The organism is Cardiobacterium hominis, from assembly GCF_900637305.1.
Lineage (GTDB): Bacteria > Pseudomonadota > Gammaproteobacteria > Cardiobacteriales > Cardiobacteriaceae > Cardiobacterium > Cardiobacterium hominis.
In genome coordinates, this window is the sequence record NZ_LR134365.1 from 1,186,124 (window position 1) to 1,243,043 (window position 56,920).

The 56,920-nt window shown below is 61.9% G+C and carries 49 protein-coding genes; 24 read left to right on the forward strand and 25 right to left on the reverse strand.

Annotation, left to right across the window (positions count from 1 at the left end; all coding sequences use genetic code 11):
* Positions 1-78 precede the first annotated feature (78 nt).
* The gene (gene pbpC, locus EL199_RS05840; protein WP_004139659.1) at positions 79-2,076 is read right to left on the reverse strand and encodes a penicillin-binding protein 1C; all 1,998 of its coding nucleotides are present in this window, start codon (positions 2,074-2,076) and stop codon (positions 79-81) included.
* A 17-nt stretch (positions 2,077-2,093) separates the two neighbouring features.
* On the opposite strand from pbpC, the gene EL199_RS05845 reads away from it, so the two are divergent.
* A complete protein-coding gene (locus EL199_RS05845; protein WP_048716698.1) occupies positions 2,094-2,327 on the forward strand; it encodes a hypothetical protein in 234 nt (77 codons plus the stop codon).
* A gap of 84 nt (positions 2,328-2,411) precedes the next feature.
* Here the strand turns inward: EL199_RS05845 and sstT are convergent, their stop codons facing one another.
* Together sstT and EL199_RS05855 are read right to left on the reverse strand one after the other, a co-directional pair.
* Positions 2,412-3,647, reverse strand: coding sequence for a serine/threonine transporter SstT (sstT, locus tag EL199_RS05850; RefSeq protein WP_004139662.1), 1,236 nt, complete (start codon positions 3,645-3,647; stop codon positions 2,412-2,414).
* A gap of 141 nt (positions 3,648-3,788) precedes the next feature.
* Positions 3,789-4,181, reverse strand: a complete 393-nt coding sequence (locus tag EL199_RS05855; protein WP_004139663.1) for a hypothetical protein — start codon at positions 4,179-4,181, stop codon at positions 3,789-3,791.
* Between the two features lie 201 nt (positions 4,182-4,382).
* Here EL199_RS05855 and EL199_RS05860 point away from each other — a divergent pair, with 201 nt between their 5' ends.
* The 4 genes from EL199_RS05860 to EL199_RS05875 all read left to right on the forward strand — a co-directional run bounded on the left by EL199_RS05860 (position 4,383) and on the right by EL199_RS05875 (position 7,334).
* Positions 4,383-5,048: an SCO family protein gene (locus EL199_RS05860; RefSeq protein WP_004139664.1), complete on the forward strand. Its 666-nt coding sequence runs from the start codon at positions 4,383-4,385 to the stop codon at positions 5,046-5,048.
* Complete coding sequence (locus EL199_RS05865; RefSeq protein ID WP_004139665.1) at positions 5,045-5,545, forward strand: TlpA family protein disulfide reductase; 501 nt, start codon at positions 5,045-5,047, stop codon at positions 5,543-5,545. The genes EL199_RS05860 and EL199_RS05865 overlap by 4 nt, the downstream gene beginning before the upstream one ends.
* Positions 5,542-6,747, forward strand: a complete 1,206-nt coding sequence (locus tag EL199_RS05870; protein WP_004139666.1) for a YncE family protein — start codon at positions 5,542-5,544, stop codon at positions 6,745-6,747. Before EL199_RS05865 ends, EL199_RS05870 begins: the two co-directional genes overlap by 4 nt.
* 92 nt (positions 6,748-6,839) lie before the next feature.
* The gene (locus tag EL199_RS05875) at positions 6,840-7,334 is read left to right on the forward strand and encodes a GNAT family N-acetyltransferase (protein ID WP_004139669.1); all 495 of its coding nucleotides are present in this window, start codon (positions 6,840-6,842) and stop codon (positions 7,332-7,334) included.
* 68 nt (positions 7,335-7,402) lie between these two features.
* On the opposite strand, the gene EL199_RS05880 is transcribed toward EL199_RS05875, so the two are convergent.
* Genes EL199_RS05880 through efeO form a run of 3 tightly spaced genes read right to left on the reverse strand, consistent with a single transcriptional unit; the run spans position 7,403 to position 11,167 of the window.
* Positions 7,403-9,115 (reverse strand): FTR1 family iron permease, encoded by a 1,713-nt coding sequence (locus EL199_RS05880; protein ID WP_004139670.1) that lies wholly within the window; start codon positions 9,113-9,115, stop codon positions 7,403-7,405.
* Entirely contained in the window at positions 9,078-10,286 is a 1,209-nt protein-coding gene (gene efeB, locus EL199_RS05885; RefSeq protein WP_004139672.1) for an iron uptake transporter deferrochelatase/peroxidase subunit, read from the reverse strand. Before efeB ends, EL199_RS05880 begins: the two co-directional genes overlap by 38 nt.
* 23 nt (positions 10,287-10,309) lie before the next feature.
* Entirely contained in the window at positions 10,310-11,167 is an 858-nt protein-coding gene (efeO, locus tag EL199_RS05890) for an iron uptake system protein EfeO (protein ID WP_040354793.1), read from the reverse strand.
* Between the two features lie 247 nt (positions 11,168-11,414).
* On the opposite strand from efeO, the gene EL199_RS05895 reads away from it, so the two are divergent.
* Both EL199_RS05895 and EL199_RS05900 read left to right on the forward strand, forming a co-directional pair.
* Positions 11,415-13,301, forward strand: a complete 1,887-nt coding sequence (locus EL199_RS05895) for an FTR1 family iron permease (RefSeq protein WP_004139677.1) — start codon at positions 11,415-11,417, stop codon at positions 13,299-13,301.
* A 29-nt stretch (positions 13,302-13,330) separates the two neighbouring features.
* Positions 13,331-13,885 (forward strand): iron transporter, encoded by a 555-nt coding sequence (locus EL199_RS05900; protein ID WP_004139678.1) that lies wholly within the window; start codon positions 13,331-13,333, stop codon positions 13,883-13,885.
* A gap of 49 nt (positions 13,886-13,934) precedes the next feature.
* Here EL199_RS05900 and EL199_RS05905 read toward each other — a convergent pair whose 3' ends face one another.
* Genes EL199_RS05905 through EL199_RS05915 form a run of 3 tightly spaced genes read right to left on the reverse strand, consistent with a single transcriptional unit; the run spans position 13,935 to position 14,798 of the window.
* Positions 13,935-14,393 (reverse strand): DUF3465 domain-containing protein, encoded by a 459-nt coding sequence (locus EL199_RS05905; protein ID WP_004139679.1) that lies wholly within the window; start codon positions 14,391-14,393, stop codon positions 13,935-13,937.
* 7 nt (positions 14,394-14,400) lie between these two features.
* A complete protein-coding gene (locus tag EL199_RS05910) occupies positions 14,401-14,613 on the reverse strand; it encodes a SlyX family protein (RefSeq protein WP_004139680.1) in 213 nt (70 codons plus the stop codon).
* Positions 14,610-14,798 carry a 4-oxalocrotonate tautomerase gene (locus EL199_RS05915; protein WP_004139681.1) on the reverse strand — a complete coding sequence of 63 codons (189 nt, stop codon included), beginning with the start codon at positions 14,796-14,798 and terminating at the stop codon, positions 14,610-14,612. The genes EL199_RS05910 and EL199_RS05915 overlap by 4 nt, the downstream gene beginning before the upstream one ends.
* Positions 14,799-14,889: 91 nt before the next feature.
* Here EL199_RS05915 and purC point away from each other — a divergent pair, with 91 nt between their 5' ends.
* Together purC and purM are read left to right on the forward strand one after the other, a co-directional pair.
* Complete coding sequence (gene purC / locus EL199_RS05920) at positions 14,890-15,615, forward strand: phosphoribosylaminoimidazolesuccinocarboxamide synthase (protein ID WP_004139682.1); 726 nt, start codon at positions 14,890-14,892, stop codon at positions 15,613-15,615.
* Positions 15,612-16,607, forward strand: a complete 996-nt coding sequence (gene purM / locus EL199_RS05925) for a phosphoribosylformylglycinamidine cyclo-ligase (protein WP_004139685.1) — start codon at positions 15,612-15,614, stop codon at positions 16,605-16,607. The genes purC and purM overlap by 4 nt, the downstream gene beginning before the upstream one ends.
* A gap of 58 nt (positions 16,608-16,665) precedes the next feature.
* Here purM and EL199_RS05930 read toward each other — a convergent pair whose 3' ends face one another.
* The gene (locus EL199_RS05930) at positions 16,666-17,379 is read right to left on the reverse strand and encodes a M48 family metallopeptidase (protein ID WP_004139688.1); all 714 of its coding nucleotides are present in this window, start codon (positions 17,377-17,379) and stop codon (positions 16,666-16,668) included.
* Between the two features lie 15 nt (positions 17,380-17,394).
* Positions 17,395-18,462, reverse strand: a complete 1,068-nt coding sequence (gene aroG, locus EL199_RS05935; protein ID WP_004139690.1) for a 3-deoxy-7-phosphoheptulonate synthase AroG — start codon at positions 18,460-18,462, stop codon at positions 17,395-17,397.
* Between the two features lie 99 nt (positions 18,463-18,561).
* Between aroG and EL199_RS05940 the strand changes: the two genes are divergently transcribed.
* Positions 18,562-20,595 carry a M3 family metallopeptidase gene (locus EL199_RS05940; RefSeq protein ID WP_004139693.1) on the forward strand — a complete coding sequence of 678 codons (2,034 nt, stop codon included), beginning with the start codon at positions 18,562-18,564 and terminating at the stop codon, positions 20,593-20,595.
* A gap of 65 nt (positions 20,596-20,660) precedes the next feature.
* Here EL199_RS05940 and EL199_RS05945 read toward each other — a convergent pair whose 3' ends face one another.
* The 4 genes from EL199_RS05945 to EL199_RS05960 all read right to left on the reverse strand — a co-directional run bounded on the left by EL199_RS05945 (position 20,661) and on the right by EL199_RS05960 (position 24,980).
* Positions 20,661-22,031 carry a UDP-glucose dehydrogenase family protein gene (locus EL199_RS05945; RefSeq protein ID WP_004139695.1) on the reverse strand — a complete coding sequence of 457 codons (1,371 nt, stop codon included), beginning with the start codon at positions 22,029-22,031 and terminating at the stop codon, positions 20,661-20,663.
* A gap of 266 nt (positions 22,032-22,297) precedes the next feature.
* Positions 22,298-23,617 (reverse strand): sensor histidine kinase, encoded by a 1,320-nt coding sequence (locus EL199_RS05950; protein ID WP_004139698.1) that lies wholly within the window; start codon positions 23,615-23,617, stop codon positions 22,298-22,300.
* Positions 23,614-24,291, reverse strand: a complete 678-nt coding sequence (locus EL199_RS05955) for a response regulator transcription factor (protein ID WP_004139702.1) — start codon at positions 24,289-24,291, stop codon at positions 23,614-23,616. Before EL199_RS05955 ends, EL199_RS05950 begins: the two co-directional genes overlap by 4 nt.
* Positions 24,291-24,980, reverse strand: coding sequence for a PepSY domain-containing protein (locus EL199_RS05960; protein ID WP_169306916.1), 690 nt, complete (start codon positions 24,978-24,980; stop codon positions 24,291-24,293). The genes EL199_RS05955 and EL199_RS05960 overlap by 1 nt, the downstream gene beginning before the upstream one ends.
* 108 nt (positions 24,981-25,088) lie before the next feature.
* Here EL199_RS05960 and EL199_RS05965 point away from each other — a divergent pair, with 108 nt between their 5' ends.
* From EL199_RS05965 to EL199_RS05995, 7 genes are all read left to right on the forward strand, one after another.
* Entirely contained in the window at positions 25,089-26,231 is a 1,143-nt protein-coding gene (locus tag EL199_RS05965; protein ID WP_004139706.1) for a glycosyltransferase family protein, read from the forward strand.
* Between the two features lie 11 nt (positions 26,232-26,242).
* Positions 26,243-27,448: a glycosyltransferase gene (locus EL199_RS05970; RefSeq protein ID WP_004139708.1), complete on the forward strand. Its 1,206-nt coding sequence runs from the start codon at positions 26,243-26,245 to the stop codon at positions 27,446-27,448.
* A gap of 165 nt (positions 27,449-27,613) precedes the next feature.
* Positions 27,614-28,768: a glycosyltransferase family 4 protein gene (locus tag EL199_RS05975; protein WP_004139710.1), complete on the forward strand. Its 1,155-nt coding sequence runs from the start codon at positions 27,614-27,616 to the stop codon at positions 28,766-28,768.
* A 134-nt stretch (positions 28,769-28,902) separates the two neighbouring features.
* Positions 28,903-30,699, forward strand: a complete 1,797-nt coding sequence (locus EL199_RS05980) for an ABC transporter ATP-binding protein (protein ID WP_004139712.1) — start codon at positions 28,903-28,905, stop codon at positions 30,697-30,699.
* Between the two features lie 190 nt (positions 30,700-30,889).
* Positions 30,890-32,017 (forward strand): phosphotransferase family protein, encoded by a 1,128-nt coding sequence (locus tag EL199_RS05985; protein ID WP_126316025.1) that lies wholly within the window; start codon positions 30,890-30,892, stop codon positions 32,015-32,017.
* Positions 32,014-32,958: a phosphotransferase family protein gene (locus EL199_RS05990; protein ID WP_004139715.1), complete on the forward strand. Its 945-nt coding sequence runs from the start codon at positions 32,014-32,016 to the stop codon at positions 32,956-32,958. The genes EL199_RS05985 and EL199_RS05990 overlap by 4 nt, the downstream gene beginning before the upstream one ends.
* Before the next feature lie 110 nt (positions 32,959-33,068).
* Positions 33,069-34,925 carry a DUF4422 domain-containing protein gene (locus tag EL199_RS05995; protein ID WP_004139718.1) on the forward strand — a complete coding sequence of 619 codons (1,857 nt, stop codon included), beginning with the start codon at positions 33,069-33,071 and terminating at the stop codon, positions 34,923-34,925.
* Positions 34,926-34,959: 34 nt separating this feature from the next.
* Here EL199_RS05995 and EL199_RS06000 read toward each other — a convergent pair whose 3' ends face one another.
* From EL199_RS06000 to tilS, 5 genes are read right to left on the reverse strand one after another with little or no spacing between them, the layout of a single operon-like run.
* Positions 34,960-35,505 carry an FtsB family cell division protein gene (locus tag EL199_RS06000; RefSeq protein WP_004139721.1) on the reverse strand — a complete coding sequence of 182 codons (546 nt, stop codon included), beginning with the start codon at positions 35,503-35,505 and terminating at the stop codon, positions 34,960-34,962.
* On the reverse strand, positions 35,502-36,794 hold the full coding sequence (gene eno, locus EL199_RS06005; protein WP_040354517.1) for a phosphopyruvate hydratase: 1,293 nt from the start codon (positions 36,792-36,794) through the stop codon (positions 35,502-35,504). The genes EL199_RS06000 and eno overlap by 4 nt, the downstream gene beginning before the upstream one ends.
* Positions 36,795-36,807: 13 nt before the next feature.
* Complete coding sequence (gene kdsA / locus EL199_RS06010; RefSeq protein WP_004139724.1) at positions 36,808-37,620, reverse strand: 3-deoxy-8-phosphooctulonate synthase; 813 nt, start codon at positions 37,618-37,620, stop codon at positions 36,808-36,810.
* Positions 37,617-39,251, reverse strand: a complete 1,635-nt coding sequence (locus EL199_RS06015) for a CTP synthase (protein WP_004139726.1) — start codon at positions 39,249-39,251, stop codon at positions 37,617-37,619. Before EL199_RS06015 ends, kdsA begins: the two co-directional genes overlap by 4 nt.
* A complete protein-coding gene (tilS, locus tag EL199_RS06020; protein WP_004139727.1) occupies positions 39,248-40,558 on the reverse strand; it encodes a tRNA lysidine(34) synthetase TilS in 1,311 nt (436 codons plus the stop codon). The genes EL199_RS06015 and tilS overlap by 4 nt, the downstream gene beginning before the upstream one ends.
* Positions 40,559-40,654: 96 nt before the next feature.
* Here tilS and ribF point away from each other — a divergent pair, with 96 nt between their 5' ends.
* The 6 genes from ribF (at position 40,655) to EL199_RS06050 (ending at position 49,389) form a co-directional block, all read left to right on the forward strand.
* Positions 40,655-41,596, forward strand: coding sequence for a riboflavin biosynthesis protein RibF (gene ribF, locus EL199_RS06025; RefSeq protein ID WP_004139729.1), 942 nt, complete (start codon positions 40,655-40,657; stop codon positions 41,594-41,596).
* The gene (ileS, locus tag EL199_RS06030; protein WP_004139731.1) at positions 41,583-44,354 is read left to right on the forward strand and encodes an isoleucine--tRNA ligase; all 2,772 of its coding nucleotides are present in this window, start codon (positions 41,583-41,585) and stop codon (positions 44,352-44,354) included. The genes ribF and ileS overlap by 14 nt, the downstream gene beginning before the upstream one ends.
* 295 nt (positions 44,355-44,649) lie before the next feature.
* A complete protein-coding gene (locus EL199_RS06035) occupies positions 44,650-46,752 on the forward strand; it encodes a transferrin-binding protein-like solute binding protein (RefSeq protein WP_004139735.1) in 2,103 nt (700 codons plus the stop codon).
* Between the two features lie 185 nt (positions 46,753-46,937).
* On the forward strand, positions 46,938-47,807 hold the full coding sequence (locus EL199_RS06040) for an aldose 1-epimerase family protein (protein ID WP_040354520.1): 870 nt from the start codon (positions 46,938-46,940) through the stop codon (positions 47,805-47,807).
* Complete coding sequence (locus tag EL199_RS06045) at positions 47,804-48,478, forward strand: phosphoglycolate phosphatase (RefSeq protein WP_004139741.1); 675 nt, start codon at positions 47,804-47,806, stop codon at positions 48,476-48,478. Before EL199_RS06040 ends, EL199_RS06045 begins: the two co-directional genes overlap by 4 nt.
* A 20-nt stretch (positions 48,479-48,498) precedes the next feature.
* On the forward strand, positions 48,499-49,389 hold the full coding sequence (locus EL199_RS06050; RefSeq protein WP_004139743.1) for a DUF2167 domain-containing protein: 891 nt from the start codon (positions 48,499-48,501) through the stop codon (positions 49,387-49,389).
* A 105-nt stretch (positions 49,390-49,494) separates the two neighbouring features.
* Here EL199_RS06050 and EL199_RS06055 read toward each other — a convergent pair whose 3' ends face one another.
* From EL199_RS06055 to EL199_RS06075, 5 genes are all read right to left on the reverse strand, one after another.
* Positions 49,495-50,196, reverse strand: a complete 702-nt coding sequence (locus tag EL199_RS06055; RefSeq protein WP_004139745.1) for an ABC transporter ATP-binding protein — start codon at positions 50,194-50,196, stop codon at positions 49,495-49,497.
* Positions 50,196-50,957, reverse strand: a complete 762-nt coding sequence (gene livG / locus EL199_RS06060; protein ID WP_004139746.1) for a high-affinity branched-chain amino acid ABC transporter ATP-binding protein LivG — start codon at positions 50,955-50,957, stop codon at positions 50,196-50,198. Before livG ends, EL199_RS06055 begins: the two co-directional genes overlap by 1 nt.
* Positions 50,954-52,180, reverse strand: coding sequence for a high-affinity branched-chain amino acid ABC transporter permease LivM (gene livM, locus EL199_RS06065; RefSeq protein ID WP_004139747.1), 1,227 nt, complete (start codon positions 52,178-52,180; stop codon positions 50,954-50,956). The genes livG and livM overlap by 4 nt, the downstream gene beginning before the upstream one ends.
* A complete protein-coding gene (livH, locus tag EL199_RS06070; RefSeq protein WP_004139748.1) occupies positions 52,180-53,094 on the reverse strand; it encodes a high-affinity branched-chain amino acid ABC transporter permease LivH in 915 nt (304 codons plus the stop codon). The genes livM and livH overlap by 1 nt, the downstream gene beginning before the upstream one ends.
* A gap of 778 nt (positions 53,095-53,872) precedes the next feature.
* On the reverse strand, positions 53,873-54,970 hold the full coding sequence (locus EL199_RS06075; protein WP_004139749.1) for a high-affinity branched-chain amino acid ABC transporter substrate-binding protein: 1,098 nt from the start codon (positions 54,968-54,970) through the stop codon (positions 53,873-53,875).
* A gap of 264 nt (positions 54,971-55,234) precedes the next feature.
* Between EL199_RS06075 and EL199_RS06080 the strand changes: the two genes are divergently transcribed.
* Positions 55,235-56,920, forward strand: coding sequence for an AMP-binding protein (locus EL199_RS06080; protein ID WP_040354815.1), 1,686 nt, complete (start codon positions 55,235-55,237; stop codon positions 56,918-56,920).

Sequence of the window (56,920 nt, forward strand, 5' to 3'; positions counted from 1 at the left end):
TTGTAGCGTTATTCCGTTTTTATGCCAGCCGGTTGCACGCGGACACAGGGAATGCAGTTGGGAAGGCTATACGCTGCGCTAACCGCCCCTGGTTTGTAAGCGCACGGTGGCGGCGGGTTTTTCCGGTGGGGTTTGCAGGCGGATGTGGATGTGTGCGTGGTTGCCGCGCTGGTCGCTGACGTCGAGGTCGTAGTCGCCGTCGCCGGGCGGTTGCCACAGGGTTTGCGGGCTGTGGCTTTGTCGTAGCAGTTGGCGGTTGGCAAGCCAGGTGTAGGGCGGGACGCCGCCGTCGGTTTGTAAGGTAATCGCCTGGCCGCGGTTTTCGATGGTGGCGTGGTCGGCAGGCGCGGTGATGCGCAGCGCGGGCGCGGGCGGCGGCGCGATGGTGTTTTCGCGGGTATCCCAGGCGGCCTGCGGCGCGCGGTATTCGCGCGGCGGGTCGGGCAGGGTGGCGGTGATTTGCCGGATGATGGGGATGAGCGCTTCGGCGCTGGCGCGTTGGTCGTTGTAGCCGCCGTCGGCGCGACCGCCCCAGAGGAGGATGGTGTAGTCGCGGCTGTAGGCGATTGCCCAGAGGTCGCGCCAGCCGTAGGCGGTGCCGGTTTTGAGGGCGACGGGTTCGGCGCCGTATTTGAGCGGTCCGCTGCTGTCGCCCACGGTTTGCAGGATTTGGCTGGTTTGCAGGCAGGCGCGCTGGCTGGCGAGCGGCGCCGGTTTTTCGGGGCGGTAGGTGCAGTTGGCGAGTTGGCGGTAGAGCGCGGCGAGTTCGGTGGCGCGGATGCCAACGCCGCCCAGGGCGAGGGTGAGGTTGGGCGGGCTGTTGCGCAGGGTGGTGAGGTGCAGGCCGTGTTGTTCGAGCCAGGCGGCGAAGGTGTCCGGCCCGATGCGCTCCAGCAGGCGCACCGCCGGGGTGTTGCGCGAGCGTTGCAGGGCTTCGCCGAGGGTGATGCGGCCGAGGTATTTTTGGTCGTAGTTGTCGGGGTTGTAGGGGCCGTCGAGCGGGGTGTCGTCAATGGGGGTGTGCGGGTGCAGGCGGTAGTGATCCAGCGCGTAGAGGGTGATGTAGGGCTTGAGCGCGCTGCCGGGCGAGCGGATGGCGGTGAGGAGGTTGTTGGCGCCCAGGCGGGTTTTGTCGTGATAGGCGGCGCTGCCGAGGTAGGCGCGGGTTTCGCCGCTGTCGTTGTCGAGGATGAGCGCGGCGAGGTTGCTGCGCGGCGGGCGGTTCTGCACGGCGGCGGCCAGGATGGTTTCCAGGCGGGTTTGTAGGTTGCGGTCGAGGGTGGTGCGGGACTCGCCGCGTTTCAGGGCGAGGGCGGCGTAGTGCGGTGCGTGTTGCGGGAAGGGGTGCGGCGCCGGGGCGAGCGGTTCGTGGCTGGCGTTGTGGTGGGTTTCGTTGTTGATGGTGTGGTTTTTCAGGGCGCGGTCAAGGACACGGTTGCGTGCGGCACGGGCGCGGTCAGGGTCGGCGAGGCGGTTCGGGTTTTGCGGCAGGGCGATGAGCCAGGCGGCTTCGCCGGTGGAGAGTTCGGCCGGGGTTTTGCCGAAGTAGTACCAGGCGCCGCTGCCGATGCCTTCGAGGTTGCCGCCCATCGGCGCGAGGCTGGCGTAGCAGCGGAGGATGGTGGTTTTGTCGTAGTGGGTTTCGAGTTGTAGGGCGCGCAGGGTCTGGCGGATTTTGCCGGAGAGGGTGTGCGGGGTGCGGTAGATGAGGCGCGCCGCCTGCATGGTGAGGGTGGAGGCGCCGCTGCGGATGCCGCCGCCGCGCAGGTTTTCGCCCAGCGCGCGGATGACGGCGCGCGGGTCGATGCCGTGGTGCTGGTAGTAGCGGCGGTCTTCGTAGTTGAGCAGGAGCGCGGTGTAGTGGGCGGGCAGGGCGCCGGGCGGCAGGCGGCGTTTGCCGTCGGCGGTGAGGTAGCTGTGCAGCAGCGCGCCGTGCCGGTCGTACACGGCGGGTGAATGGTCGTTGCAGGTGGTGATGTCCGGCGGGTAGGCGCGGTCGAGGCGGCGCAGGGTGAGCAGGCCGATGCCGCCGAGGAGGCACAGGGCGAGGGTTATGTGGTATATGGTCTTTTTCATTTTGTAAGGAGGGTGTGATGAAATTCGTCTGGTTTTTGTTGTTGGTGGCGGGGCTGTGGGTTTGGCGCGATTGGCAACGGGTGCGGCGGGTACGCGAGCGGCTGCAGCGGCGGGCGGCGGCGGAAGCGGCGTTCGAGCGGCTGGTGTTTGCGCTGGAGTGTCAGCTTGCCAACGGCGAGATTGACGAGGCGCGTTTTCGTATGCTGCGTGATGAGGCGTTTCGCCGTTTGCAGGAGGCGGTGGGGGAGTAGGCGCGGTATGGCGTCTTGTTTTTTAGGAATGTGGATGTGAAACGGGCGGTGATTAACCGCCCTGTTTTTTTTGTGTCTGCTGGTTCAGGAGGCGCTGACTGCTGCGGTTTTGCGTTGGTCGGCGAGGTCGGCGGCGGCGGTAAAGAGGACGTCTGAGGAGGAGTTGAGCGCGGTTTCGGCGCTGTCCTGGATGATGCCGATGAGGACGCCAATGGCGATGACTTGCGCCGAGGTGTCGCCGTCAATGCCGAGCAGCGAGCAGGCCATCGGGATGAGCATCAGCGAACCGCCGGGGACGCCCGATGCGCCTGCCGCGCCTAATGTCGCGAGGAAGCAGAGCAGGAGCGCATTCAGCGGGTGTACCGGCACGTGGATGGTGTTCGCCGCGGCAAGCGAGAGGACGGCGATGGTGATGGCCGCGCCCGCCATGTTGATGGTCGCGCCGAGCGGGATGCTGATGCTGTAGGTTTCTTCGCGGATGTGCAGTTCTTCGCAGAGGTCGAGGTTGATCGGGATGTTGGCGGCGGAGCTGCGGGTGAAGAAGGCGGGGATGCCGCTTTGGGTGAGACAGCGCCAGACGAGCGGGTAGGGGTTTTGGCGCAGGATGGCCCAGACCATCAGCGGGTTCACGATGAGCGCAACCACCGCCATGCTGCCGAGGAGGACGGCGATGAGACGGGCGTAGGTGTCAAAGGTGGAGAAGCCGGTGGTGGCGACGGTCGCGGTCACGAGGCCGAAGACGCCGTAGGGCGCGATGCGGATGACGAGCGAGACGACGTAGTGGATGACGCGCGCGGCATCGTCCAGCACGGTTTTGGTGACGCTGTTGGCGTGGCGCAGGGCAACGCCGGCAAGAATCGCCCAGGCGAGGATGCCGATGTAGTTGCCGTTGGTGGCGGCGCTGATGGGGTTGTCGGTGATTTTGAAGAGCAGGGTGGTCAGCACTTCTTTCAGGCTTTCCGGCGCGGTGACGGCTTCGGGGTTGCCGGTCAGGTGCAGGGTGGTGGGGTACCAGGTGCTGGCAAGCACGGCGACGGCGGCCGCGGCAAAGGTGCCGATGACGTAAAGCACGATGATGGTTTTCAGACCGCGCGCCTGCCCCTGCTGGTGGCGGGAGATGGCGTGGGTGATGAGGACGAAGACGAGGATGGGCGCGACGGCGCGCAGCGCCTTGGTGAAGAAGTCGCCGAGAATCTGGAAGTATTCGGCGGCCTGCGGCAGTTCGGCGACGAAAAGGATGCGGCCGATGAGGATGCCGAGCAGCATCGCCAAGAGGATTTGGCGGACGAGCGATTTGCCGAGCCAGCGGAGGAATTGCATGGGAGGTCCTTGTGGTGGTTGAAAGGGCGGCTATCTTACTGCCGCACCTGTATTTTCGGCAATCATCTGGCGAGAATAAAAGGGCTGGCGGGGCGGCATGAAAAAGCCCCGGCAGTTCCGGGGCTTTGGCAGGGCAGTGCCTTATTTGCGCGAATCAAGGAAGATGACTTTGATATTGCGCTTGCCGTCTTCATCGTCCACGTCGTATCCGATGCTGTACAGCGGCACGTTGCCTTCGGCGTCCATCTTGTTGTATTTCAGCTCGGCGTGTTCCCCGTCCACTTCTTCCGTTTCCGGCTGCAAGCCTTGCTCTTTGGCCTTGGCCTGGATAAAGGCGGCAATGTCGGCAACCTTGGCATCGGTGGCGACGGTGAAATCGATGCCGCCGGTGCCGTCGTCTTCGCCTTCCACGAAGGTTACTTTTTCCGGCAGGAAGACTTCGGCAGGGACGCTTTTCAGGTCTTTCAGCGGGGTGTCGGCGAAAGCGGCAACGGATACCAGGGTCATGGCAGCGGCGAGCAGGGATTTTTTCATGTAAGACTCCAATCTGTTTGGGGATAAAGGAAGGCGCCAAAGCGCGGGCGCATCCTACTATGATTCGCAGGCGCTTTCCAAGACGGTTTGGCATTTTCCTGCGCGCCCCGCGTGCAAGCGCCGCAGACTTACCCTTAATCAAGAAAGTAGGCGCGGGTTCGGTTATATAATGCTAACGCCCTTCACAACCGGAGACCCTCCATGACCCGCACGTTTCGTACCCTGCTTGCCAGCGCCCTGCTTGCTGCTGCCGTCCCGACCGTTTTCGCCGAAGACGCCAAACCTGTCGGCGAACCCGCCAAAGCGGCGGAAAGCGCCAGCGAACCGGCACAACAACCCCAGCCGGAAGGCTACCATTTCGCCCTGACCGGCCCGGGAAACCAGGCCGTTACCGACGCGAGCGAGCCGTTCAAGGACAAATACCTGCTAGTCGCTTTCGGCTTCACCTCCTGCCCGGACGTCTGCCCGACCACCCTCTACGAATTCGCGCAGATGCTGAAAATCGTCAAGGCGCCGGAGAAAATCCAGCCCGTCTTCATCAGCATCGACCCGCTGCGCGACGATTCCGAGCGCTTAAACCAGTACACCGGCTACTTCGACAAACGCATCGTCGGCCTGACCGGCGCGATGGCCGACATCGAAGCCACCGCCAAGCGCTACAGCGCCACCTTCGGCTACCGTCACAACGGCAAAAAAGTCGTGCCGCCCGACCTGCCGGAAGGCTACACCGTCTATCACAGCACCATGATTTACCTGCTCTCGCCGGAGCGCGAACTCATTGACGCCTTCGATTACCAAAGCGGCGCGGACAAACTGGCGCGCGACATCGACAAAGCCATCAGCAAAGCAGAAGGCGGCAAATCATGAAGCGCCTGACCATCACCCTGCTCGCCGCCCTCCTGGGCGGCGTTGCGCAAGCAGCCGACTGCATCCCGCCGGAAGGCTTCCAGCCGGCAAGCTCACCGGCACCGCTGCACGACATCATCAAGCGCGACGCCAAACAGCGCGTCGCCCTGCTCAACGTCTGGGCCATCTGGTGCGCGCCCTGCCGCAAAGAACTGCCGCTGCTCGACAACATCGCACAGGACGAAAACGCGCCGCTGGAAATCATCACCCTGAACCTCGGCGACGACCCGGCAGTCATCGACAAAATCTACGACGAACTGCACATTACCGCCCTGCCGCGCGACAACCACGGCGACCACGCCCTGCTGAAAACCCTCGGCGGCGTCGGCCTGCCGCTGTCTGTCTGGTACGTGGATGACAAAATGATTGCTAAAAGCGCGGGCGCGCTGCACGACGGCGACGCCCTCGTCGCCTACGCCCGCTGTCTGAACGATAACCGCGAAGGAAGCCAGCCATGAAACGCCGCCAACTCCTCCTCGCCACAGGCGCCGCCGCACTCGCCCGCCCGCTGTGGGCACTACAACCGCCCGGCAACGCCGCGGCAACGCCGGTCGCCACAAGCGCGCCGCCCGAAACTGCCGCCCCGCAAAGCCTCTACGACCCGACGCGCTACGTCTTCGTCGCCGACAAGGGCATGAGTAACATTGCCGTCGTCGATCTCGAAGAAGAACGCCAGGTGGACACCCTGCGCTCGCCCGTCGCCATCCGCACCTTCGCCAGCAGCACCGACAAACCCTGGCTGGCGATTAGCGACCAGCGCCGCTACGCCATCACCCTCATTAACCTCGAAACCCGCGACATCCAGGAAATCCCGCTGCCCAGCCGCGCCTTCCGCCTCACCTTCGTCCCGGAAAGCAGCAAAATCGCCGTCACCCTCGAAGACCGCGTCGGCATGATTGACTACCGCAGCGGCGAAGTGAACATCCTCGAAAAAACCTTCCAGAACCTCTACACTCGCTTCAACACCATCTTCAGCGTTTACAGCCAGACCTTCTGGGTACTGCAAGAAAACACCCCGCTCATCTACCAATACAGCTACAGCGACCCGGCAAAAGGCTGGCAAACCATCGACATCGGCGAAACCCGTGGCTTGGGCAGCGGCGCGCCGAGCTTTGAAGACCGCCTCATCGCCTTCAACACCTACTACGCCGACGAAGGCATCATCTACTTCGCCGACACCGGCAAAGTCATCAAAACCGGGCCGCTCTACGACTCCAAGCAGCTGAACGAACGGCTGCTCGAACCCTTCATCGACAACGGCATGAAACACGTCATCTTCGGCGACCTGGGCGGCAACATCCTCATCTACGAACCCGACGTCAGCGACGAACCCAAGCGGCTCCAACTGGGCTACCGCCCGCGCAAATTCCGCACCGGCTGGCTCGACCGCTACCTCGTTGTCGGCGGCGACCGCCACCTCAGCATCCATCCCTTCGACAACCTCGAAGAACGCATCCAGCTGGATTTCGGCTACGACGAAGACGTCACCGACATGTGGATCAGCGGCGACAGCAAACTGGTGCTTTACAGCAAAGAATACAAACCCGTGCTCTCGCGCTACAACCTGCAAACCCAGGAAAGCCTGCCGGACATCCGCCTAAACGGCATCGTCCAGGCCGACTGGATCCGCATGGGCAGCACCAACAACGTCTGCTACTGAAGCGGCTGTAGCCGCTTCCCCGCTGCGCAGGGGGGCGGAAAATGCAAATTGCAAACACGCCTTGATGCAAAATCCAATGGAATCAACCGCCGATGAATCCCCGCATCACCCTCGCACCCTGTCGCGGCGAACACTATCCCGCACTCACCGCTTACCAACTGTCCGGCGAGCAGGCCGAATTCTCGCGCTCACCCAGTGACTGGTTAAGCGGCAACATCGCGTTCAGTGCGGCGCAGCTGGCGGTAACCATTCTGCGTGACGACGAACCCATCGGCTTCTTTGTCCTTGATAGCGGCGCCGACCACGACGCATACAGCGCTAACCCACACGCCGCGCTGCTGCGCTCCATGTCGCTTCACCCCAGACATCAGGGCAACGGCTATGCCCGCGCCGCGCTTGCGCCAGCCACGCTGGATGCGTTCATCCGTGCGCATCTGCCCGGTTGCGACGAAATCGTCCTTGGCGTCAATCATGCCAACCGTGCCGCCATCCGCCTCTATCAGCGCGCCGGTTTTGAGGACACCGGCCGCACCTATGACGGTCTGAAAGGGCTGCAATTTATTTACCACCGCGTGCTGGCGCATTAAGGGTAATGCGCGCCGCAAAGAGAAAGGCTGCCGGAGCAGCCTTTTTCTTTGCAGGGATTGGCGCGGTTTCAATGTTTATGCCGGAACAGTCTGCCGATGGCGGGGATGAGCGCGAGGTAGAGCGCTTGGGCGGCGATGCTTTCCCAGTTGGGATAGAAGCCGATGTTGGGCAGGGAGGGCAGGGCGCTCACCGCGTGGGTCGGCAGGATTTGGGTGAGTTGCAGCGCGTGGATGCTGACGCCCAGGATTTTGAAGCCGAGCGCGTAGATAAGCCAGGTCATCACTTTGAACATGAGGTGCATCGGCAGGCGCAGGCTGCCCTGGTTCATCAGCACGGCGATAAACGCGAGCAGGGCGACGGCGAGGCCGATGCCGGCCAGCAGGTCGCCGGTGGTGATTTGCGGCAGCATGCCGACGTAGAAAAGGATGGTCTCCGCGCCTTCGCGGAAGACGGCGAGGAAGCTCAGGAGTATCATGGAGACAAGGCTGCCGGTGGCGAGCGCTTGTGCCACTTGTTTGTCCACGAATTTTTTCCAGCCTTCGATGCTGGATTTGCTGTGCAGCCAGGCGCCGATGAAGAGCATCATGATGACGGCGACGATGCCGACCGCACCTTCGAGGATTTCGCGGTTGGTGCCGGCGGCGGCGAGGCTGGGGAAGAGGCGTTGCAGGGCGATGGCGCCGATGATGCTGGCGACAAGTCCCAGCGCGGCGCCGCCGTAAACCCAGCGTTTGGCGTGTGGCTGGCGCGCGGCGTTGAGTGCTGCGATGAGCGCCATGACGACGAGCAGCGCTTCGACGCCTTCGCGCAGGAGAACGAGCATGGCGTCAATGATGCCGTAGCTGGCGCTGATGTCGATGGCTTTGAGGTCACTCACCAGGGTTTGCAGGCGGGCGATGTTCGCAGGCTCGCTGCCTTTGCTCATGATGACCGGCAGTTCGCTTTCAACGCGGGCGTATAGTGCACCGTCGCGGGTTTGCACGTCGCCTTCAAAGATGGGCCATTGTTGGATGAAGGTGCCGATGTCGCTGCTGGCGCTCGCGCTGTCGCCGTTTTGCAGGGCGGTGAGCGCCTGTTCGAGGAGGTTGATGCCGTCCGGCAGGGTTTGCGGCGCGTTGGCGGCGACTTGCGGCTGGAGGGTGTTGCCCGCTTTGAAGTCGTTCAGGGCGTCACCGAGGCGTTGCGCCTGTTTTTCCATTTCGGGGTAGTTCGGCGGCTCGGCGAGCATGGCGACGCGCAGGAAGGCCATGGCGTTTTCGATTTGTCCGTAGTGGCCGAGGCTGGTTTCGCGCACGATTTTTTCGTTGAGCGTCCAGGTGCTGTTGAAGCGTTTGTAGATGGTTTGTGCGTCTTCGAGGTTATGCGCGACGACGGCGTCGTGCAGTTGGTCATAGACCGGCATCACCCGCTTGGCGAAGGCTTGGCGGGCGGCGGCGTAGTCCACCGGGTTTTGTTCTTTTTCAAAGGTGTAGAGCGCGCGCGACAGGCTTTCGAGGCTGGCGGCGTCCGGGCGGGCGAGGGCGGCATCAAGTGCGGCGCTGACTTTTTGTCCGGCGGGCGAGTCGTGGTTGTCGAGCGCGGTAAAGGTTTGTTTGATGGCTTGCAGGTGCGGGGTGGCGCGGGCGCGGTCGTTTTGTTTGACGGCGCTCATGGCGTCGGAGAGTTCGATAAAGAGCGGGCTGGTGTTTACCGCCGCCTGCACCGCGCCGCCCACGAGGGCGAGCGCGAGGACGAACAGCAGGCTAATTTTGTGTAAACAGTGTTTTGCCGAGGTAGTCATTTTCGTCTTTTACTCCGGGGAAGCAGGCGAAGATGCCGCTGCCGATGTGGGTGATGTATTCGTTCATTTTGTCCACGTTGCCAAAGGCGTTCTGGATGTCGATGAAGGCTTTGGGGTCTTTTTGGTAGGAGAGGAACAGCAAGCCGGTGTCGAACTGGCTTTTGTCGTCTATGCCGCTGGCGTAGGAAAAGGAGCGGCGCAGGATGTTGTGGCCGGTGGCGTGTGCCAGGCGGGCGTGCGAGGTTTCGGGCATCGCCGGTTCGCCCTTGTCGTTTTTGAGGCTAAGGTTGATGGGTTCGTGTTCTTCGTGCTGTCCCATCGGCGCGCCGCTGTCGCGGTAGCGGCCAAAGGTGTTGTGCTGTTCGCCGAGGCTGGTGCGGTCCCAGGTTTCTAAAAACATTTTGATGCGCCGCGCGATGAGGTAGCTGCCGCCTTTGAGCCAGCCATCGCTCTCTACCCAGACGACTTTGTCGAGGTTTTCGCCGCTGAAGTTGGCGGTGCCGTCTTTGAAGGCGAAGAGGTTGCGCGGGGTTTCGCTGGCGCTGTCGTAGGAGTTGAAGCCCGCCTGGCTCCAGCGCATGGTGAGGTTCAAGCGCGCACCGCGCACGAGGTTGCGCACCGCGTGGAAGGCGACTTGCGGGTCATCGGCGCAGGCCTGGATGCAGAGGTCGCCGCCGGTGTAGGCCGCTTGCAGTTGGTCGCGCGGGAAGTGCGGCAGGTCGGCGAGTTCGGCCGGGCGCAGGTGCTCCATTTTCAGCTTGCTGAAGAAGCTGGGGCTGACGCCAAAGGTGAGGGTGAGATTGTGCGGGTTGAGGCTGTCTGCTTCGCCGGTGTCGGTCGGCGGGATGTAGAGGTTTTTGCTGTAGGGTTTGACGTGCTCGCCGCGGGTGAGGTTCAGGCTGTAGGCCGTCCACAGCTGGAACATTTCCTGGATTTTTTCGCGGTCATCGCTGTGCAGGTCGGCGACGAGGAAGTAGATATGTTTTTGTGCCGGGGTAGTGATGCCCGCCTGATGGCTGCCGTAGAAGGGGATTTCGTTATGCGCGGGCGGGTTGGTGGCGGCAGGCGGGCAGGGTGCGCCTTCTGCTTTCGCAGCAGTGCCGGCAACGAGGCCGGCACTGATGATTCCGCATTGTTTGATAAAACCCCGACGCGATGGTGCATCTGTCATTTTATGGCCTTGTGGTTGGTGGGTTATTCGATGATGACGCCCATTTGTGCGAGCGGTTCGCCGAGTTTGTTCACCGCTTCGGCGAGTGCCTTGATTTCGTCTTTGCTCAGGGTGTCGTAACCGGCGTAGTCGTAGCTGCCGTCTTTCGCCTTGTTGTGCTTGTCGAGCAGGGCGTTCACCGCTTTGAACTGGGCTTCGATTTCGCCAGCGAGTTTTTTGTCTTTGGCTTCCAGCGCAGGCTTGAACAGTTCGAAGATTTTTTCGGCGCCTTCGATGTTGGCCTTGAAGTCAAAGAGATCGGTCTTGGAGAAGATGTCTTCTTCGCCGGTAATCTTGGTGGTGGATACTTCGTTCAGGAGGTCAACCGCACCGGTAACCATCAGCTGCGGGGTGACGTCCACCGTCGGGATTTTGGCGCGCAGTTCTTTGATGTCTTTCACCAGTTGGTCGGCGATTTCTTCGGTGCCCTTGGTGGTTTTGTCTTCCCAGAGGATGCGCTCGATTTTGTGGAAACCGGTCCAGATGGCGGTTGCGTGTTTTTCGGCGTCGGCGTCATCTTTGGCCTTGCCTGCTTCTTTCACTTCGGCGGTGAGGTCGGCGAGACGGGCGTCGATACGCGGGTCAAGGTCGCCAAAGCTCTCGGCGATCGGCTCGGAGCGCTCGTAGTACATGCGCGCGACGGCATAGACTTTCTTGGCGTTTTCCAGATCGCCTTTCTTCAGGTAATCGGCGAATTTTTCGGTGTCCGCCAGCAGCAGGTCAATCTGCTCGACGACGAATTTTTTGTACGCTTCGGTTTCCTTGGAAAGGTCGGCAGCAGCGCTGGCGTTGAAGGAAAGCACGCTGAAGCCAAGAGCAAGGGCAAGGGTTTTCAGTTTCATGGAGACTCCATTGGACAGGGTTTGCGAAGATGTGAACGAAAGCCGCAGCGGGGCGGTTTTGCCGCGCGGCAGGATGGTCAAATTCGGAAACATTCTCAAATGATTTTTTGTTGCAAGTTACGTTTAAAAATACTTGCTGATTAGGCGGATAGCTGTGCGAAAGCGTGTTTTGCCACAGGCAGGTTTGCACTGTGTGTGATGAATTCGCCATAATAACGCTTTCAATTATCCTGGAGAAAATTCCGTCATGACCGCCTGCCGCCGTTTCATCGCCTGTTTGCTGCTTCTTTGTATGTTGCCACTCGCCGCGCAGGATTTTCGCGCCTTTGCCGACGACATCGCGCAGCGGCTGGATGCCACCAACGAGCTCTACCAGCAGGGCAAGACCGATGAGGCGAAGCAGAAGGTGCAGATGGCCTATTTTGAGGTCTTTGAAAACCTGGAAGGGCCGATTCGCATCAATATTTCCGCGCAAAAGAGCGCGGAGATGGAAGCGGAATTTGGCAATATCCGCCGCCTGATTGGCAACGGCGCGCCGCAGGAGGAAGTGCAGCAGCGCCTGCAAGCGTTGCGCGACGAGGTGCAAAAGGTCGTGCCGGTCTTGGAAAGCGGTCACAAGCTGGTAGCGCATGGCTCGCATTCGGCGCTTGACGGCATTGACCCCGGCTGGGCGGTGGCCTATCAGGCGCTGGATGACAATCTCGCCGCCGCCGTCTCCGCTTTTGAAAAGGGTAACGGCGCCGAGGCGAAAAAACGTGTGCAGCAGGCGCAGTACGACGGCTTCAAAAACAGCGATATGGAAACCACCATCCGCATGCAAAAATCGGCACGGGCGGCGGAGGTGATTAACCGCCAATTTGCCGCGCTGATGAAACAGGCGGATTCTGACGACACCATCGACGCCTTCGGCTACAGCGTCAGCACCCTGCTCGGTGACGTGCAGGACGCGCTGCAAGGCGTCCCCGCGCCGGCAAGCGCCGCGGCGCCGGTGGAAGACACGGCAAGCGCGGGCAAGGACTGGTCGGGCACACAGAAGGAATTGCTGGCGGCGCTGGCGCAAGCAACGCAGACCTACCAGGCGGGCGACACCGCCAAAGCGGTCGGCCAGGTGCAAGACACTTATTTCGACATCTTTGAAGCGAGCGGCATGGAAAACGCCGTCGGCGCGCGCGACGCCAACTTCAAAACCGAACTGGAAGGGCATTTCACCAAAATCGTCGGCCTGATGAACGCGGGCAAAGACGTCGCCAGCATCCAGCAAGAAATCGCCGCCTTCTCCGCCGGTCTCGACAAGGCGCTGGAACTGCTTGGCGGCAACCAGGGCGGCATCGCGCTGTTCTTCTTCAGCCTGACCATCATCCTGCGCGAGGGGCTGGAAGCGCTGCTCATCGTCGCCGCGGTCATTGCGTACATTCACAAAAGCGGGCATGGTGACAAGCAAAAAGTCATCAACAACTCCGTCTGCTGGGCGCTGGGCGCAAGCGTCATCACCGCGCTGCTGTTCCAATGGCTGCTCACCAACGCTGCCGCCGGGCGCGAAATCCTCGAAGGTGTCACCATGCTGATAGCCACCGTCATGCTCTTTGGCATGAGCTACTGGCTGCTCTCCAAGGTGGAAGCGCAGCACTGGAAGGCGTACCTACAGAAAAAAATCGGCACCTCGCTCTCGCAAGGCTCGCTCATCGGCCTGTGGCTGACCAGCTTCCTTGCCGTCTATCGCGAAGGCGCGGAAACCGTGCTGTTCTACTTCGCCCTCGCTGCCGACGCCAAAACCGCGCTGGATTATGGCTATCTGTTCGGCGGGCTGGCGGTGGGCATCGTCATCCTCGCCGTGGTGTACCTCATCATGCGCTACAGCGTGGTGCGCCTGCCGCTCAAACCCTTCTTCATCTTCACCGGCATCTTCATGTACCTGATGGCGTTCATCTTCGCCGGCAAAGGCGTCGCCGAACTCATCGAAGGCAAAGCCTTCACCCCGACGCTGATTGGCGACGGCACCCTCTTCCCGAAATGGATGGGCGACTGGCTCGGCATCATGCCCTATCGGGAAACGCTCCTGCCGCAACTCGTACTGCTCGCCGCCGCGCTCTTCGCCCTCTGGGTGCTGTTCGGGCGCAAAAAAACGACTTCCTAACCCGCTCACAAACCTTACAGGAGGCAAAAATGAGCATCAAAAAAAGCGCAATGGCAACCGCCATCCTCATGACCGCAGGCAGCGCCTTCGCCTTCACCGAATATCCGGCAGGCGAACCGCAAACCATCAACGAGATGGAAATTGCCGCTGTTTACCTGCAACCGATCGACATGGAGCCGCGCGGCATGGGCCTTTCCGCCGCCGAAGCGGACGTCCACCTCGAAGCGGACATCCACGCTACCAAAGGCAACCAAAACGGCTTTGGCGAAGGCGAATGGATCCCCTACCTGACCATCACCTACACCCTGGAAAACCTCGACACCAAAGCCAAACAAGAAGGCACCTTCATGCCGATGGTCGCGAGCGACGGCCCGCACTACGGGCAGAACATCAAAATGCTCGGCGTGGGCAACTACAAAGTCACCTACCACATCGAGCCGCCGCCGAAAGCGGGCATGCATCGCCACACCGACGCGGACACCGGCGTGGGCAAATGGTGGAAACCGTTTGACGTCTCTTACGAGTTCAAATACACCGGCCTCGACAAGAGCAAAGGACAAGAAGCTCCGAAAGTGAAGAACTAAACGGGCAAAGAAAAACGGGCTTCGCGCCCGTTTTTTTATGGTGTTGTCTCTACTGATAGCGCTTGCCGCGCAACTCCAGCCAGCCGTCAGCATGACGCCCGCCGGGGTCGCGGTGCGTCCAGTGGATGACGCCGCCGCGCGCGTTCGTCTCGTATTGACCGCAGAAGGCGACGTTGTCGGCAGTCTGCAAATCGGGCAGGCGCGGCGCGAGGTCGATGTTATGCGCGACCAGTACCGTTTTGCCCGCGCCGATGTCGAGGATGAAGCGCTGATGGCGGCTGCCCTCGGTATCGTCCTTCAGCACTTTTTTCACCTGCCCCGCGCCGCATACCGCCGCGCCGCCACGGTTCTGCGCGATGACCTGATACAGCGCGGCGTTAGCGTTGCGCGCTTCCGGTGCAGGTTGCGGCAGTTGCGATGGCGTCTCGCGCAGATTGCCGAACCAGATGGCGGCGAGTAAAAACGGCAGCGCTGCCAGTTGCCAGCGCCAGGGGAGACGGTTGCGCATGATGACCTCAATAATGCGGCGGGATTTCTTCCGCCAGATTGCGCGGCGGCGTATCGCCGCGTTCCTGTAACTGTTGCCAGAGCAGGCGCAACTGCCCCTGCTGCAAATCCAGCGCCGCGCGCAGTTCGACGACCGCCGCGTTCAGCGTCGCCAGCAAATCCTCCTGATACGCCAGGCGAATTTCCAGCTGCGCGAGGCGTTCCTCGTCGCCTTCGCTCATTTGCGATCCAGCCGCAACTCGCCGCCCTGGGCGAAGTTTTCCGGCTTCATGTCTTCGATGCTGATCCAGATGGCAGACTCTGCCACGCCGAGCGATTCACTCACCGCGCGCGTGACCGCTTTGACCATCGCACGCTTCTGTTCGACCGTGCGGCCTTCTACTAATTTCACGTTGATAACGGGCATAAAACACCTCGGGTTAGTGGAAGAAAACCGGATTATAACAGGCGACAATCGCTATAATACGGCGGCTTTCAATTCACAACCGAGGTGTACCATGGAAAAACGCGCGCTGCTCTATACCGGCAAATCCAAAGCCATCTACGCGACCGATGACCCCGATCTCGTCATCATCCATTACAACGACGACGCCACTGCGGGCAACGGTGCCAAGCACGAAATCATCGAAGGCAAAGGCATCCTCAACAACCGCATCGCCACGCTCATTTTCCGTGCGCTCATCGCCGCCGGCATCCCGACGCATTACCGCGACACCCTGAACGAACGCGAGCAACTCTGCGAAAAAGTAGAGATTATTCCGCTCGAAGTCATCGTGCGTAACGTCATCGCCGGCTCCATGGCAGCCCGCCTCGGCTTTGAAGAAGGCAGCGAAACCGAATACCCCATCTTCGAAATCTGCTACAAAAACGACGCCCTGGGCGACCCGCTCATCAACGACGACCACGCCGTCGCCCTCGGAATCGCAAGCTACGAAGACTTAGACCGCATCTACGAACTCACCGACCAAATCAACGCCACCCTGTTTGACATCTTCGACGAATGCGACGTGCTGCTGGTGGACTTCAAAATCGAATTCGGCCGCACCGCCGACGGCGAAATCGTGCTGGCTGACGAAATCAGCCCGGACAGCTGCCGCCTGTGGGACGCCGACACCCTCGAAAAACTCGACAAAGACCGCTTCCGCCGCGACATGGGCGGGCTGCTTGAAGCCTATCAGGACATCCTCGACCGTCTCGAAGAACGCGAGGAAAACGACGCATGAGCCTCGACTACAAAAGCGCGGGCGTGGACAAAGAAGCGGGTTATGACACCGTTGAGCGCATCAAGCGCTACGCGGGCGCGACCCACAACGCCCGCGTCCTCGGACAAATTGGCGCCTTTGGCGCCTTTTACGACTTGAGCGGCTACCAGCACCCCATCCTCGTCTCCGGCACCGACGGCGTCGGCACCAAGCTGAAAATCGCCTTTGCCCTCGGCAAATACGACACCATCGGCATTGATGCCGTCGCCATGTGCGTCAACGACATCCTCTGCCACGGCGCCGCGCCGCAATACTTCCTCGACTACCTCGCCTGCGGCAAACTCGAACCCGAAGTCGCCGCCGACATCGTCAAAGGCGTCGCCGACGGCTGCGCGCAGGCGAATGCGGCGCTCATCGGCGGCGAAACCGCGGAAATGCCCGGCTTCTATCAGACGGGCGAATACGACATCGCAGGCTTTGCCGTCGGCGTTGTGGAAAAAGCCGACCTCATCGACGGCAGCAAAGTCGCGGCGGGCGACGTCCTCATCGGCCTGCCGTCTTCCGGCTACCACAGCAACGGCTACTCGCTGCTGCGCAAAATCTTTACCGACCTTGACGCCGTCGTGGACGGCAAGAGCATCGGCGAACACTTGCTGACCCCGACCAAAATCTACGTCAAACCCGTACTTGCCGCACTCGCCGCGCACCGCGTGCATGGCCTCGCGCACATCACCGGCGGCGGCCTGCCGGAAAACCTGCCGCGCGCCTACGGCAAAGGCCTCACCGCCGTGGTGGACACCGCGACCTTCCCGCGCCCGCCGCTGCTGGACGCCATCCTCGCGCACGTCAAAAAAGACGAATGCTACGGCACCTTCAACATGGGCATCGGCTTCATCCTCATCGCCCCGCCGGGCGAGGCGGATGCCATCATCGCCACGCTCAAGGCGCACGGCGAAGACGCGCGCATCATCGGGCGGATGGAAGCGGGCGACGCGCCGCTGCGCTTGCAATAACCCTGCCATATAAACGGCAATCCATGAAAAAAGGCGCCTCGGGCGCCTTTTTTGCGGGCTACATCAACACGCCATGCTCACGGCGGAAGCGCTCCAGCGACGCCTTGCGCGCCTGCCAGTCCGGCTGCACCGCCCGCATCAGCGCGTAGAAGGCCGCGCCGTGATGATGCTCCTGCAAATGGCACAGCTCATGGATGATGACGTGCGCGATGAGCGCGGGTGGGTACTGGATGAGGCGGGTGTTGAAGGTGAGGATGCCGTCGCGGCGGCAGTTGCCCCAACTGCGGCGCATGGCACGGTAACGCAGCGGCGGCAACGCCCGTACCCACGGACAACGGCCAGCTTCCACGGCGACCATGGCGGGCAGATGCGCGGCGCTTTGTTGCTGGTGAAAACGGCGGAAGGCGGCGGCAAGCGCGTCTTCATCGCCGGGCGCGGCGATGAGGATATCGCCTGCGTGGTGAATGTCGCGTGTGGCATCCTGCGCCAGTCGCAGACGCAGCGGCTCGCCCAAGAGCCAATGCGTGCTGCCATCGGCGTAAGGCGAGGGGAGGGCGGCTTCCTGCGGGCGGGCGCGGCGGGCAATCCAGTCGAGATGCTCGCGGATGAAGCGCAAGATGTCGGCGGGTTTGCTACGCGGCGGATGCGAGAGGTAAATCTTGCCGTCCGCGTCAATCGAGAGACGCAGACGGCGGTTGTTGCGCCGTGGCGGACGGCAATGGATGCGCCAGGTTTGTCCGGCGTGCGGGATGTCCAGGACGGTCGGGCTCATGCGGGAGCGGTGCGGTTAATCCCGCCCCATCCGCTTTTCTACCGCTTCCGCCAGTTGCTCCAGCAGCGCTTCCGTATCTTCCCAGCCGATGCAGGCGTCGGTGATACTTTGCCCGTAGGTGAGCGGTTTGCCGGGTTCGAGTTTTTGTGCGCCTTCGACCAGATGGCTTTCTACCATCACGCCGAAGATGTTCTGCTCGCCAGCGGCGATTTGCGCGGCGACGTCAGCGGCGGCATCGAGCTGGCGTTTGTGCTGTTTGTGGCTGTTGGCGTGGCTGCAATCAACCATGATTTTGTCCTGCACGCCGGCGCGGCGCAGCGCGGCGACCGCTTCACGCACGTGGGCGGCGCTGTAGTTCGGACCGTTGTTGCCGCCGCGCAGGATGAGGTGGCAGTCTTCGTTGCCGTTGGTGGTGACGATGGCGGAATGCCCCAGTTTGGTGACGGAGAGGAAGCTGTGAACCGCTTGCGCCGAGGCGATGGCGTCGATGGCGATTTGCACGTCGCCGTTGGTGCCGTTTTTGAAGCCGATCGGGCAGGAGAGGCCGGAGGCGAGCTGGCGGTGCACCTGGCTTTCGGTGGTACGCGCGCCGACCGCGCCCCAGCTGACGAGGTCTGCGATGTACTGCGGGATGATCATGTCGAGGTATTCGACGGCGACCGGCATGCCTTTGTCGGCGGTGTCGAGCAGCAGTTTGCGCCCGATGCGCAGGCCGTCGTTGATGGCAAACGAGCCGTCCAGATGCGGGTCGTTGAGCAGGCCTTTCCAGCCAACGGTGGTGCGCGGTTTTTCAAAATAGACGCGCATGACGATGCACAGTTGCTCGCGGTATTTTTCGCGCAAGGGCAGGAGGCGGTCGGCATATTCGTTCGCCGCTTTGACGTCGTGGATGGAGCAGGGGCCGATGACGACCAAGAGGCGCGGGTCGTTGTCGTGCAGGATGGCGTGGATGTCGCGCCGCGCCTGGTGCACGGTTTCGGCGGCGCGTTCGCTCACCGGGTAGCGCTCCAGCAGGGCGACAGGCGGCAAGAGTTCTTGGATGCGGGCAATCCGCAAGTCATCGGTCTGGTGCATGGTGGTCATCCGTAATATCGTTGAGGGTCGGCAAAGATAGCGCAAAACGCGGCGCAGACAAAGCGCTGTTATACTCGCCACCCTTTGCAGCAACCCACAGGAATCCCCATGACCGACCACAACCCGCTTTACCAGCCCGCCGACGTTCCCGCCTTTGCCGCCATCCGCCCCGAACATGCCGCCGTCATCCCGCAGATTCTCCAGGAAAACCGCGCCGCCATTGAAGACCTCATCGCGCGCGGCGATTACAGTTGGGACGGCCTGATGCAGCCGCTGGAGCGCCTGGAAAACCGCCTCGCCAAAGCCGTCTCGCCGGTCGCGCACCTGCACGCGGTAACCAGCACCGACGACTGGCGCGCCGCCTACGAAGCGCTCCTGCCCGAACTTACCGCCTACGCCAGCGACCTCGGCCAGCACGAAGGCCTTTACCGCGCCATCAAAAGCCTGCGCGACAGCGCCGCTTACGCCACGCTCACCGCATCGCGGCGCAAAGTCATCGACGACGCGCTGAAAAACTTCGAGCGCAGCGGCATTGGTCTTGCGCCCGCCGCACAGGCGCGTTACAAGGAAATCAGCCTGCGTCTGGCCGAGCTGGGCACGCAGTTCGCCAACCACGTGCTGGACGCCACCAACGCCTGGCATCTGCACCTGCCCGACGACAGCCGCCTCGCTGGCATTCCCGACAGCGCCCGCGCGCTGATGGCAGACCTTGCCCGCCAGCACGGCGAAGACGGCTACCGCATCACCCTGGATGCGCCGGTGGTCATCCCCGTCCTCAGCTACGCCGACGACCGCGAGCTGCGCGCGACCGTTTACCGCGCCTACAACCTCCGCGCCAGCGAACTGGCCGATGACGGCAAATACGACAACGCCGCCATCATTGCCGAAACCGTTGCCCTGCGTTTTGAGCTGGCAAAACTGCTGGGCTTTGCCGACTACGCCGCCTATTCCGTGGATAACAAAATGGCGCCGGACAGCGCGGCGGTCATCGCCTTCCTCGAAGACCTCGTCGCCAAAGGCAAGGCGGCGGGCGAGGCGGACATGGCGGCGCTGCGCGAATATGCCACACGTGCGCTGAACCTCGCCGAGCTGCAACCGTGGGACATCGCCTACGCCGCCGAAAAACAGCGGCAAGCGCTGTACGCCCTCTCGCAGGAAGACCTGCGCCCCTACTTCCCCATCAGCCAGGTACTGCAAGGACTGTTCACCATCTGCGAGCGCCTCTTTGCCGTGCGCTTCCGCGAAAACCCGGCGCTTGCCACCTGGCACGCCGACGCGCGCGGCTACGACATGACCGACGCCGACGGCAACTTGCGCGCCCGCTTCTACCTTGACCCCTACGCGCGCGCGAAAAAACGCGGCGGTGCTTGGATGGACAGCGCCGTTTCCCGCTTTGCCGATGATGATGCGCTGCAACTGCCGGTCGCTTACCTCGTCTGCAACTTCACCCCGCCGGTCGGCGACCAAGAGGCCTGCCTCACCCACCAGGAAGTCACCACCCTTTTCCACGAATTCGGCCACGGCCTGCACCACATGCTGACCACCGTCGGCGAATACAGCGTCGCCGGGATTAACGGCGTCGAATGGGATGCGGTCGAACAACCCAGCCAGTTCATGGAAAACTTCTGCTACGAGCGCGACTGCCTGCGCCTCATGACCCGCCACCATGAGACGGGCGAACCGCTGCCGGATGCGCTCTACGCCAAACTCATCGCGGCGAAAAACTACCAAAGCGCGATGGCGCTGCTGCGGCAAATGGAATTCTCCCTCTTTGACATCCGCCTGCACTGCGCCGAAAACGCGGGCAAAGACGCGCTTGCCGTGCACCGCGCGGTACGCGAACACGTCGCCGTTACCCCCGCCTATGCCGACAACCGCTTCCCGATGAGTTTCCAGCACATCTTCGCCGGAGGCTACGCGGCGGGCTATTACAGCTACAAATGGGCGGAAGTATTATCTGCGGACAGCTTCGCCGCCTTTGAAGAAGAAGGCGTGCTGAATCCGGCAACCGGCGCGCGTTTCCGCGACGAAATACTGGCCGTCGGCGGCAGCCGCCCCAGCATGGAAAGTTTCATCGCCTTCCGCGGCCGCGCCCCGCAGGTGGATGCGCTGTTGCGCCACAGCGGCATTCAGCAGCCATAAATAAAACCGCGCGCCATCGTAAAAAAACCGCCCTTTCGGGCGGTTTTTTGTCGGGCAAAGCGGCATCAGGAGGCGATGGCTTCTGCCAGCGGCAGGTGCTTCTGCCCGCGGCCGACGCCGATGTAGTGGAAGCCGAGGTGGTAGAGGTCTTCCGGGTGGTACTGGTTGCGGCCGTCGATGATGAGCAGGTGGCGCATTTTGCGGCGCAGGCGCTCGAAGTCCGGCTCGCGGAATTCCGGCCATTCGGTGACGAGCATCAGCGCGTCGGCGGCGGCGGTCGCGCTGTAGGCATCGTCGGTGAAGGTGAGGTCGCCGCGTTGTTGGGCGGGTTGGGGCAGGGCGGCGCGGGCGGTGTGCTGGGCGACGGGGTCGTAGGCGCGCACTTTGGCGCCCGCTTCAAGCAGCGCTTCGATGAGGTCGATGCTCGGCGCTTCGCGCATGTCGTCGGTGCCGGGTTTGAAGGCCAGTCCCCAGACGGCGATGGTTTTGCCTTTGAGGTTGTCGCCCAGTTCGGCGCGCAGTTTTTGGTAGAGGCGGTTTTTTTGGTGGCGGTTGCGGGTTTCGACGGCGTGCAGGACGTGCGGTTCGTAGCCTGTGCTTTCGGCCATGCTGACCAGTGCGCGCACGTCTTTGGGGAAGCAGGAGCCGCCATAGCCCGCGCCGGGGTGGATAAAGCGCGGGCCGATGCGCGGGTCGCTGCCGATGCCAAGACGGACGTTTTCGACGTCCACGCCGAGGTGTTCGCAGATGCCCGCGATTTCGTTCATGAAGGAGATGCGGGTGGCGAGCATGGCGTTGGCGGCGTATTTGGTCATTTCGGCGTCGCGCACGTTCATGGCGATGAGGCGCGCGCCTTGTGCGGTGAGCGGGGCGTAGAGCGCCTGCATTTGCGCGTGCGCGGCTTCGTTGTCGGCGCCGATGATGATGCGGTCGGGGTACATGAAGTCGCGGATGGCAACGCCTTCTTTGAGGAATTCGGGGTTGGAGACGACGTCGTAGGCGATGTTTTTGCCGCGCGCGGCGAGCGCTTCGGCGATGACGGCGCGCACTTTTTCGGCGGTGCCGACGGGGACGGTGGATTTGTTGATGATGATGGCCGGGTGTTCGAGGTTTTCGCCGATTTGCCGGGCGACGGCGAGGACGTGGCGGAGGTCTGCCGAGCCGTCTTCATCCGGCGGGGTGCCGACGGCGATGCAGTAGATGTGCGCGTCGTCCATTGCTTCGTGCAGGCAGGTGGTGAAGTTGAGGCGGCCGCTCGCGTGGTTTTTTTCGACGATGGTGTCAAGGCCGGGTTCGTAGATGGGCAGGATGCCATTTTTGAGGTTGTCGATTTTTTGCGGGCAGATGTCCACGCAGGTGACGTGGTGGCCGATGTCGGCGAAGCAGCTGCCTGCGACGAGGCCGACGTATCCGGTGCCGATTACTACTACGTTCATGGTCTTCTCCTGGGTTGGGTGTAGGTTTTGGAAAGGGTTTGGGTGCGGGGTTTGTCAGGGTGTTGGCGCTGTGCGGGGTGTTTGCTGGGATTCTGTGCTTTTGCGCTGCATGGTTTTGTCGCTGCGCGGGGTGTTTGCTGCCCCCTCCCCAGCCCTCCCCCACGGGGGAGGGGCAGAACGGCGGCAGCAGGCAACCCGCGGCGCGACGACTTGTGTGGCTGTTTTTTGGTAAAAGCGTTGTGCATGGGCGTGTTTCCGTTATTCGCTCAACACGGCAGGCGCAGGGTGATTTGCAGGCCGCCGAGGGCGCTGCGGCCGAGTTCGAGGCTGCCGTCGTAGGTTTCGGCGAGGTCGGCGGCGATGGGGATGCCAAGGCCGTTGCCGGCGGTGCTTTGGTCGAAGCGTTCGCCGCGGCGGGGGACGCGGGCGATTTGTTCGTCGGTGAGGCCGGGGCCGTCGTCTTCGATGGTGATTTGGATGTGGCCGCGTTTGGCATCGGCAAAGTGGCGCGCTTCGGTGCGGACGCGGCTGGCCGCCCATTTGCCCGCGTTGTCGAGCAGGTTGCCGAGCATTTCTTCGAGGTCGGTTTGTTCGGCGCGCAGGTGCAGGTCGCCGTCGGTGTGCAGTTGCCAGTCAAGGTTTCGCGCGGCGTGCAGGCGGCGCATGAGGGCGGTGAGTTGGGCGAGGCTTGCCGCGAGGTCGATGCGGCGCATGTCGCCCGCGCCGCTGCCCGCGCGGGCCAGGTGGCGCTCGATGAGGCGGTTCATGTTGTCGATGTGTTGGCGGGTGTGTTCGTTGTGCGCTTCGCTGCCGAGCAGGGCGAGTGGTTTTTTCAGGGCGTGGCTGAGGTCGGCGGCGTGGCCGCGGGCGCGGGCGACGATGCGCGCGTTGCGCTCCAGCATGTCGTCGATTTCGCGCGCCAGCGGGTCGAGGTCGGGGCCGTAGCCGGTGCCGACGCGGGTTTGTTCGCCGCTGTGGATGGCACGCAGGGCGTGGTGCAGGCGGCGCAGCGGGGTGAGGCCGAGGTGGATTTGCAGCCACAGCGAGAGGAGCAGGGTGATGATCATGCCCATCAGCATGAGGATGAGGATGCTGTCGAGGCGGCTGAGTTCGGTGTCGGTCGCTTGTGCCGGGCCGTAGGTGTGCAGGGTGATGGTGCGCCCGCCGAGGGTTTGTTCGCGTTTGATGCCGAGCAGCGGCTCGCCGGTCGGGCCGGTCAGGCGGTAGAGGGCGGGGTCGCGGCTGATGCGGGTGGCGTTTTCGGGGTTGAGGCTGCTGTCCCAGAGGGAGCGCGAGTGTTTGTGGTTTTGGCCGTCGTCGAGTTGCCAGTACCAGCCGGAGAAGATGGTGCGGTATTCTTCGGGGGCGAGTGCCGGGTCGTGGTAGATGTGGCCGCTGTCGCCCGCGCGCAGGCTGCTCGCGAGGCGGTCGGCGCGTTCGTTCAGGGTCGCCGCCATGCTGCGCAGGATGGTGTTGTGCAGGCGGTCGCGCAGCAGGTAGCCGCCGCCCGCCATCAGGGCGAGGGTGGTGAGGATGCCAAGGATGAGCAGGCGCTGCGAGAGGCCGAGGTTTTCGCGCAGGGTCATGTGTCGTCCTTCGGGGTTTCGGCGGCGAGCATGAAGCCGCGGCCGCGGATGGTGTGCAGGAGCGGTACGCCCAGTTTGCGGCGGATGCGGCTGATGAGGACGTCCAGCGTGTTGGAGTCGGGGTCGCTGTCGCGCGCATAGACGTGTTCGAGGATTTCGCCACGGCTGACGACGGTGCCCGGCTGGTGCATGAGGTAGGCGAGGATGCGTTCTTCTTGCGCGGTGAGGGTGAGGCGGCGGCCGTCCAGGTGGAAGCGCGCTTGCAGGGTGTCGTAGCTCAGGCTGCCGACGTGCAGGGTGGTGTCGGCGTGGCCGCGGCTACGGCGTAGCAGGGCGCGCAGGCGCAGCACGACTTCTTCGTGCAGGAAGGGTTTGGTGAGGTAGTCGTCCGCGCCCGCGTTGAAGCCGGCGAGTTTGTCGCTCCAGCGGCTGCGCCCGGTGAGGATGAGGACGGGGTAGGTCTGGCCTTGTTCGCGCCAGTGGGTGAGCAGGCTGATGCCGTCCATGCCAGGCAGGCCGAGGTCAAGTACGGCGGCGTCGTAGGTTTCGGTGCTGCCGAGGAAGGCGGCTTCGTTGCCGTCGTGCGCGGTTTCGGCAATCATCCCCGCTTCTTGCAGGACGTTCGCGAGGCTTTGCGCCAGCTCGCGGTCGTCTTCGACGATGAGGATTCGCATCAGCGCACCTCGATTTCGTCTTCGCTCAGCGGGCGGCCGCTGAAGGGGTCAAGCGAGATTTCGGTCAGGGTGCCGTCGTCGAGTTGCAGGTCGATTTCGTAGAAGGGGCGGGCGTTGCGATCATATTTGAGTTCCACTTCCAGTACGTGTCCGGGGTGGTTTTTTTGTAGCGCGTCCAGCAGGTCGGCCAGCGGTTTCATCCCGGCGGGCAGGTGGTCAAATTCGGCGACGGCTTCGCCGTTTTGTGCATCAACAAAGACGTCGTGACTGCGCCCGGCGTCGTCCATGATGCGGATTTGGTAGAAGTAGCGCTCTTGGTGGCGGCGCAGGTCGAGGTCAACGACGCGCCCCGGCTGTTGTGCCAGCGCCTGGCGCAGCAGCTCTGCCGCGGGCAGGAGTCGCAGCGGTGCTTCCGGCGCGACTTCTTCGCCGGTCATGGCGTCAATGTGGATTTCCTGCCGCTCGCCGCCGACGGAAAGCAGTTTGACTTCGTAAATGTTGCGACCGCTGCGGTTGCGGTCCAGCTCCACATCCAGCACGCGCCCCGGATAGCGCGCCTGCACCGCGGCAAGGATTTCAGCGAGCGGCTTGAAGCGCCCGGCCTGCACGGCTTGGCGCGCCGTGTCCTGGTCGGCGGTGAAGGCGGCCAGCAAGACACTGGCGGGAAGGAGGAGGAAAAATCGTTTCATGGGCATATCCTGACAGAAGGCGTTTGAACGAAACGTGAACCGCCCTGTCAAAGACCGTTCACGAAGATTTTGCGATAATCCGCCGCACCATAAACCAGACCCGCTTTCATGAACAACGCCCCGCGCATCGCCCTCTATTCACACGACACCATGGGACTCGGCCACATCCGCCGTACCTCGCTCCTCGCCCGCGCCCTGCGCCGCCCGCCGCTCAATGCGCACGTACTGCTCCTCTCCGGCATCCGCGAATCCGGCGCCTACCCGCTGCCGGACGGCATCGACAGCATCACCCTGCCCGCCTACCGCAAACGCGGCGACGGCAGCTACGGCGCCCGCGCGCTGGGCATCCCGCTCGATGACCTCATCGCCCTGCGCAGCCAGACACTTGCCGCCGCGCTGGACGCCTTCGCGCCCGACCTCCTCATCGTGGATAACGTCGCCCGCGGCGCGCTCGGCGAACTGGACGCAAGCCTCGCCCGGCAACGCGCGCGCGGTTGCCGCATCGTCCTCGGCCTGCGCGACATCATCGACGAACCCGCAGCCGTCGCCCGCCAATGGCAAAAACTGCGCACCCTCGACACCATCCGCGACTACTACGACGCCGTCTGGATATACGGCGACGCCCGCCTCTACGACACCGTCGCCGCCTACGGCCTCGCCGCCGCGGACAAACCCATTACCTACCTCGGCTACCCCGACCCGCTCCAGCGTGCAGAAACCAGCCCCGCCTCCGACAACGATGCCCCCTACGCCCTCTGCCTCCTCGGTGGCGGGCAGGACGGCTACGCCCTCGCCGAAGCCTTCGCCCGCACCACCCTGCCCGACGGCTGGCGCGCCATCCTGCTGACCGGGGCGATGATGCCCGCCGCCGAACGCGCCCAACTCGCCGCCATCCTCGCCGACCGCCCCGACTACCAACTGCTCGAATTCACCCCCGAACCGCTGGCGCTGATGCGCGGCGCGCGCGCCATCATCGCCATGAGCGGCTACAACACCACCCTCGAACTGCTCGCGCTCAACGCCCCCATGCTGCTCGTGCCGCGCATCAAACCGCGGCGCGAACAATGGCTGCGCGCCGTGCGCCTTGCCGAACTCGGCCTTGCCGACTGCCTGCACCCGGACGAACTCAGCCCCGCCCGCCTCAGCGCCTGGTTGGCAGACGCCCGCCCGCGCAAAACCGCCCGCGACCGGCTCGACTTCAACGGCCTGGAACACATCAACCGCGAAACCCTCGCCCTGCTCACACCATAAAAGGAACGACCATGACCGACGCCCCCATCGCCTACATCCTCAAACGCTACCCGCGCTTCTCCGAAACCTTCGTCGTCAACGAAATCCTCGCCCACGAAGCCGCCGGACAAGCCATCGAAATCTACGCCCTCGGCCCCGTACAAGAAACCCACTTCCAGGAAGCCATCGCCCGCGTGCGTGCGCCGGTGCGCCGCATCCGCCACCAATACCACGACACCGAACTCTACTGGCAACTGCTCACCAAAGCCCACGCCACCCTGCCCGCCTTCGACGCCAACGCCGCGCTTGCCGAAAACCACAGCGCCGCCACCATTGGCCAGGCGGCAGTACTGGCGCTCAAAATCCACGAACGCGGCATCCGCCACCTGCACGCCCACTTCGGCACCCAGGCGGCGACCATCGCCCGCCTCGCCGCGCGCTTTGCCGCCGTCACCTACAGCATCACCGCACACGCCAAAGACATCTACCACGAATACAGCGAACCGGTGAACCTCGCCCGCAAAATCGCCGACGCCGCCTTCACCATCACCGTCTCCGACTACAACCTCGCCCACCTGCGCGAACAATACCCCGCTGAAGCGCCCGTGTACCGCATCTACAACGGACTCGACCTCGAACAATTCCCCTACCACGCGCCCGAAAACCGCCCGCCGCACCTCCTCGCCGTCGGCCGCCTCGTCGAAAAAAAAGGCTTCCCCGACCTCATAGACGCCATCGCCACCCTGCGCGAACGCGGCATAAACTGCACCTGCGACATCATCGGCGACGGTAACCAGCGCGAGACACTCGCCGCACACATCGCCCGCTTACAACTTGCCGACCGCGTGCGCCTCCTCGGCAACCGCAGCCAGGCAGAAGTCAAAAACCACATCCGGCAGGCGGCGATGCTCATCGCCCCCAGCATCATCAGCGCTGACGGCGACCGCGACGGCCTGCCGACCATCCTCGTCGAAGCCATGGCGCTCGGCACCCCGTGCATCAGCACAAACATCGTCGGCATCCCCGAACTCGTGCGCGACGGCGACACCGGCCTGCTCGCCCCGCCCAACGACCCGCCCGCACTCGCCGACACCATCGCCCGCCTGCTCAACGACCCGGCACTCGCCGTGCGCCTCGCGACCAACGCCCGCGCCCTCATCGAACGTGACTACAACATCCACGCCAACACCGCCCAACTACGCGAACACATCCGCGCCAGCATCGCGGCGCAAAAATAAAATACCGCCCTCTCCGCCAGCCAGCCCCCTCCCTCGCAGGACGCGTAGCGTCCGCAGCGGGGGAGGGCAGGGGAGGGGGGGGTGAAAATTTGCGAAGCGACAACCTTCCCAATATACATACCCCCCACCCGCTACCGCGTATGTAAAACCAACAGCAAACCCGACATGAAAAAACACATCGCCTACCTCTGCGCCGACCCCGGCATCCCCGTCTATGGCAACAAAGGCGCGTCTATCCACGTACAAAACATCATCCGTGCCTTCATCCGCGCCGGACACCGCGTCACCCTCTTTGCCAACCGCATCGACGGCACCCCGCCGCCGGGACTCGAAACCGTCCACCTCGTGCCGCTGCCCGCGCCGCCCAAAGGCGACAACGAAACCCGCGCCCGCGCCATCCTTGCCGCGCACGACACCATCACCGCCGCCATCGCCGCGCACGCCCCCTACGACCTCCTCTACGAACGCTACTCCCTCTGGAGTGACATCGGCATGCGCTACGCCGAAGCGGCGGACATCCCATCCGTCCTCGAAGTCAACGCGCCGCTCATCGACGAACAACGCACCCACCGCGAACTCGTCCTGCCCGCCGAAGCCGAAACCATCGCCAAGAGCGCCTTTTCCCGTGCCCGCGAACTCATCGCCGTCTCGCCCGGCGTCGCCGCCTACCTCAAAAACTGGCCGCACCGGCGCATCACCACCCTCGCCAACGGCGTTGAACCCCAAACCTTCGCCGCCGCCCTGCCCATCCGCGCCGCCCGCCGCGACGGAGAGACCCGCATCGGCTTCCTCGGCACCCTCAAACCCTGGCACGGCCTGCCGCTCCTGGTTGAAGCCTTCGCCCGCGTCCACGCCGAACACCCCACCGCGCGCCTGCACATCATCGGCGACGGCCCCGGCAGGGCAGACCTCGAAACCGACCTTGCCGCCCGCGGCCTCACTCCCTACGCCCACATCAGCGGCAGCATCGCCGCCGCCGACGTTCCCGCCGCCCTCGGCCAAATCGATATCGCCACCGCCCCCTACCCGGCGCAGGACAACTTCTACTTCTCGCCGCTGAAAATCTACGAATACCACGCCGCCGGACTACCCGTCATCACCAGCCGCGTCGGCCACCTCGCCGAAGTCGTGCACGACGGCGAAGACGGCCTGCTCGTGCCGCCGGACGACCCACAAGCACTCGCCGACGCCATCCTCTCCCTCGCCCGCAACCCCGCGCACCGCACCCACCTCGGCGACGCCGGCCGCATCCGCGTCGCCCGCGAACACAGCTGGGAAAGCGTCGCCGCAAAAATCCTCGCGCTGGCGGAAGAAACCTGACACCCGCCATCCCAAACACCCCACCCCCTGTGGGTGAGGGGTAGGGGTGGGGTTACTGACAGCACGCACGCAGCCACATCGCCCTGCCCCAGCAGACCCTAAACACAAACACCCTGCCCAACAACAAAAAAACCATGACCCACACCCCCATCCGCCGCGTCCTGCACCGCTTCCGCCCCTACCTGCACGGCCAACTGCCGCTGCTCCTCGCCTCGCTCGCCGCCCTGCTCGGCATGACCCTGATGCGCCTCCTCGAGCCCTGGCCGCTCGCCTGGATCGTCGATAACCTCCTCAAAAACAAAACCCCACCGCTCGGCCTCACCACCAACCAACTCATCTGGGCGAGCGCCCTCGCCGTCATCGCCTTCGCCGCCCTGCGCGCCCTGTGCGGCTACCTCTCCACCATCGGCTTTGCCCGCATCGGCACCCAAGTCCTGAGCCGCGTGCGCAACGACCTCTACAACCAACTCCTCACCCTGCCGCTCTCCTACCACCAAAAAATGCGCCCCGGCGACCTCACCCTGCGCCTGGTGAATGACGTCTCCCAACTCAAAGAAGTCACCGTCTCCGCCCTCCTGCCCATGCTCGCCAACATCTTCGTCCTTGCGGGCATGTTCGCCGTCATGCTCGCGCTGAACTGGCAACTGGCACTACTCTCCCTCATCCCGCTGCCCGTCATGTGGTACTCCGCCAAACACAGCAGCCGCCTCATCCACGAAGCCAGCCGCCGCACCCGCAGCCGCGAAGGCGCACTGGCTGCCACCGCATCCGAAAGCATGGCCGCCATCCGTACCGTCCAATCCCTCACCCTCGAAAACAAATTCCGCCACCTCTTTGAAGGCAGCGACGACAAAGCCATGAACGCCGACATGAGCACCAAACGCCTCTCCGCCGGCCTCGAACGCACCATCGACCTCCTCGTCGCCTGCGCCACCGCGCTCGTCCTCTGGCAGGGCGCGCGCCAAGTCCTCGCCGGCCAACTGAGCGCGGGCGACCTGCTCGTCTTCATCTCCTACCTCAAAAACAGCATGCGCCCCGTGCGCGAATACGCCAAATACGCCGGCCGCCTCTCCAAAGCGCTGGCCTCCGCCGAACGCATCGCCGACATCCTCGACGAAACCCCGGAAATCACCGACGACCCCTACAGCCGCCCGGCGCCGCCACTGCGCGGCCGCATCAACCTGCGCAACCTCCACTTCCACTACCCCGGCAACCCCAAAAAAACCTTCGACGGCCTCGACCTCGAAATCGCCGCGGGCGAACACATCGCCATCGTCGGCCCCTCCGGCATCGGCAAATCCACCCTGGCGGCGCTACTCCTGCGCCTCTACCAACCACAACAAGGCCGCATCGAAATCGACGGGCACGACATCCGCCGCTTCCAACTCGCCAGCCTGCGCGCACAAATCGGCCTCCTGCCACAAGACGCGCTCCTCTTTGCGACCAGCATCCGCGACAACCTCACCTGCGCCGCCGGACGCGCCGTCAGCGAACGCGAAACCATCGCTGCCGCCAAACTCGCCAACGCGCACGACTTCATCATGGCGCAGCCCGACGGCTACAACACCCAAATCGGCGAACGCGGCGCGACCCTCTCCGGCGGCCAGCGCCAGCGCCTGGCCATCGCGCGCGTCGCCCTGCGCCGCTGCCCCATCCTCATCCTCGACGAACCCACCACCGGCCTGGACCGCCACAGCGAAACCGTCGTCCGCCACGCCATCGAACGCCTCATCGCCAACCGCACCGCACTAATGATTACCCACGACCTTGACCTCGCGGCGCGTGCCGACCGCATCCTCTACATCCAGGACGGCAAAATCGGCGAAAGCGGCACCCACCAAGAACTCCTCGCCAAAGGCGGGCTCTACGCCGCGCTGTGGCGCATGCACCGCCAGGCCATGCAACCAGAGCCCGACGCGCGCAGCGCCTGACCTTGCTGCCACCGCTAATCTGCCCCTCCCTAGGGCTGTTTGCATTTCAGCGGATAAGCCCCTCTCCCTCTGGGACAAGCATTGCTCGTCCGTAGGACGAGAGAGGGGTTGGGGTGAGGGCAGCAAATATGAAAAACCGCGTAGCGACAAACCCCAATAACATCCACCCCAACAACCCACAAACCAAACCATGCACCCCGCCGAACAAGCCCTCATCGCCCGCGACCCCGCGCTCCCCGGCCTCGCCCTGCTGCTGGACGACCGCGCCCTCAGCGCCGCGCTCACCCCGCACCTGACCGGACACAGCATCGCCCGCGTCACCTACCTGCGCTACAAACCGCAGACCCACTGCCTCGCCGCGCTGCGCCTTGACGACCACAGCGGCAACACACAAACCCTCTGGGCCAAAGCCCTGCCCGCCGCCAGCCACGACTGGCAATGGCAAAGCGCCCGCCTCGACAAACGCCACGGCGGCCAGCGCCTCACCCTGCCCGCGGCACACCTCCTCCTCGCCAGCCCCGAACACGACCGCCGCCTGCGCGTCGCCCTGCCCGCAGGCGCCACCATCCTGCGCTACAAACCCGAACGCCGCCTCGTCGCCCGCCACCACGACCAACTCCTGCGCTACACCACCGCCGCCGACTACCCCGCGACCCTGCGCGCCATCCAAATCGGCGCGACTTGCGGCGGCGCGCCGCTCACCGCCTGCGACGGCGCACAACAGCGCATCCAGACCGCCTGGCTCGAAGGCGAAACCCTCACCACACCCGACCCCGTCCAGCTGCGACAAACCGGCGCACAGCTTGCCGCCCTGCACCGTGCCGCCGTACCAGCGGAACTGCCCGTGCGTCCTGACGAAAACCAGGCACTCGCACAAACCCTCGCCACCATTCACACCATCAGCCCGGCGCATAGCGAACGCCTACGCGCCCTCATCAAGCGCACCCAAGACGGCCTTGCTCGCGTGCGCAGCGCGCCCTGTCACAACCACGGCGACCCCTCGCCCGACCAAACCCTGCGCCGCCCGGACGGCACATACTGCCTCATCGACTGGGACAACACCTGCCTCGCCCCGCCCGAAAGCGACCTCGGCACCTACCTCGGCAAAACCCACGCGCGCCACCCCGATACCCGCCTGCAAGAGCTCGCCGCCGCGCTGCTGCACGACTACGACGCCCCCTACGACCGCGCCGCCCTCTACCATTACACCGCCGCCGCCCTCATCCGCCTCCTGCCCGAAGGCTTCCGCCAGCGCCGCCCCGACTGGCCGCAGCACCTCGAACGCCTCCTCGAAAGCGCCGAAAACCTGGAACTATGACCCACGAACTCTCCCCCGCGACCAACCCCGCCTACATACAAACCGCGCTGCGCGAAGCCCTGCAGCAGCCTGACCTCAAACTGCGCGACCTCGAACTACTGCGCCACAAACCCGGCCGCCGCGCGCTCATCGCCTACACCATCGCGCGCCCCGGACAGCCGCTGCAAACCCTGCTCGGCAAACAGCGCGTCAAAGGCGTGGACAAACACGGCTACCACATCCAGCGCGCCCTGTGGCAACAAGGCTTCGACCTGCCCGGCCTCGCCGTACCCGAAGCGCTCGCCCTCCTCCCCGACGCCCGCCTCTGGCTCCAGCGCAAAGCCGCAGGCGAACCCGCCACCCGCTACCTCACGCCCGACAGCCCGCCCGCCCTGTGGGCGCGCATCGGTGCGGCAATAGCCAGCCTGCACCGCACCAATATCACGACGGAGCGCCGCTGGAACATCGCCGACGAACTCGCACTCTTGCACGACCGCCTCAACAAAGCCGCCGCGCTACACCCCCTGCTGACAGAACGCATCACCGCACTCCTGCCCGCGCTGGACGCCCTCGGCGCGACACTTGCCGACCGCCCCGCCTGTGGCATCCACCGCGACTGCTACCCCGACCAAATCCTCGTGGCGGACGCGGGCGCGCACCTCACCTGGCTGGACCTTGACCTCTACTGCCACGGCGACCCGGCGCTGGACGTCGGCAACTTCCTCGCGCACATGACCGAGCACGCGCTACGCCACTACGGCGACGCGGCCGCCCTTGCCGCCCAAGAAAACGCGCTGCAACAACACTACCAACAAGAAACCGGCACCGCGCCGGAAGCCATCGCCGCCTGGACGACCCTGGCGCTTGCCCGCCACATCTACCTCAGCACCCAATTCCCCGAACGGCACCACACCACCGCGCCGCTCCTCGCCCTCTGCGAACAACGCCTGCAAAAACCCTAACCGCGTCAGACCTTCACCGCCCCGTCATGGAATTCCATCCGCGCCGCTACTATACTTCGCGGCCAAATCCATTTCGGGCAGGCCGACCAACTGCCCCGCACGAGGAAAACATGAGCACTATCACCCTCTACACCGTCTATCACAAAGCTGCGCACATTCTGCAAAACCCTTACATCACCCCAATACAAGTGGGCGGTGGCGACGATATTGCCGGCATCCATTACCGCGACAACCAAGGCGACAATATCGCAGCAAAAAACGACAGCTATTGCGAACTCACCGCGCAATACTGGATGTGGAAACAAGATCACGAATCCGATTACATCGGCTTGATGCACTACCGCCGCTTCTTCGATTTCAATACCACTGCCCAGCGCAAAGCGAATGTATACGGCATTATCGAAGAACCTGCCTTTAATTTGGATTTCAGCAAAAAATACGGACTCACTCCCGAAAACCTGCGCGCACAAATCGAAGGTTACGACATTATCCTGCCCCATCCTTGGGATGTCCGTCCGGCAGGGTGGGACAACTTGCGCCATAACTACACCGCTTCACCCCACCACCACGAGCGCGACCTGAATATCACCCGCGACGTCATTGCGGCACATTACCCCGATTACCTATCCAGTTTTGACGAAGTCATGCAGGCGCGTAACGGCTATTTCACCAATATGTTTATCATGCGTCGCGCATTATTCGCCGAATACTCTGCCTGGCTGTTTGCCGTTTTGGCTGAAGTAGAAAAACGCGCGGATATCTCCGCCTATGACACGCAAGAAAAACGTGTCTTTGGCTATCTCTCCGAGCGCCTGCTTAATGTCTGGTTGAAAAAGAAGATGGCCGAACAGCCCCAACTAAAAATCAATCACCTGCGCCGCGTCTTTATTTTTGATACGACGGCCAAATCCTGGTATGCCCAGCCTGTCCAAACCGATAAACCCGTAGTCAGCGTCGTTATCGCCTCCGATGACAACTACACCCCGCATTTGGGTGCGCTTATCTGCTCCATTCTCGATCATTTCCCGGCCGATAAATACCTTGACCTGATTATCCTCGACGGGGGTATTTCTGCGCTGAACCGCAAATTATTGATGCGGCTATTGCCAACGCACGCCAATATCCAGTTTCTCGAACTGAAAGACGAGTTTCAGCAATTGGCGACGCATATGCATTTCTCTCGCGCCACCTTTTACCGCCTGATTCTCGACAAACTCATTCCGGGGCGGGATAAAGTGCTCTATATTGATTGTGACACCATCGTCCTGGATGACATCAGCACATTATTTGATACCCCGCTCGGGGATCATGCCATAGGCGCCGTATTTGACTACATCATGCACCATTTTTGCCTGAATGATGTGCTCTCCATTGATACTACCGGCAGCCTGCCTGCCAAACGCTATTTGCATGATTACGTCGGTCTGGAAGATGGCTGGCAACGCTATTTCCAGGCGGGCGTCATTTTGTTCAATATGGAAAAACTGCGCCGGCTCGATTTGTCGGAAGTCATGATTAGCGACTTGCTCAACAAACGTTATTGGTTCCTCGATCAGGATATTCTTAATAAATACTTCCTGGGGGATGTCGTCTATCTGGATCCGCGCTGGAATAGCGTCAACAGCGTACAAAATATTTATCAAGGATTGCCCGCTACCTATATTGCGGAATTGAAGACGACAGAAACTGACCCCAAGATTATTCATTACGCGGGATTTGAAACCAAACCCTGGAATAACCGCTATGCCGAATTGGCAGAATATTATTTCTACTATCTGCGGCAGACATTCTGGTATGAGCCCGTGATGTTCGCCCTGGAGCGGCGAGAGCAGGGTAACGGTACGACGTCAGCACCGCCTGGACGCGGCATTTTCTGGCGGATAGGTCAGAAGTGCTGGAAAATGATGCCACTATTTGCCCGGCGACGTTTGCACCGCGTCAAAGAATATTTGAAGCGGAAGTTGTGAGGTGATGAGAAAAACGCGCCATATGGCGCGTTTTTTATTGCAGGGATTCCAGTTGTAATGGCACGGGGGTGACCGGGATGGGTTCGACGTCCTTGTTCGCAGGCTGTGGCGCAGCGGTGCCGTCGTTATTGTCGTCGTCTTCCATGGATTCCAGCGTCAGTTGGCTGCCGATTTCTTGCGCGTTGGCCGGAGGGGCAGGCGGGTGCGGCAGCAGGCTGTGCGTCGGGTTGTGGCGGCGCTCTTTTTCGGCAAGGCCGGGAATGTCCGGAATGCTCGCGATTTCGCTGTCCGGCAGGACGAAGTAGGTTTCGTTTTTGCCGATCATGCCGTAATCCTCACGCGCTTTTTCTTCGTAGGAGTAGTAGGAGTCGGGCGAGCGCAGGTTTTCGACGTCGATGCGCAGCGCGTCGTTGCGGTCGTTCAGTTGTTTGTTTTCGCGCAAATGCAAGCCGACCTGCTGTTGCAGGTCGGCAATGCGATGCTGGGTGTTGCGCTCAAGGTGCCAGAGGTAGAGGTTTACCAAGAGAAGCACCGCGGCAACCGCGAGCAGCATCAGATAGACAAAGGATTTTTTGATCATCCTTTGATTTTGCCGAGCAGCGCGGCTTTGCCGCCGTATTTGGCCTTGTCGCCCAGCTCTGCTTCGATGGTCAGCAGACGATTGTATTTGGCGACGCGGTCAGAGCGGCAGAGTGAGCCGGTTTTGATTTGGGTGGCGCTCGTTGCTACCGCAATGTCGGCGATGGTGGTGTCTTCGGTTTCGCCGGAGCGGTGCGAGACGATGGCCGCATAGCCTGCGTCTTCTGCCATTTTGATGGCTTGCAGGGTTTCAGAGAGGGAGCCGATTTGGTTCGGCTTGATGAGGATGGCGTTGGCGATGCCTTTTTCGATGCCTTCTTTGAAGATGCGGGTGTTGGTGACGTAGAGGTCGTCGCCCACGAGTTGGACTTTGCCGCCCAGTTTGTCGGTGAGGATTTTCCAGCCGTCCCAGTCGCTTTCGTCCAGGCCGTCTTCGATGGAGACGATCGGGTAGCGCTCAACGAGGCCTGCGAGGTAGTCCACGAATTCGGCGGAGGTGAAGGTTTTGTTTTCAGACGCCAGGTTGTATTTGCCGTTTTCGTAGAGCTCAGAGGCGGCGACGTCAAGGGCGAGGTAGATTTGTTCGCCTGCTTTGTAGCCTGCTTTGGCGATGGCTTCCATGATGACTTGCAGCGCTTCTTCGTTGGAGCCGAGGTCAGGGGCAAAGCCGCCTTCGTCGCCGACGCCGGTGGAGAGGCCTTTGTCATGCAGGACTTTTTTCAGGGTGTGGAAGATTTCGGAGCCGGCACGCAGCGCGTCGTGGAAGCTGGCAAAGCCGGCGGGCATGATCATGAATTCCTGGATGTCCACGGAGTTGTCGGCGTGTTCGCCGCCGTTGACGATGTTCATCATCGGCACGGGCAGGGTGTAGCCGGTGGTGTTGTGCAGGACTTCGTACAGCGGTTTTTTCAGGCTGGCGGCTTTGGCGTGGGCAAGGGCGAGGGAAACGCCGAGGATGGCGTTGGCGCCGAGGTTTTTCTTGAAGTCGTCGCCGTCAAGGTCGAGCATGATTTTGTCGAGCGCGTTGAGGTCGTCAATGGCTTTGCCTTTGAGTGCCGGGGCGAGTTTGTCGTTGACGTTGGCAACGGCTTTGGTGACGCCTTTGCCGAGGTAACGGCCTTTGTCGCCGTCGCGCAGCTCAAGCGCTTCGCGCGAGCCGGTGGACGCGCCGGAGGGGACGCCTGCGGTGCCTTGGGCGCCGTCGGAGAGGGTTACGGTTACCTGGACGGTCGGATTCCCGCGGGAGTCGAGGATTTCCAGGGCTTTTACGTTTGCAACGGTTGTGCTCATCATATGCTCCTTTTCAGATTGATTTTGCGACGTTGTCGAGTGCCATCAGTTGTTCGAGCAACAGTGGCATTTTTCCCAGTGGCCAGGCGTTCGGCCCGTCGGAGAGGGCGTGGTCCGGGTCGGGATGGGTTTCCATGAACAGGCCGGCGACGCCGACGGCAACGGCCGCTCGCGCCAGTACCGGCACAAATTCGCGTTGTCCGCCGGAGGACGCGCCTTGTCCGCCGGGCAACTGCACGGAATGGGTGGCGTCAAAGACGACCGGGCAGCCGGTCTCCTGCATGACGGAGAGCGCGCGCATGTCGGAGACGAGGTTGTTGTAACCAAAGCTCACGCCGCGCTCGCACAGCATGATGTGTTCGTTGCCGGTGCTTTTGGCTTTTTCGGCGACGTGGCGCATGTCCCACGGCGCGAGGAACTGGCCTTTTTTGATGTTCACCGGCAGGCCCTGTTTGCAGACGTTGTGGATGAAGTTGGTCTGGCGGCAGAGGAAGGCGGGGGTTTGCAGCACGTCCACTACCGATGCGACTTCGTCGAGCGGGGTGTCTTCGTGCACGTCGGTAATCACCGGCACGCCGATTTCGGCTTTGACTTTGGCGAGGATGCGCAGGCCTTCGGCGATGCCGGGGCCGCGGTAACTCGCGCCGGAGGAGCGGTTGGCCTTGTCAAACGAGGATTTGTAGATGAAGGGCAGGCCGAGGCGGTCGGTCAGTTTTTTCAGGGTTTCGGCGGTGGAGAGCGCCAGCGCTTCGGATTCGATCACGCAGGGCCCGGCGATGAGGAAGAAGGGGCGGTCGTTGCCGACTTCAAAGCCGCAGAGGTTCATGCTGTTGCTCCGTCGTGGCGGGTGCGGCAGGCGCGGATGAAGGATTCAAAGAGCGGGTGACCTTTGCGCGGGGTTGAGGTGAATTCGGGGTGCGACTGGCAGGCGATGAACCAGGGATGGTCAGGCAGTTCAATGACTTCCACCAGGCCGTTGTCTTCGGAGCGGCCGGAGATGACCAGCCCGGCGTCTTCCAGGCGTTTTTCGTAATGGCTGTTTACTTCGTAGCGGTGGCGGTGGCGCTCGTTGATGATTTCCGCGCCGTAGATGCGGGCAATCTGGCTGCCGGATTTGAGCCGCGCCGGCAGGGCGCCGAGGCGCATGGTGCCGCCGAGGTCGGTGTGGACGTCGCGCTGTTCGGTTTCGCCGCGTTCGTTCACCCATTCGGTGACGAGTGCGACCACCGGGTCGGCGACTTTGTCATCCCATTCGGTGCTGCCCGCACCGGCAAGGCCGAGGACGTGCCGCGCGTATTCGACGACGGCAATTTGCATCCCCAGGCAAATGCCGAGGTAGGGGATGCGGTTTTCGCGCGCGTATTGCACCGCGAGGATTTTGCCTTCAATGCCGCGGTTACCGAAGCCGCCGGGGACGATGATGCCGTCCACGTCGGCAAGCAGACCGGTGCCTTGTTGGAGGAGGTCTTCCGAATCGACGTAGCGGATGTTCACTTTGTTGCCGCTGCGGATGCCCGCATGGTAGAGCGCTTCGTTGAGCGATTTGTAGGCGTCGGTCAGATCCACATATTTGCCGACCATGGCGATGGTGATTTCTTGTTCGAGATTGGCGATGGCGGTTTCAATCTGCTGCCACACGGACAGGTCGGCGGGGTTCGCTTCCAGGTTGAAGTGGCGCATTACCGCCTCATCCACGCCCTGTTTGTGATAGAGCAGCGGGATTTCGTAAATGTTTTTCACGTCCAGCCCGGCGAAGACCGCATCGGCGGGGACGTTGGTAAAGAGCGCAATCTTGCGCCGCTCGTCTTCGGGGATGTCGCGGTCGGCGCGGCAGATGAGCATATCCGGCTGGATGCCGATGGAGCGCAATTCTTTGACGCTGTGCTGTGTCGGCTTGGTTTTCAGCTCGCCGGCGGCGGCGATATACGGCAGGAGCGTCAGGTGCATATACATGCAGCGGCTGCGCCCCAGTTGCGCGCCAAGCTGGCGGATGGCTTCCAGAAACGGCAGCGATTCGATATCGCCAACCGTGCCGCCGACTTCCACCATCGCAATATCCGCGCCTTCTGCCGCGCGCAGGACGTAGCTCTTGATGGCGTCGGTAATGTGCGGGATGACCTGCACCGTCGCGCCGAGGTAATCGCCGCGCCGCTCCTTGCGGATGACTTCCGAGTAAATGCGGCCGGTGGTGCAGTTGTTGAACTGGGTGGCGCGCATATTGACGAAGCGCTCGTAGTGGCCGAGGTCAAGGTCGGTTTCCGCGCCGTCGTGGGTGACGAACACCTCGCCGTGCTGGAACGGGCTCATTGTCCCCGGATCGACATTGATATAAGGATCGAGCTTGATTAGCGTCACGCGCAGCCCGCGTGCTTCCAGAATGGCGCCCAAAGAAGCGGCGGCGATGCCCTTCCCTAAGGAAGAAACCACGCCGCCGGTAACGAAGATGAATTTGGTCATGCGAGCTTGTCCGAGCCGTTATCAAAAGGATGCGGAATCTTAACAAAATGTGCCTGTTTATGCCAGTCAAACACCAGTCCCTGCCAGCCTGCCGCCGCGCCCAAGCCGCCCAGCCACGCGCATTCGCCATCAACCAGCAAGAGTGGCAAACGGCGGCGCAACCATGGCGGCACGCCCGCGCGCTGCAAGGCATTTTTCAGCGACTCCGCATAACGCTGCCCCGGCGCCTGCCAGTGCGCCGCGCAGGGATAGCGCGCCCAACGGCAATCGCGTCCGGCGAGCAAATCCGCGCCCGCGCGCAGCGACAGTTCACCGATTCCCGGCCAGCGCGTCTCTGGCGCAAACGGTGGCGGCGCCTGTGGCGTACTCGCCTGATATAAAAACAAATCGCCGCGATGCTGCACCACCACCGTCGCGCCGTAGCGCAGCTCGGCATGGCCGTTCGCTCCGGCGAGTGCATCTATAAAGGACAACAGCCGCGCTGCCGGTGGCAGCGGTTGCCCGGCGCGCTGCAACCAGCGACGCAACAGCGCCTTGCACGTCGCCGCGTCGTAGCGTTCGCAGAGCGTCTGCCACGACAACACCGTCGTCGCCGCGCCCAAAATGCCGTCCAGCAAAGACTGCTGCACCGACAACGCCTCGCCAAGCCAGGTGGCAGAACGCGCCAGCGCCGCATCCGCCTGCGGAAAGGCCTCATGCAGCGCGGGCAACGCCATGAGGCGCAAGCGGTTGCGCGCGTAGTGCGGGTCGGCATTGCTGGGGTCATCGAGATAGGCAACGCCTTCTGCCGCGACAAACGCCTCAATCGCCGCGCGCGGCACATCGAGCAGCGGCCGCCAATGTTCGCCGCCCGCAAAGGCGCGCCGCGCCGGCATCGCCGCCAGACCGTCGAGACCGCTGCCACGCAGCGCCTGCAATATAAATGTCTCCGCCTGATCGTCGCGGTGATGCGCGGTGAGCAGCACACCGCGCGGGGGCAAACGCGCCGCCAGCGCCTGGTAACGCAGCGTCCGCGCCCGCGCTTCGGCATTGCCGCCGCCGTCCGCCCAGTCCAGTTTGACGATTTCACATGGCACGTCGCGCGCCGTCGCCTCGCGCTGGCAAAACGCGCCCCAATCTGCGCCCGCTGCCGACCAGCCGTGATTGACGTAACAGGCGAGCAGCGGCGCCGCCAGCCGCGCGCGTCGCAGGGTGAGCGCCTGTAACAGCGCCATGCTGTCGCGCCCGCCGCTCAGGGCGAGGAGAAAGGCGGCGGGGCGGTATTCTTCCTGCCAGCGCCAGAAGGGGGAGGTGTTGGGGAGGAGCATTGGCAATCCGTAAATTCGGCGGGAATGGGCGGGAGATTGTACGGCAGCAGGGGCGCAATGTATTTATAATGCGCGCTTTTTCACCCGCGAGGATTCATGCAGATTCACCGTTGGCAGCGCCGTTTGGCATTGCCGCAGCCCGTCGCGCTCACCATCGGCAATTTCGATGGCGTGCACCGTGGGCATCAGGCCATTTTGCAGACGCTGTTGGCAGAAGCGGCGCGCGAGGATTTGGCGCCGGTGCTGCTCAGTTTTTTCCCGCATCCGAAGGCGCTGGTGTCAGGCGAGTCGCCGTCGCTTTTGACCCCCCTGCGCGACCGCGCCCACTGGCTCGCCGCAGCCGGGTTGCCGCATTGGCTGCTGCTGTCGTTCACCCGCGCGCTGATGCAGAAAGCGCCGGCCGATTTTATTCGCGATTATTTGTTGCCATTGCGCCTGCGTTTTTTGTTGGTCGGCGATGATTTCCGCTTTGGCTATCGCGGCCAGGGCGATTTCGCGCTGTTGCAACGTTTTGCCGATGAGTGCGGCTTTCGCGTGCAATCACTCGCCACCGTCAGCGCCGACGGCGCGCGCATTTCCAGTTCGCGTATCCGCGCCGCGTTGGCCGCGCATGATTTGGACGGCGCGCGCGCCCTGCTCGGGCATGACCTCACGTTCACCGGCAAAGTGCGCCACGGCGATGGCCGCGGCCGCGCCCTGCATACGCCGACGGCCAATCTGCACCTGCCCGCCAGCTGGTGTTTACCGGATGGCGTCTATGTGGTACAAGTAGCGCCCCCGCAGCCGGGCGCCTTGCACTGGGGCGTCGCCAATGTCGGCACCACGCCCACTTTTGGCGGCATCCGCCGCAAGCTGGAAGTGCATGTTTTTGAGCAGAACGCCGCGCTTTACGGGCAGACGCTGCGCGTTCACATCCGCCATTATTTGCGCGACGTGCGCCGTTTTGCCGACGCCGCCGCACTCCAGGCGCAAATCCGCGACGATATCGCCCGCGCCCACGCTTTTATCAATCAGGAACTCCCTCATGGCAGACTATAAAGATACGTTGAACCTTCCCGAAACCGCTTTTCCGATGCGCGGCAATCTGCCGCAGCGTGAGCCGGAGATGCTGGCCTTCTGGGAAAAGGCCGATATTTACGGCAAACAGCGCGCCGCCTTCGCTGATGCGCCGAAATTCATCCTGCACGACGGCCCGCCCTATGCCAACGGTGCCATTCACGTCGGCCATGCGCTTAACAAAATCCTGAAAGATATCATCACCAAATCCCGCCATTTGCTCGGCTTTAACAGCCCCTACATTCCCGGCTGGGACTGCCACGGCCTGCCGATTGAGCAGAAAGTGGAGCAGCAAATCGGCAAACCGGGCGCCAAAGTCAGCGCCACCGAATTCCGCGCCGCCTGCCGCGCTTATGCGGCGAGCCAGATCGAACTGCAAAAAGCCGATTTCATCCGCCTTGGCGTCTTTGGCGATTGGGCGCATCCCTATCTCACCATGCAGCCGCAGACCGAAGCGGGCATCGTCCGCGCCCTGCGCGACATCGTTGCCCGCGGCCATGTGGTGCGCGGTTACAAGCCGGTGAACTGGTGTCTGGACTGCCGCTCCTCGCTTGCCGAAGCGGAAGTGGAATATGAAGACAAAACCTCCGATTCCATTGACGTCCGCTTTGCCGTGCGTGAACCGGCGGAACTGGCGCGGCGCATGGGCAGCGACGTTGTGCCGCCCGCGGTGGACGTCATCATCTGGACGACCACACCGTGGACCTTGCCCGCCAACCTCGCCGTCAGCGTCCACCCCGAACACGACTACGCCCTCATCGAAGGCGAGGGGCGCTGGTTCGTCATCGCGCAAGAAATGATGGACAGCGTGCGCGAGCGCTGGGGCATCAGCGCGCCGTGGACCGTACACGCCACCGCCAAAGGCGTCGCGCTGGACCGCCTGCCGCTTGCCCACCCCTTCATCGAGCGCGACTCGCTTCTTATCAACGGCGAACACGTTACGCTGGATGCCGGTACCGGCTGCGTTCACACCGCACCCGCGCACGGCGTCGAAGACTTTGAAATCTGCCGCCAGTACGGCATCGAAGTCGTCAATCCCGTCCTGCCGGACGGCAGCTTCAGCAGTGACACCCCGTACTTCGCGGGCGAAAACGTCTTCAAAGCCAACCCCAAAGTCGTCGAACTGCTGCGCGAACAAGGCCGCCTCGTCCACCACGAAGCCATCCGCCACAGCTACCCGCACTGCTGGCGCCACCACAGCCCGACCATCTACCGCGCCACCGCGCAATGGTTCATCAGCATGGACAAAGCCGGACTGCGCCAGACCGCGCTGGATGGCCTGCAACACGTGCGCTTCACCCCCGAATGGGGACGCAGCCGCCTCACCAACATGATTGCCGACCGCCCCGACTGGGGCATCACCCGCCAGCGCTACTGGGGCGTGCCGCTCTGCTTCGTCCAGCACAAAGAAACGGGCGAACTGCACCCGGACATCCTCAACATCATGGACAAAGCCGCCGCCGTCATCGAAAAAGACGGCATCGAAGCATGGTTCACCCTGGCGCTGGAAGAACTCATCCCGGCCGCCGACCTCGCCCACTACGAAAAACTGAACGACGTCCTCGACGTCTGGTTCGACTCCGGCACCACCCACTACGCCGTCCTGCGCCAACGCGACGACATCGGCTATCCCGCCGACCTCTACCTCGAAGGCAGCGACCAGCACCGCGGCTGGTTCCACTCCTCGCTGCTCACCGGCTGCGCCATTGACGGCCATCCGCCCTACAAAGGCCTGCTCACCCACGGCTTCACCGTGGACGAAAGCGGGCGCAAAATGAGCAAATCGCTCGGCAACGTCGTCGAACCCCAAAAAGTCATCAACAACCTCGGCGCGGACATCCTCCGCCTCTGGGTATCGTCTGCCGACTACAGCGCCGAAGTCAGCCTCTCCGACAACATCCTGAAACAGCGCGCCGATGCCTACCGCCGCATCCGCAACACCTGCCGCTTCCTGCTTGCCAACCTGCACGACTTCGACCCGACCAAACACGCCGTGCCGACAGACGAACTGCTGGCGCTTGACCGCTACGCCATCGCCCGTGCCGATGCCCTGCAAAAAACCATCATCGCCGCCTACGAAAACTACGAATTTCACCTGATTTACCAGCAGCTCTTCAACTTCTGCGCGGTCGAAATGGGCGGCTTCTACCTCGACATCATCAAAGACCGCCAATACACCATCGCCACCGACAACCGCGCGCGCCGCTCCGCACAAACCGCCATCTGGCACATCCTCGAAGCGATGGTGCGCTGGCTTGCGCCCATCCTGAGCTTCACCGCCGAAGAAATCTGGCAACACATGCCGGGTGCGCGCGAAGAATCCGTCTTCCTCAGCCGCTTCTACGACGGCCTCGTTAGCTACGACAGCGCCTTTGACGCCGCCTACTGGGCAGACCTCATCCGCGTGCGCGAAGACGTAAACGTCGCATTGGAAAACGCGCGCAAAGACGGCATCATCGGCGGCTCGCTCGAGGCGGCGCTGCACATCACCGCACCAGAGGCGACCTATCAAAACCTCGCCCGCCTGGGTGATGAACTACGCTTCCTCTTCATCACCTCGGCCGTCAGCCTGGAAAAAAGCGATGCGCTCGCCGTCACCGTACAAAAAGCCGACGGCGACAAATGCGAACGCTGCTGGCATATCTTGCCGACGGTCAATCACGACCCCGCCTACCCCGGCCTCTGCCCGCGCTGCGTGGAAAACGTCGCGCACGGTGGCGAAATAAGGCATTACGTCTGACGATACGAAAAGGCTGCTACGGCAGCCTTTTTTATCGCCGTGGGAAAGCTTCACTTTTCTCAATATTACCAAATGCACATTGAGGCGTAACCTTGAACCTTTTCCCTATACCTGCAAAGAAAACCTGAAAAAACCGGAATTAACATTAACCTATAAAAACAGCACGCGAAAAAGACGCTATGCGGATACTTGCAAAGAACAAACATTACATTAAGATGTCCACCAGTCATGTGCCTCTGGCTTGTGGCTAGAAAATTTCCTTTATCTCTAAATCTTAAATACAGGTAGATTCAAGATGAAACTAACGAACCTTTCTCTGGCAGTCATGGTAGCAGTCGGTGTTGCCGCCTGTGGTGGCAGTGGCGATGACAACAGCAACAAGCCCGCAGATCCGCCCAAACAACCCACGCCGAACCAGCCGCAGCAACCTCAACAACCGGAAGCGCAAACCAACCCGCAGCAAGCGGTTGACCCGACCGGCACCCATGTCGTGGATGACAAAGACCTCACCAAACAAAACACCGTCGGCACCCTGCAATACATCCGCCGCGATGGCTCCCAGTACGACCGCGTGCTGAACCCGAGCAAACCGGCGTCTGCTTCACCGTTGCTTGGTACCACGCTGAACGAACAGAACCCGCGCTTGACCAACATCGTCTTAGCGCGTCAAGACATCACCCGCGCCGATGGCACCCCGGTTAAAGCACAATTCACCGGTAGCGATAACCCGATGCCGCTGAAAGCCAATGGTGAAATCATTCAGGACTCTGTAACTAATAGCAATAGCCTGCAACAAGAAAACTTTAGAAATGTTGATGTTCTAGCAGGCATGTATGACCTTCATGCCAATCAGCTGGAAACAGATAGCACGGATACGAGCAAACTGAAAGAAGCTGAAGCCAAGCACTTCAAAACGGACAATCTGGACGAACGCAACCAATTTAGCCGCAGAATGACGGACAGAACTTTCGAGTACGATGTTGTCAATGATGAAAGATTCCCGTCAACACTCTACACTCCTGCTGGTGGTGCTCCAACTGATATGCCGCTTACTGCCATTCTCTCGCCGACGACTCATACCATTATGGTTGGCGGAAACCCTACATATCCGTGGAAAGATATTAATGGCAATGAATTCACAGTATATAAAAGAACATTGCCTGCGGTTGGCAATGGTAAAGCCAGTACGGTAGTTACGCCCGCAGACGCTACGGAACGTAAATTTGGTAAAGATCTGGTCTGGTGGAGTGCGCCGCAAACCGCTTTCGAAAATACCTTCACCCGTAATGGTGGCAAAACAACAGCAACTGATCCGGCTTTTGAAGATGGTACTATTGCCGGTGTACCTAACAAGGCCAGAAAATTTGCTGGTGATATCGAAAACAGTCACGCTGCAACCAATGGTTTGATTCGTATCGGCAGTATTAATTATAACTCAGGCGCTGCGCCTACTCTTCCGACATTGGGACAAGAACTCAATTTCAATAAAGAAACCAATAAATGGGAAGATCACCATAATACGACGACGCGAATTTTCGGCCGTTACCACCTTGCTACCGTTGATGGCAAGAATAACGAGTTAAAACCTGTCGCACTCAATAGCTTTAGCGGCGTTAGAAGTTTTGCTGCGGCCTATGAAGAAGGGGATAAAAATAAAATTACCCAATACAGCATCGGCGCAATTCCCAGCACGCTGAAACATGTCCAATATGGTCGCGTCACGACCAATCTGGATTTGGATGCCGGTCAAGACGGTTATCCCGATGGCTTCATCCGCAGTCCGTTTGCCAACAAGGGTGACGATAACACCGTCGATAACTACTTCTACCGCGGTACCGATGCGACCACCATCGAGCAAATGGCGGCGCTGCCGAGCAACCAGACAGCGGTTTATAACGGCCATGCGCTGATGTACGGCATTGACAACAGCTATCACGGCAGCGGCGGCCGCAATCTGCCGAACGCTTTTGCCGGTACGGCATCTGGCATTGGCTTGGGTAACTTCGTTGAAGCCCGTGTCGATTTCGGCAAGAAACGCGTCTTGGGCGAAGTCTATAACGAATGGCTGCTGGATCCGAGCAAAGCCGCGACAACCCGTGACAAACTGGTTCGCTTCCAGGGCAATATCACCGGTAACACCGTCATTGGTTCTGCCGACCGCACTTACGTCGCAGGCGATGATTGCGCTATCTTCAAGGCATCCTTCTTCGGCGAAAAAGCAGAAGAAATGGGCGGCTCATTTAACACCGTCCAGGATACCTCCAAATACGGCGATGCCTACGGGCAAAACGACTGGGGCGGCGTATTTGGCGCAAGCAAAGGCAGCGCTACCAGCAACACCTTCCAGGGTGATGACGGCAACAATAACTACGGCCAAAACAACTACAGCCAGTTATAAGCCACTTTCCAACCGAAGTTAGTCACAACGACGCTCCGTCTGCTCCGGCAGACAAAACGGCCACGCAAGTGGCCGTTTCTTTTTTGCCCGTGCATCCGTATGAGGCTTTAGGAGGATTGCTATACCGCGCGATGCTGCATGAGGATTGCTATACTGCGCACTCCTCCCTAAATTAGGAAACCGCAATGTACCGCCTCGAAAACGAACACCTCGCCGTAACCATCGCCCCGCACGGTGGCGAACTGCAAAGCCTCATCCACCGCGAGCGCGAATACCTCTGGCAGGGCGATGCGCGCTACTGGGCACGGCGCGCGCCCGTCCTCTTCCCCATCGTCGGCAAACTCAAAGACGGCCGCTACCACTACCACGGCCACGACTACCGCCTGCCGCAGCACGGTTTCGCGCGCGACCAGGATTTCCACCTCGTCGAACACGACGAACACAGCCTCACCTACCGCCTCGAAGACAGCGGAGAAAGCGGCGAAAACTACCCCTTCGCCTTCGTGCTTGACCTCAGCTACACCCTGCGTGGCGACACCCTGCGCGTCGGCTGGCAGGTGCACAACCCCGCCGACCAGGAGCTGCTCTTTTCCATCGGCGGCCATCCCGCCTTCAACCTGCCGCTGGCCGACGGCGACAGCTTTGCCGACCACATAATTACCCTCGACGGCCCCGGCATTGCCCGACTGGGCTGGCAGGACGGTCTGCTTGACCCCACGCCGCGCCCCACAGAGACCGCCTTTGCCCTCGATTACGCGCAGTTTGCGAACGACGCCCTCATCTACCACACCCCCGGCGCGGCCCGCATCACCCTGCGCGGCAAAACGCCCGCGCCCGTGCTCACCGTCAGCTACGACGACCTGCCCTACCTCGGCTTGTGGACACCCGCCGACAAACAGGCGCCGTTCCTTTGCATCGAACCCTGGGCGGGCGTGATGGACAGCGCCAGCCACGACGGCAACCTCGAAAACAAACTGGGCATCCAGCGCCTTGCCGCGCACGCCGACTGGCAACGCCACTACGACATCCGCATTCACGACGAGGCACAATCATGACCATCCGCGCCATCGCCTTTGATCTCGACGGTACCCTCTGCCACACCCTGCCCGACCTCGTCGCCGCCGCCAACGCCAGCCGCGCCCACATGGGGCTGCCGCCGCTGCCGGATGCCACCATCGAAAGCTATATCGGCGACGGCATCCCGCGCCTGGTGCATCGCGTCCTCACCAACAGCCGCGATGGCGACGCCGACGCGCCGCCCGCCGCACACGCCGAAGTCTATCGCTATTTCACCGCCTACTATCTTGAGCATTTGAGCGACAAAACCCGCCCCTACCCGCAAGTGCCGGAAACCCTCGCCGCCCTCGCGCAGCGCGGCATCGCGCTTGCCGTCATCACCAACAAAAACGAAGCGCACGCCAAGCAGCTACTCGCCGATCTTGACCTTGCGCACTACTTCGCGCGCATCTACGGCGGCGACAGCCTCGCGGAAAAAAAACCGTCGCCGCTGCCGCTTACGACCACCGCCGCCGCCTTCGGCATTACGCCCGGCGAAATGCTGATGGTGGGCGATTCTGCCAACGACATCCTCGCCGGCAAAGCGGCGGGCTGCCCGACCGTTGCCGTCACCTACGGCTACGCCGACGTCCGCGCCTTGCAACAAACCCCGGCCACCCGCGCCGATTACCTCATTGACCAGTTCGCTGAACTGCTCACCCTTGTCTAACCCCAAGCAAAGGAAAACCCATGACAAAAACCCTCCGCAGCCTGTGTGCCGCCGCACTCATCGCCCTTGCCGGCCTGCCAGCCAGCGCACAACAACTCAGTGACGCAGAGCGCGAAGCCAAAATGCAAGCCCTGCTTGCCCAGGCCGAACCGGGGCCGAAAACCGTCGATCTCGGCGCGCAGGCCAGCCTGCAACTGCCTGCCGGCATGGCCTTTTTACCGAAAAAACCGGCAAACGAGCTGATGGAACTGGCAGGAAACAGCGCCGATCCTGACCGCTACGGCATCATCATCCCCACCGGCGAAGCAGACGACTGGATGGCCGATCTTAGCTACACCGAGGCTGGCTACATCAAGGACGACGACGCCAAAAACTGGGACGTTGATGCCCTGCTGAAAAACATCAAGGAAGGCACCAAAGAGCAAAACAAACAGCGCGCCCAACAAGGCATCCCGCCGCTGGAAGTGGGCGGCTGGGTAGAGAAACCGCACTATGACGCCAGCACCCAGCGCCTCATCTACTCGGTGGATGCCAAAACCGTGGGCAATGCCACCAGCAGCGTCAATTACAACACTTACGCGCTCGGCCGCTACGGTTACATCAGCCTCAACTTCGTCACCGAAATGGATGCCATCGAACGCTTCAAACCCACCGCGCAGCAACTGCTTGCCGCCATTGAATACCGCGCCGGTCAGCGTTATGCCGATTTCAACCCCACCACCGATAAGATTGCCGAATACGGCATTGCCGCGCTGGTCGGCGGCCTGGCGGCGAAAAAACTCGGCCTGCTCGCGGTCATCGCCGCCTTTGCCGTCAAATTCAGCAAACTGCTGATTGTGGGTGCGGTCGGCGTTATCTACGGCGTGAAAAAACTCTTTGGCGGACGCCGCCGCGAGGAAGACGACGAATAAGCGTCGCATATCACCCGCCACGCAAAAAGGCTGTTTCGGAAGAAACAGCCTTTTCTTTTGAAAATGTCGCCGCCTGTTTGGGTTGGCGCGGGCGGCGACACTGCGCTACCCGCCCAGATACGCCTTGCGGACGGCGTCGCTTTTCAGCAGGTTCTCGCCGCTGTCGCTGTGGGTGATGCGCCCCAGCTCAAGGATGTAGCCGCGGTCGGCGATTTGCAGCGCCTTGTGCGCGTTCTGCTCTACCAGAAAGAGGGTGATGCCCTGCGCGCGGATGTCGCGGATGATGTCAAAGATTTGCGCGATGATAATCGGCGCGAGGCCGAGCGAGGGTTCGTCCAAGAGCAGCAGTTTCGGCTTCATCATCAATCCGCGGCCGATGGCGAGCATTTGCTGTTCGCCGCCGGAGAGGGTGCCCGCGCGCTGGCTGCGCCGCTCCAGGAGGCGCGGGAAAAGCTGGTAGATGTGCTCCAGGCTTTTTTGGTTTTCGGCTTTTGTCTGGTGGAAGCCGCCCAGTTCGAGGTTTTCTTCGATGGTGAGCGCCGGGAAGATGCGCCGTCCTTCGGGGACGAGGGCGATGCCGCGCTGGCTGATTTTGTGCGTCGGCACGCGGGTGAGGTTTTCGCCGCGGTATTCGATTTTGCCGGCACTCGCGCGCGGGCTGCCGCAGATGGTGTTGAGCAGGGTGCTTTTGCCCGCGCCGTTCGCGCCGATGAGGGTGACGATTTCGCCTTGTTCGACGCTGAGCGAGACGCCTTTCAGCGCTTCGATGGGGCCGTAGTGGGTGTGCAGGTTTTCGATGTGCAGCATCAGGCTTCTCCGAGGTAGGCTTTGATGACGTCCGGGTTGTTGCGGATGTCGTCCGGGCTGCCGTAGGCGATGGGACGGCCGTTTTCCATGACCATGATGTGCTCGGAGACGCGCATGATGAGGCTCATGTCGTGCTCAATCAGCAGCACGCTGATGCCGTGTGTGTCGCGCAGGGTTTCGATGAGGGTAACGAGCGCCGCGGTTTCTTGCGGGTTCAGCCCGGCCGCCGGTTCGTCCAGGATGAGGACTCTAGGGGCGGTCATCATGCAGCGCGCGATTTCCAGCCGCCGCTGTTGGCCGTAGGCGAGGCTGCCCGCTTCATGGTTGGCGAACGCCCGCAGCTCGAAGGTGTCCAGCCATTTGGCGGCGTGCTCTTTGGCGACGCGCTCGCTGTTTCGGTAGCGGCGGCTGTGCAGGATGCCGCTCCAGTAGCGGGTGTCAAGGTGGTTGTGCCGCGCGACGAGGAGGTTTTCCAGCACGGTCATTTCGCGGAAGAGGCGGATGTTCTGGAAGGTGCGGGTCAGGCCTTTTTGCGCGATGCGGTGGCTGGGCAGGCCGGTGATGTCTTCGCCATCAAGGGTGATTTGTCCGCCGCTTGGCTGGTAGAAGCCGCTGATGCAGTTGAAGACGGTGGTTTTGCCCGCGCCGTTCGGGCCGATGATGGCGGCAATCTGGCGCGGTTCCAGGCTGAAGTGGACGTTATCAACGGCAACGAGGCCGCCAAATTGCATGCGCAGGTTTTCGACGGTAAGCAGGCTCATTCGGGTAGCTCCATTTTCGGGCGTTGTGCCGGAATCAGTCCCTGCGGGCGCCAAATCATCATTAGCACCATCACCGCGCCGAAGATAATCATGCGGTATTGGGAAAATTCGCGCGCGATTTCCGGGATGATGGTCAGGGCGAGCGCGGCGAGGATGACGCCGGTCTGCGAGCCCATGCCGCCCAGGACGACGATGGCAAGCATGATGGCGGATTCCCAGAAGGTGAAGGAATCGGGCGTTACCGAGCCTTGGAAGGCGGCGTAAAACGCGCCCGCGAGTCCGGCGAACGCCGCGCCGATGGCAAAGGCCGAGAGTTTGATGCCGGTGGTATTGACGCCGAGCGAGCGGCAGGCGATTTCGTCCTCACGCAGCGCTTCCCAGGCGCGGCCAATCGGCATGCGCAAGAGGCGGTTAATCACCCACAGCGTTAGCAGGCAGAGGCCGAGGATGATGAGGTAGAGGAAGATGCCACGCTGTTCGGTGCTGAAGGGAATACCGACGAGTTCGTGGAAGGGCGTTTCGCCCGCGCCGCCCTTGCGGGTGAAGACGATGTTAAACAGCCCCGGCTTAGGGATATTGTTGATGCCCTTTGGGCCGTTGGTGAGGCTGTCCAGATTGTTGAGCAGGATGCGGATAATTTCGCCGAAGCCGAGAGTAACGATGGCGAGGTAGTCGCCGCGCAGCCGCAGCACCGGGAAACCGAGGAGCAGGCCGAGCGCGCCGGTGAGCAGGGCGGCAATCGGCAGCGTTGTCCAGAAGCCGACGCCGTGCTGCGCGAGGATGGCGTAGCAATAGGCGCCGACCGCATAAAAAGCGACGTGGCCGAGGTCGAGCAGCCCGGCATAGCCGACGACGATGTTCAGACTCAAACCGAGCATGACGTAAATCAGCGCCAGCGTTGCCACATTCACCGCCCCGCGCGAGCCGAAAACCGGGACGAAAAAGGCGGCGACGATGAGCAGCGCCAGCACGACGCCGCGGTGGTTTTCAATATAAGCGGCGGGGCTGAAACGCGGGTTGCGCGGCAGGCGGTGCTTCGCCTGAATGGCAAGCGGCAGCAAGAGTTGCGCGATGAAGACGACCGCTGCGGCGTAGAGACAATGTTGCCACTGGCCGGTGAGCGACAGCCCCTGCGCGCTTTGATTGAGATGAACGCCGAGAATCGGCAGGGTGATGAAGAAAGTCAGCGCCGCGGCGAGGGCGGCATAAAGCAGGTAGCGCATCACACTTTCTCCACTTCAGGTTTGCCGAGAATGCCGGAAGGGCGGATGAGCAGCACCACAATCAGCAGGGAAAAAGCGACCAAATCCTTGTATTCGCTGGCGAGATAGGCGGAGGCGAAACTCTCGGAAAGGCCGAGGATAAAGCCGCCGAGCATCGCCCCCGGAATCGAGCCGATGCCGCCCAAAACGGCTGCGGTAAACGCCTTCATCCCGGCGACAAAACCCATGTACGGGGTAATTGTGCCGTAGTAGAGGGCGACGAGAATGCCCGCGATGGCGGCGAGCGCGGCGCCGATGACGAAGGTCAGCGCGATAATCTTGTCCGCATCAATGCCGAGCAGCTTTGCCATACCGATGTCCGAGGCGCAGGCGCGGCAGGCCATGCCGGTTTTCGATTTCTTGATAAACAGGTTGAGGGCGAGCATCGCGGCAAGCGTTACCACGAAAATGATGATTTGCAGCGCCGAGAGCGAGACGCTCATGCCGTGGTCATTGGCGAGCAACTCCCAGCGCGCGGTCAGCACCGGTTGCAGGGCGATATCCTTGTTGCTTTGCCCCAGGGCGACGAAATTCTGCAAAAAGATGGACATGCCGATGGCAGAAATCAGCGGCACCAGGCGCGGACTGTTGCGCAGCGGCTTGTAGGCAATCTTCTCGACCGCGAAGCCGTAGCCGCCGGTCAAAACGACGGCAATCAAAATGGCGAGGATGATGACCAGCGTCAGCGGCAGGCCGAACGCGGGCAGACCCACCAGCGACACCACGCCGACATAAGCGCCAATCATGTAAATCTCGCCGTGGGCGAAGTTAATCAGGCCGATGATGCCATAGACCATGGTGTAGCCGATGGCAATCAGCGCATAAATGCTGCCGAGGGTGAGGCCGTTGATAATTTGTTGAAGGAAGTTGTACATGGGTTAAAAAAGGATAGGGTGCGCCGAGGCGCACCATTACTGAAACGATGGATGTATAGCCATCCCCCGAAAGCCTCATACGGTGTTGCGTCGCTTCGCCGTACAACCGCGTACTGTCTTCAGCGACGCGCCTTGTCTGAGGCTTTCGGTGTATGGCTATAAAAACAAATGCGGGAATACCGCCGATAAACCCCCTCCCCTGCAGGACGCGCCAGCGTCCGCAGCGGGGGAGGGCCGGGGAGGGGGTGAGCAATCATTGATGAATCGAAATTTCGGTTTTTCAATTAATTACTGCCCTCACCCCAACCCCTCTCCCAAAGGGAGCACTACTGTCCGGAATATTTTTTTGGATGAAATTCTTTTTAAAACAGTATGATTTATACAGATTCCCCCGTAATAACGCGCCATATCACACCTCAAAAAGCTACTTTTGAGCACTATTTTGGGGTGCCTGACGCATCGCACGCGGTTCTGTATGGTGATTATTCACATGATTTATAAGCATTTTATCAACCAAAAATTATTCCGGACACTAGTGCCAAAGGGAGAGGGGCTCATTCGCCGAATTGTCAACAGCCTCTAGGGAGGGGTAGCGGTATTTATTATCTAACCGCAAGCCATTTTGAATAGCCGTTCCCTAAAACCAATAAAAATTGGTCTTCATTAATAACACAGACTGTTAAAGGAACCGGAATGGATGACGGAGGGACATGGTGATAACGCGAACCTGATTTACCCCCCCCTCCCCAACCCCGCCCCCACAGGGGAGGGAGTAGTTTTACTTACTCTTCAACACCTTCTTCCCGTCGGCGTGCAATTCATACACCACCGAATGGAAATCCTTGAGGTCGCCGTTTTTCTCAAAACTGATCTTGCCGATGGCGGTGTCGTACTCGCCCTCGCGCAGCGTCTTGGCGATAGTCTCCGGGTCGTCGCTACCGGCGCGTTTTGCCGCCTCACCCAGCACCTGCACCGCCGCATAACTGGGCATGACGAACGGGCCGTTCGGGTCCTGCTTCTTCGCCTTGATGGCTTCAACAATAGCGGCGTTTTCCGGCGCGGCAGAAAAATCCATCGGCACCGTCGCCAGTACCCCTTCCGCCGCACTGCCGGCAATGGCGAACAAATCGGCGTTATCGACGCCGTCCGCGCCCATGAACACCGGCTTGAAGCCCTGATCCGCGCCCTGGCGCAAAATCGCGCCCGCTTCCGGGTGGAAACCACCCCAGTACACAAAATCCACATTGGCGTTCTTCAACTTGGTAATCAGCGCGGAAAAATCGCTCTGCCCCTTGTTCACGCCTTCAACGATGACCGGCTCAATACCGCGCGCCTTCAAATCCGCGGCGACCGCATCGACCAGTCCCTGGCCATACGCCTGCTTGTCGTGCAAGAGGGCGATGTGCTTCGGCTTGATGACATCGGCGATGTAGGCGGCGCTCACCGGCGCGCTTTGCAAGTCGGTGCCGATGGTGCGCAGGATGGTGCTGTAACCCTTCTGCGACAGCTCCGGCGAAGTGGACGCGGCGGTAATCATCACGATGCCGTTCTCGTCGTAAATCTCGGCGGCGGGCATGGTGGAAGATGAACACAGGTGGCCGATGACGAACTTCACGCCGTCATTGACGATCTGGTTGGCGACCGTCACCGCCTGCTTCGGCTCGCAAGCGTCGTCGTAGGACTTGACGACGAGCTTCTTGCCGTTAAAACCGCCGTTGGCGTTCAAAAAATCAATCGCGGCCTCGGCGCCAATCTTCTGAATCGTGCCGTATTGCGTGACCGGGCCAGTCTCCGGACCGGCGAGGGCGATGGTAATCGTGTCTTCGGCGTGCGCGAAAGCGGCGGCAAAAACGAGGGCAAACAGGGTCTTTTTCATGACAACTCCGTGAGATTAAGGAAAGGCTGCGCAGTTTCGGCAAAAGCCGCGATGATGTCAAGCGCTTTATGGGGAATATCGCTAAGATATGCGGTGAAAATTAGCGAGAAATGCGTTTTCTTGTCGCAATGCATAGCGAAAAACAACGGCGCTGCTGAAAAACCGGCGTAAAGCGCAGGAAAATCGCCGTTTGTCGGCTGTTCGCTTTATAGTATTGCCACCGATAAACCAGTATAAAGGAAGCTCATGAACACCCCGGACGACATCGCCCGCCCCTGGCTCGCCAGTTACAAGGAAGGCGTACCGCATACCTTCAGCGGCAGCAAGTACGAAAACCTCGGCGCATTTCTGGAAGACATGTTCGCGCGCCACGCCGACCGTCCCGCCTTCAGCAATTTCCGCCGCACCCTGACCTATCGCGACATCGCCGAGCGCGCCCGCGCTTTCGCCGCCTTCCTGCAAAACGAACTCGGCTACAAACCCGGCGACCGCCTCGCGCTGATGATGCCGAACATCCTGCAATACCCCATCTGCCTTTACGGCTGCATGCTGGCGGGCGTGGTCGCGGTGAACGTCAACCCGCTCTACACCACGCGCGAGCTGGAGCACCAACTGAACGACAGCGGCGTGCGCGGCATCGTGCTTGCCGAAAACTTCACCCGCAGCGTCGCCGGAGTGCGCCCGCAAGTGCCGAGCCTGCGCGACATCATCGTCACCCGCTACGGCGACGAAATGGGCGCGTTCTGGGCGCCGATCGTCAATTTCTACGTGCGCCACGTCGCCAAACTGGTGCCGAAATACTACCTTCCGGGCGTCATCCCCTTCAAAAAACTGCTGAAAATCGGACGCACGCTGCCGTTTACCCGCTACGACGCCAAACCCGACGAGATGGCGATGCTGCAATACACCGGCGGCACCACCGGCGTCGCCAAAGGGGCGATGCTCAGCCACGCCAACCTGCTCGCCAACGCCACGCAAATCAACCTGTGGATCGTCGGCGGCAATATCGGCCCCGGCGACGTCATCATCACCGCGCTACCGCTTTACCACATCTTCTGCTGCACCATTAACAGCCTCGGATTCAGCAGCTGCGGCGTGCATTCCGTGCTGGTCACCAACCCGCGCGACATCAAATCCTTCCTCACCATCCTGCGCCGCCACCCGCCGACCATGCTCACCGGCGTCAATACCCTGTTCAAAACCCTGCTGAACAACCCCGCCTTCCGCCGCCTGGACTTCTCGCGCCTGCGCTACGTCATTGCTGGCGGCATGCCGCTGGAAAAAGCTGTCTCCGACGACTGGCAGGCGCTCACCGGCAACGTCATCGTCGAAGGCTACGGCCTGACCGAAACCTCGCCGCTGGTCTGCGTCAACCACATGGACACCGCTACCTACAACGGCACCATCGGCTACCCCATGCCCGGCACCGACGTTACCCTGCGCGACGACAACGGCGCCATCGTGCCGCTGGGCGAGCCGGGGGAAATGTGGGTGCGCGGGCCGCAAGTGATGCAGGGCTACTGGCAACACCCGGACGAAACCCGCCGCGCCCTGCAAGACGGCTGGCTGAAAACCGGCGACATCGCGGTGATGCGCCCCGATGGCGCGCTGAAAATCGTCGATCGCAAAAAAGACATGATTCTGGTGTCGGGCTTTAACGTCTATCCGAGCGAAGTCGAGGCGGTACTCGCGCAACACCCGGCGGTCTTGGAAGTCGCCTGCATCGGCGTGCCGAGCGAAGGCTCGGGCGAGAAAGTCAAAGCCTGCGTCGTTGCCCGCCCCGGCAAAAAACTCACGATGGAAGAGCTGCAAAAATTTGCCAACGCCCACCTCACCGCCTACAAACGCCCGAAGGTGTACGAATTCTGCGACGACCTGCCCAAATCGAACGTCGGCAAAATCCTCAAGCGCGAACTGGTGGCACGGGAAAAAGCGAAGGCGAAAGGGTAG

What these genes read in the sequence shown, in the direction of transcription:
- pbpC (WP_004139659.1), bottom strand. Translation starts at nt 2,076, where the DNA reads ATGAAAAAGACCATATACCACATAACCCTCGCCCTGTGCCTCCTCGGC.
- EL199_RS05845 (WP_048716698.1), top strand. Translation starts at nt 2,094, where the DNA reads ATGAAATTCGTCTGGTTTTTGTTGTTGGTGGCGGGGCTGTGGGTTTGG.
- sstT (WP_004139662.1), bottom strand. Translation starts at nt 3,647, where the DNA reads ATGCAATTCCTCCGCTGGCTCGGCAAATCGCTCGTCCGCCAAATCCTC.
- EL199_RS05855 (WP_004139663.1), bottom strand. Translation starts at nt 4,181, where the DNA reads ATGAAAAAATCCCTGCTCGCCGCTGCCATGACCCTGGTATCCGTTGCC.
- EL199_RS05860 (WP_004139664.1), top strand. Translation starts at nt 4,383, where the DNA reads ATGACCCGCACGTTTCGTACCCTGCTTGCCAGCGCCCTGCTTGCTGCT.
- EL199_RS05865 (WP_004139665.1), top strand. Translation starts at nt 5,045, where the DNA reads ATGAAGCGCCTGACCATCACCCTGCTCGCCGCCCTCCTGGGCGGCGTT.
- EL199_RS05870 (WP_004139666.1), top strand. Translation starts at nt 5,542, where the DNA reads ATGAAACGCCGCCAACTCCTCCTCGCCACAGGCGCCGCCGCACTCGCC.
- EL199_RS05875 (WP_004139669.1), top strand. Translation starts at nt 6,840, where the DNA reads ATGAATCCCCGCATCACCCTCGCACCCTGTCGCGGCGAACACTATCCC.
- EL199_RS05880 (WP_004139670.1), bottom strand. Translation starts at nt 9,115, where the DNA reads ATGACTACCTCGGCAAAACACTGTTTACACAAAATTAGCCTGCTGTTC.
- efeB (WP_004139672.1), bottom strand. Translation starts at nt 10,286, where the DNA reads ATGACAGATGCACCATCGCGTCGGGGTTTTATCAAACAATGCGGAATC.
- efeO (WP_040354793.1), bottom strand. Translation starts at nt 11,167, where the DNA reads ATGAAACTGAAAACCCTTGCCCTTGCTCTTGGCTTCAGCGTGCTTTCC.
- EL199_RS05895 (WP_004139677.1), top strand. Translation starts at nt 11,415, where the DNA reads ATGACCGCCTGCCGCCGTTTCATCGCCTGTTTGCTGCTTCTTTGTATG.
- EL199_RS05900 (WP_004139678.1), top strand. Translation starts at nt 13,331, where the DNA reads ATGAGCATCAAAAAAAGCGCAATGGCAACCGCCATCCTCATGACCGCA.
- EL199_RS05905 (WP_004139679.1), bottom strand. Translation starts at nt 14,393, where the DNA reads ATGCGCAACCGTCTCCCCTGGCGCTGGCAACTGGCAGCGCTGCCGTTT.
- EL199_RS05910 (WP_004139680.1), bottom strand. Translation starts at nt 14,613, where the DNA reads ATGAGCGAAGGCGACGAGGAACGCCTCGCGCAGCTGGAAATTCGCCTG.
- EL199_RS05915 (WP_004139681.1), bottom strand. Translation starts at nt 14,798, where the DNA reads ATGCCCGTTATCAACGTGAAATTAGTAGAAGGCCGCACGGTCGAACAG.
- purC (WP_004139682.1), top strand. Translation starts at nt 14,890, where the DNA reads ATGGAAAAACGCGCGCTGCTCTATACCGGCAAATCCAAAGCCATCTAC.
- purM (WP_004139685.1), top strand. Translation starts at nt 15,612, where the DNA reads ATGAGCCTCGACTACAAAAGCGCGGGCGTGGACAAAGAAGCGGGTTAT.
- EL199_RS05930 (WP_004139688.1), bottom strand. Translation starts at nt 17,379, where the DNA reads ATGAGCCCGACCGTCCTGGACATCCCGCACGCCGGACAAACCTGGCGC.
- aroG (WP_004139690.1), bottom strand. Translation starts at nt 18,462, where the DNA reads ATGACCACCATGCACCAGACCGATGACTTGCGGATTGCCCGCATCCAA.
- EL199_RS05940 (WP_004139693.1), top strand. Translation starts at nt 18,562, where the DNA reads ATGACCGACCACAACCCGCTTTACCAGCCCGCCGACGTTCCCGCCTTT.
- EL199_RS05945 (WP_004139695.1), bottom strand. Translation starts at nt 22,031, where the DNA reads ATGAACGTAGTAGTAATCGGCACCGGATACGTCGGCCTCGTCGCAGGC.
- EL199_RS05950 (WP_004139698.1), bottom strand. Translation starts at nt 23,617, where the DNA reads ATGACCCTGCGCGAAAACCTCGGCCTCTCGCAGCGCCTGCTCATCCTT.
- EL199_RS05955 (WP_004139702.1), bottom strand. Translation starts at nt 24,291, where the DNA reads ATGCGAATCCTCATCGTCGAAGACGACCGCGAGCTGGCGCAAAGCCTC.
- EL199_RS05960 (WP_169306916.1), bottom strand. Translation starts at nt 24,980, where the DNA reads ATGAAACGATTTTTCCTCCTCCTTCCCGCCAGTGTCTTGCTGGCCGCC.
- EL199_RS05965 (WP_004139706.1), top strand. Translation starts at nt 25,089, where the DNA reads ATGAACAACGCCCCGCGCATCGCCCTCTATTCACACGACACCATGGGA.
- EL199_RS05970 (WP_004139708.1), top strand. Translation starts at nt 26,243, where the DNA reads ATGACCGACGCCCCCATCGCCTACATCCTCAAACGCTACCCGCGCTTC.
- EL199_RS05975 (WP_004139710.1), top strand. Translation starts at nt 27,614, where the DNA reads ATGAAAAAACACATCGCCTACCTCTGCGCCGACCCCGGCATCCCCGTC.
- EL199_RS05980 (WP_004139712.1), top strand. Translation starts at nt 28,903, where the DNA reads ATGACCCACACCCCCATCCGCCGCGTCCTGCACCGCTTCCGCCCCTAC.
- EL199_RS05985 (WP_126316025.1), top strand. Translation starts at nt 30,890, where the DNA reads ATGCACCCCGCCGAACAAGCCCTCATCGCCCGCGACCCCGCGCTCCCC.
- EL199_RS05990 (WP_004139715.1), top strand. Translation starts at nt 32,014, where the DNA reads ATGACCCACGAACTCTCCCCCGCGACCAACCCCGCCTACATACAAACC.
- EL199_RS05995 (WP_004139718.1), top strand. Translation starts at nt 33,069, where the DNA reads ATGAGCACTATCACCCTCTACACCGTCTATCACAAAGCTGCGCACATT.
- EL199_RS06000 (WP_004139721.1), bottom strand. Translation starts at nt 35,505, where the DNA reads ATGATCAAAAAATCCTTTGTCTATCTGATGCTGCTCGCGGTTGCCGCG.
- eno (WP_040354517.1), bottom strand. Translation starts at nt 36,794, where the DNA reads ATGAGCACAACCGTTGCAAACGTAAAAGCCCTGGAAATCCTCGACTCC.
- kdsA (WP_004139724.1), bottom strand. Translation starts at nt 37,620, where the DNA reads ATGAACCTCTGCGGCTTTGAAGTCGGCAACGACCGCCCCTTCTTCCTC.
- EL199_RS06015 (WP_004139726.1), bottom strand. Translation starts at nt 39,251, where the DNA reads ATGACCAAATTCATCTTCGTTACCGGCGGCGTGGTTTCTTCCTTAGGG.
- tilS (WP_004139727.1), bottom strand. Translation starts at nt 40,558, where the DNA reads ATGCTCCTCCCCAACACCTCCCCCTTCTGGCGCTGGCAGGAAGAATAC.
- ribF (WP_004139729.1), top strand. Translation starts at nt 40,655, where the DNA reads ATGCAGATTCACCGTTGGCAGCGCCGTTTGGCATTGCCGCAGCCCGTC.
- ileS (WP_004139731.1), top strand. Translation starts at nt 41,583, where the DNA reads ATGGCAGACTATAAAGATACGTTGAACCTTCCCGAAACCGCTTTTCCG.
- EL199_RS06035 (WP_004139735.1), top strand. Translation starts at nt 44,650, where the DNA reads ATGAAACTAACGAACCTTTCTCTGGCAGTCATGGTAGCAGTCGGTGTT.
- EL199_RS06040 (WP_040354520.1), top strand. Translation starts at nt 46,938, where the DNA reads ATGTACCGCCTCGAAAACGAACACCTCGCCGTAACCATCGCCCCGCAC.
- EL199_RS06045 (WP_004139741.1), top strand. Translation starts at nt 47,804, where the DNA reads ATGACCATCCGCGCCATCGCCTTTGATCTCGACGGTACCCTCTGCCAC.
- EL199_RS06050 (WP_004139743.1), top strand. Translation starts at nt 48,499, where the DNA reads ATGACAAAAACCCTCCGCAGCCTGTGTGCCGCCGCACTCATCGCCCTT.
- EL199_RS06055 (WP_004139745.1), bottom strand. Translation starts at nt 50,196, where the DNA reads ATGCTGCACATCGAAAACCTGCACACCCACTACGGCCCCATCGAAGCG.
- livG (WP_004139746.1), bottom strand. Translation starts at nt 50,957, where the DNA reads ATGAGCCTGCTTACCGTCGAAAACCTGCGCATGCAATTTGGCGGCCTC.
- livM (WP_004139747.1), bottom strand. Translation starts at nt 52,180, where the DNA reads ATGCGCTACCTGCTTTATGCCGCCCTCGCCGCGGCGCTGACTTTCTTC.
- livH (WP_004139748.1), bottom strand. Translation starts at nt 53,094, where the DNA reads ATGTACAACTTCCTTCAACAAATTATCAACGGCCTCACCCTCGGCAGC.
- EL199_RS06075 (WP_004139749.1), bottom strand. Translation starts at nt 54,970, where the DNA reads ATGAAAAAGACCCTGTTTGCCCTCGTTTTTGCCGCCGCTTTCGCGCAC.